Annotated in this window: 51 protein-coding genes; 33 read left to right on the top strand and 18 right to left on the bottom strand. The window is 73.6% G+C overall.

What is annotated here, in order from left to right:
• Positions 1-60 precede the first annotated feature (60 nt).
• Genes tgmA through tgmC form a run of 3 tightly spaced genes read left to right on the top strand, consistent with a single transcriptional unit; the run spans position 61 to position 2,428 of the window.
• Positions 61-315 carry a putative ATP-grasp-modified RiPP gene (gene tgmA, locus CUT83_RS29450; protein ID WP_101258834.1) on the top strand — a complete coding sequence of 85 codons (255 nt, stop codon included), beginning with the start codon at positions 61-63 and terminating at the stop codon, positions 313-315.
• An 11-nt stretch (positions 316-326) separates the two neighbouring features.
• Positions 327-1,310, top strand: coding sequence for an ATP-grasp ribosomal peptide maturase (gene tgmB, locus CUT83_RS29445; protein ID WP_101258833.1), 984 nt, complete (start codon positions 327-329; stop codon positions 1,308-1,310).
• A complete protein-coding gene (tgmC, locus tag CUT83_RS29440) occupies positions 1,307-2,428 on the top strand; it encodes an ATP-grasp peptide maturase system methyltransferase (RefSeq protein ID WP_101258832.1) in 1,122 nt (373 codons plus the stop codon). The genes tgmB and tgmC overlap by 4 nt, the downstream gene beginning before the upstream one ends.
• 105 nt (positions 2,429-2,533) lie before the next feature.
• On the opposite strand, the gene CUT83_RS29435 is transcribed toward tgmC, so the two are convergent.
• Together CUT83_RS29435 and CUT83_RS29430 are read right to left on the bottom strand one after the other, a co-directional pair.
• Entirely contained in the window at positions 2,534-5,041 is a 2,508-nt protein-coding gene (locus CUT83_RS29435; protein ID WP_101258831.1) for an HAD-IC family P-type ATPase, read from the bottom strand.
• A gap of 123 nt (positions 5,042-5,164) precedes the next feature.
• On the bottom strand, positions 5,165-5,512 hold the full coding sequence (locus CUT83_RS29430) for a DUF2530 domain-containing protein (protein WP_101258830.1): 348 nt from the start codon (positions 5,510-5,512) through the stop codon (positions 5,165-5,167).
• 306 nt (positions 5,513-5,818) lie between these two features.
• Here CUT83_RS29430 and CUT83_RS29425 point away from each other — a divergent pair, with 306 nt between their 5' ends.
• From CUT83_RS29425 to thpR, 4 genes are all read left to right on the top strand, one after another.
• Positions 5,819-7,309 (top strand): NCS2 family permease, encoded by a 1,491-nt coding sequence (locus tag CUT83_RS29425; RefSeq protein ID WP_101258829.1) that lies wholly within the window; start codon positions 5,819-5,821, stop codon positions 7,307-7,309.
• Positions 7,310-7,667: 358 nt separating this feature from the next.
• Positions 7,668-8,105 (top strand): MarR family winged helix-turn-helix transcriptional regulator, encoded by a 438-nt coding sequence (locus CUT83_RS29420; protein WP_101258828.1) that lies wholly within the window; start codon positions 7,668-7,670, stop codon positions 8,103-8,105.
• A 50-nt stretch (positions 8,106-8,155) separates the two neighbouring features.
• Positions 8,156-9,703, top strand: coding sequence for an MFS transporter (locus CUT83_RS29415; protein WP_240958444.1), 1,548 nt, complete (start codon positions 8,156-8,158; stop codon positions 9,701-9,703).
• Positions 9,704-9,730: 27 nt separating this feature from the next.
• Positions 9,731-10,300 (top strand): RNA 2',3'-cyclic phosphodiesterase, encoded by a 570-nt coding sequence (gene thpR / locus CUT83_RS29410; protein WP_101258827.1) that lies wholly within the window; start codon positions 9,731-9,733, stop codon positions 10,298-10,300.
• 296 nt (positions 10,301-10,596) lie between these two features.
• On the opposite strand, the gene CUT83_RS29405 is transcribed toward thpR, so the two are convergent.
• Both CUT83_RS29405 and CUT83_RS29400 read right to left on the bottom strand, forming a co-directional pair.
• Positions 10,597-11,583, bottom strand: a complete 987-nt coding sequence (locus tag CUT83_RS29405; protein WP_101258898.1) for an aldo/keto reductase — start codon at positions 11,581-11,583, stop codon at positions 10,597-10,599.
• A gap of 67 nt (positions 11,584-11,650) precedes the next feature.
• Positions 11,651-12,448, bottom strand: coding sequence for a GDSL-type esterase/lipase family protein (locus tag CUT83_RS29400; protein WP_101258826.1), 798 nt, complete (start codon positions 12,446-12,448; stop codon positions 11,651-11,653).
• Positions 12,449-13,664: 1,216 nt separating this feature from the next.
• Between CUT83_RS29400 and CUT83_RS29385 the strand changes: the two genes are divergently transcribed.
• From CUT83_RS29385 to CUT83_RS29350, 8 genes are all read left to right on the top strand, one after another.
• Entirely contained in the window at positions 13,665-13,856 is a 192-nt protein-coding gene (locus CUT83_RS29385) for a hypothetical protein (protein WP_093846910.1), read from the top strand.
• Positions 13,857-13,893: 37 nt separating this feature from the next.
• Complete coding sequence (locus tag CUT83_RS29380; RefSeq protein ID WP_093846908.1) at positions 13,894-14,088, top strand: hypothetical protein; 195 nt, start codon at positions 13,894-13,896, stop codon at positions 14,086-14,088.
• Between the two features lie 345 nt (positions 14,089-14,433).
• Positions 14,434-16,185: an alpha/beta fold hydrolase gene (locus CUT83_RS29375; protein ID WP_101258824.1), complete on the top strand. Its 1,752-nt coding sequence runs from the start codon at positions 14,434-14,436 to the stop codon at positions 16,183-16,185.
• The gene (locus CUT83_RS29370) at positions 16,182-16,760 is read left to right on the top strand and encodes a hypothetical protein (RefSeq protein ID WP_101258823.1); all 579 of its coding nucleotides are present in this window, start codon (positions 16,182-16,184) and stop codon (positions 16,758-16,760) included. Before CUT83_RS29375 ends, CUT83_RS29370 begins: the two co-directional genes overlap by 4 nt.
• Positions 16,761-16,809: 49 nt before the next feature.
• On the top strand, positions 16,810-17,565 hold the full coding sequence (locus CUT83_RS29365; protein WP_101258822.1) for a class I SAM-dependent methyltransferase: 756 nt from the start codon (positions 16,810-16,812) through the stop codon (positions 17,563-17,565).
• Entirely contained in the window at positions 17,562-19,340 is a 1,779-nt protein-coding gene (locus CUT83_RS29360; RefSeq protein WP_101258821.1) for an ABC transporter ATP-binding protein, read from the top strand. Before CUT83_RS29365 ends, CUT83_RS29360 begins: the two co-directional genes overlap by 4 nt.
• A complete protein-coding gene (locus tag CUT83_RS29355) occupies positions 19,337-20,818 on the top strand; it encodes a phytoene desaturase family protein (RefSeq protein WP_101258820.1) in 1,482 nt (493 codons plus the stop codon). The genes CUT83_RS29360 and CUT83_RS29355 overlap by 4 nt, the downstream gene beginning before the upstream one ends.
• Positions 20,815-21,666, top strand: a complete 852-nt coding sequence (locus tag CUT83_RS29350) for a hypothetical protein (protein WP_101258819.1) — start codon at positions 20,815-20,817, stop codon at positions 21,664-21,666. Before CUT83_RS29355 ends, CUT83_RS29350 begins: the two co-directional genes overlap by 4 nt.
• Here the strand turns inward: CUT83_RS29350 and CUT83_RS29345 are convergent.
• Positions 21,651-22,493 (bottom strand): M23 family metallopeptidase, encoded by an 843-nt coding sequence (locus CUT83_RS29345; protein WP_101258818.1) that lies wholly within the window; start codon positions 22,491-22,493, stop codon positions 21,651-21,653. The genes CUT83_RS29350 and CUT83_RS29345 overlap by 16 nt on opposite strands.
• Before the next feature lie 236 nt (positions 22,494-22,729).
• On the opposite strand from CUT83_RS29345, the gene CUT83_RS31295 reads away from it, so the two are divergent.
• Positions 22,730-22,939, top strand: a complete 210-nt coding sequence (locus CUT83_RS31295) for an MbtH family protein (RefSeq protein ID WP_101258817.1) — start codon at positions 22,730-22,732, stop codon at positions 22,937-22,939.
• A 60-nt stretch (positions 22,940-22,999) separates the two neighbouring features.
• Here the strand turns inward: CUT83_RS31295 and CUT83_RS29335 are convergent, their stop codons facing one another.
• The gene (locus tag CUT83_RS29335; protein ID WP_101258816.1) at positions 23,000-23,536 is read right to left on the bottom strand and encodes an ArsR/SmtB family transcription factor; all 537 of its coding nucleotides are present in this window, start codon (positions 23,534-23,536) and stop codon (positions 23,000-23,002) included.
• A gap of 103 nt (positions 23,537-23,639) precedes the next feature.
• Here CUT83_RS29335 and CUT83_RS29330 point away from each other — a divergent pair, with 103 nt between their 5' ends.
• Positions 23,640-24,698, top strand: coding sequence for a WD40 repeat domain-containing protein (locus tag CUT83_RS29330; protein ID WP_101258815.1), 1,059 nt, complete (start codon positions 23,640-23,642; stop codon positions 24,696-24,698).
• 82 nt (positions 24,699-24,780) lie between these two features.
• Here the strand turns inward: CUT83_RS29330 and CUT83_RS29325 are convergent, their stop codons facing one another.
• Positions 24,781-25,173 carry a pyridoxamine 5'-phosphate oxidase family protein gene (locus CUT83_RS29325; RefSeq protein ID WP_101258814.1) on the bottom strand — a complete coding sequence of 131 codons (393 nt, stop codon included), beginning with the start codon at positions 25,171-25,173 and terminating at the stop codon, positions 24,781-24,783.
• A 257-nt stretch (positions 25,174-25,430) separates the two neighbouring features.
• Here CUT83_RS29325 and CUT83_RS29320 point away from each other — a divergent pair, with 257 nt between their 5' ends.
• The 4 genes from CUT83_RS29320 (at position 25,431) to CUT83_RS29310 (ending at position 28,274) form a co-directional block, all read left to right on the top strand.
• Positions 25,431-26,669 carry a helix-turn-helix domain-containing protein gene (locus CUT83_RS29320; RefSeq protein ID WP_101258813.1) on the top strand — a complete coding sequence of 413 codons (1,239 nt, stop codon included), beginning with the start codon at positions 25,431-25,433 and terminating at the stop codon, positions 26,667-26,669.
• Positions 26,670-27,076: 407 nt separating this feature from the next.
• A complete protein-coding gene (locus CUT83_RS29315) occupies positions 27,077-27,511 on the top strand; it encodes a hypothetical protein (RefSeq protein ID WP_101258812.1) in 435 nt (144 codons plus the stop codon).
• Positions 27,501-27,677 carry a hypothetical protein gene (locus CUT83_RS30205; RefSeq protein WP_158239069.1) on the top strand — a complete coding sequence of 59 codons (177 nt, stop codon included), beginning with the start codon at positions 27,501-27,503 and terminating at the stop codon, positions 27,675-27,677. Before CUT83_RS29315 ends, CUT83_RS30205 begins: the two co-directional genes overlap by 11 nt.
• A 60-nt stretch (positions 27,678-27,737) precedes the next feature.
• Positions 27,738-28,274, top strand: coding sequence for a hypothetical protein (locus CUT83_RS29310; protein WP_101258811.1), 537 nt, complete (start codon positions 27,738-27,740; stop codon positions 28,272-28,274).
• A gap of 121 nt (positions 28,275-28,395) precedes the next feature.
• On the opposite strand, the gene serC is transcribed toward CUT83_RS29310, so the two are convergent.
• Positions 28,396-29,514 carry a phosphoserine transaminase gene (gene serC, locus CUT83_RS29305; RefSeq protein ID WP_101258810.1) on the bottom strand — a complete coding sequence of 373 codons (1,119 nt, stop codon included), beginning with the start codon at positions 29,512-29,514 and terminating at the stop codon, positions 28,396-28,398.
• A gap of 159 nt (positions 29,515-29,673) precedes the next feature.
• On the opposite strand from serC, the gene CUT83_RS29300 reads away from it, so the two are divergent.
• Positions 29,674-32,616, top strand: a complete 2,943-nt coding sequence (locus CUT83_RS29300) for an FAD-binding and (Fe-S)-binding domain-containing protein (RefSeq protein WP_101258809.1) — start codon at positions 29,674-29,676, stop codon at positions 32,614-32,616.
• Between the two features lie 223 nt (positions 32,617-32,839).
• Here the strand turns inward: CUT83_RS29300 and CUT83_RS29295 are convergent, their stop codons facing one another.
• Entirely contained in the window at positions 32,840-33,412 is a 573-nt protein-coding gene (locus tag CUT83_RS29295; protein WP_101258808.1) for a hypothetical protein, read from the bottom strand.
• A gap of 217 nt (positions 33,413-33,629) precedes the next feature.
• On the opposite strand from CUT83_RS29295, the gene CUT83_RS29290 reads away from it, so the two are divergent.
• On the top strand, positions 33,630-35,201 hold the full coding sequence (locus CUT83_RS29290; protein WP_101258807.1) for an alpha/beta fold hydrolase: 1,572 nt from the start codon (positions 33,630-33,632) through the stop codon (positions 35,199-35,201).
• 229 nt (positions 35,202-35,430) lie between these two features.
• Here the strand turns inward: CUT83_RS29290 and CUT83_RS29285 are convergent, their stop codons facing one another.
• On the bottom strand, positions 35,431-36,531 hold the full coding sequence (locus CUT83_RS29285) for a citrate synthase 2 (RefSeq protein WP_101258806.1): 1,101 nt from the start codon (positions 36,529-36,531) through the stop codon (positions 35,431-35,433).
• 449 nt (positions 36,532-36,980) lie between these two features.
• Between CUT83_RS29285 and pdxH the strand changes: the two genes are divergently transcribed.
• Together pdxH and CUT83_RS29275 are read left to right on the top strand one after the other, a co-directional pair.
• On the top strand, positions 36,981-37,643 hold the full coding sequence (pdxH, locus tag CUT83_RS29280; RefSeq protein WP_101258897.1) for a pyridoxamine 5'-phosphate oxidase: 663 nt from the start codon (positions 36,981-36,983) through the stop codon (positions 37,641-37,643).
• 425 nt (positions 37,644-38,068) lie between these two features.
• Entirely contained in the window at positions 38,069-39,490 is a 1,422-nt protein-coding gene (locus tag CUT83_RS29275) for a PAS domain-containing protein (RefSeq protein WP_240958446.1), read from the top strand.
• A 33-nt stretch (positions 39,491-39,523) separates the two neighbouring features.
• Here the strand turns inward: CUT83_RS29275 and CUT83_RS29270 are convergent, their stop codons facing one another.
• Positions 39,524-40,345 carry an SIS domain-containing protein gene (locus tag CUT83_RS29270; RefSeq protein ID WP_101258804.1) on the bottom strand — a complete coding sequence of 274 codons (822 nt, stop codon included), beginning with the start codon at positions 40,343-40,345 and terminating at the stop codon, positions 39,524-39,526.
• A 284-nt stretch (positions 40,346-40,629) separates the two neighbouring features.
• On the opposite strand from CUT83_RS29270, the gene CUT83_RS29265 reads away from it, so the two are divergent.
• Together CUT83_RS29265 and CUT83_RS29260 are read left to right on the top strand one after the other, a co-directional pair.
• On the top strand, positions 40,630-41,325 hold the full coding sequence (locus tag CUT83_RS29265) for an iron-dependent transcriptional repressor DtxR (RefSeq protein ID WP_101258803.1): 696 nt from the start codon (positions 40,630-40,632) through the stop codon (positions 41,323-41,325).
• A gap of 455 nt (positions 41,326-41,780) precedes the next feature.
• Positions 41,781-42,650: an alpha/beta fold hydrolase gene (locus CUT83_RS29260; protein WP_101258802.1), complete on the top strand. Its 870-nt coding sequence runs from the start codon at positions 41,781-41,783 to the stop codon at positions 42,648-42,650.
• Positions 42,651-42,695: 45 nt separating this feature from the next.
• Here the strand turns inward: CUT83_RS29260 and CUT83_RS29255 are convergent, their stop codons facing one another.
• The gene (locus CUT83_RS29255; RefSeq protein ID WP_101258896.1) at positions 42,696-43,367 is read right to left on the bottom strand and encodes a bifunctional DNA primase/polymerase; all 672 of its coding nucleotides are present in this window, start codon (positions 43,365-43,367) and stop codon (positions 42,696-42,698) included.
• Between the two features lie 316 nt (positions 43,368-43,683).
• On the opposite strand from CUT83_RS29255, the gene CUT83_RS29250 reads away from it, so the two are divergent.
• Both CUT83_RS29250 and CUT83_RS29245 read left to right on the top strand, forming a co-directional pair.
• A complete protein-coding gene (locus CUT83_RS29250; protein ID WP_101258801.1) occupies positions 43,684-45,069 on the top strand; it encodes an NsdA family TPR-like regulatory protein in 1,386 nt (461 codons plus the stop codon).
• 655 nt (positions 45,070-45,724) lie between these two features.
• A complete protein-coding gene (locus CUT83_RS29245; protein WP_240958448.1) occupies positions 45,725-46,780 on the top strand; it encodes a hypothetical protein in 1,056 nt (351 codons plus the stop codon).
• Between the two features lie 93 nt (positions 46,781-46,873).
• Here CUT83_RS29245 and CUT83_RS29240 read toward each other — a convergent pair whose 3' ends face one another.
• Complete coding sequence (locus tag CUT83_RS29240) at positions 46,874-48,226, bottom strand: ABC transporter substrate-binding protein (RefSeq protein ID WP_101258799.1); 1,353 nt, start codon at positions 48,224-48,226, stop codon at positions 46,874-46,876.
• A gap of 259 nt (positions 48,227-48,485) precedes the next feature.
• Between CUT83_RS29240 and CUT83_RS29235 the strand changes: the two genes are divergently transcribed.
• Entirely contained in the window at positions 48,486-48,923 is a 438-nt protein-coding gene (locus CUT83_RS29235; RefSeq protein WP_420882499.1) for an SCO4402 family protein, read from the top strand.
• Positions 48,924-49,026: 103 nt separating this feature from the next.
• Positions 49,027-49,911 carry a formyltetrahydrofolate deformylase gene (gene purU, locus CUT83_RS29230; RefSeq protein WP_101258895.1) on the top strand — a complete coding sequence of 295 codons (885 nt, stop codon included), beginning with the start codon at positions 49,027-49,029 and terminating at the stop codon, positions 49,909-49,911.
• Between the two features lie 37 nt (positions 49,912-49,948).
• Here purU and CUT83_RS29225 read toward each other — a convergent pair whose 3' ends face one another.
• Both CUT83_RS29225 and CUT83_RS29220 read right to left on the bottom strand, forming a co-directional pair.
• On the bottom strand, positions 49,949-51,187 hold the full coding sequence (locus CUT83_RS29225) for a maleylpyruvate isomerase mycothiol-dependent enzyme family protein (RefSeq protein WP_101258797.1): 1,239 nt from the start codon (positions 51,185-51,187) through the stop codon (positions 49,949-49,951).
• Positions 51,184-51,747 (bottom strand): RNA polymerase sigma factor, encoded by a 564-nt coding sequence (locus CUT83_RS29220; RefSeq protein ID WP_101258796.1) that lies wholly within the window; start codon positions 51,745-51,747, stop codon positions 51,184-51,186. The genes CUT83_RS29225 and CUT83_RS29220 overlap by 4 nt, the downstream gene beginning before the upstream one ends.
• 336 nt (positions 51,748-52,083) lie before the next feature.
• Between CUT83_RS29220 and CUT83_RS29215 the strand changes: the two genes are divergently transcribed.
• On the top strand, positions 52,084-52,458 hold the full coding sequence (locus CUT83_RS29215) for an STAS domain-containing protein (RefSeq protein ID WP_173915166.1): 375 nt from the start codon (positions 52,084-52,086) through the stop codon (positions 52,456-52,458).
• Here CUT83_RS29215 and kilB read toward each other — a convergent pair.
• Positions 52,448-52,966: a plasmid transfer protein KilB gene (kilB, locus tag CUT83_RS29210; RefSeq protein WP_101258795.1), complete on the bottom strand. Its 519-nt coding sequence runs from the start codon at positions 52,964-52,966 to the stop codon at positions 52,448-52,450. The two genes, CUT83_RS29215 and kilB, sit on opposite strands and share 11 nt — an antisense overlap.
• A 324-nt stretch (positions 52,967-53,290) precedes the next feature.
• Between kilB and CUT83_RS29205 the strand changes: the two genes are divergently transcribed.
• Entirely contained in the window at positions 53,291-53,812 is a 522-nt protein-coding gene (locus CUT83_RS29205; protein ID WP_101258794.1) for an ATP-binding protein, read from the top strand.
• A 61-nt stretch (positions 53,813-53,873) separates the two neighbouring features.
• Here CUT83_RS29205 and CUT83_RS29200 read toward each other — a convergent pair whose 3' ends face one another.
• Together CUT83_RS29200 and CUT83_RS29195 are read right to left on the bottom strand one after the other, a co-directional pair.
• Positions 53,874-54,368: an NUDIX domain-containing protein gene (locus CUT83_RS29200; protein ID WP_240958450.1), complete on the bottom strand. Its 495-nt coding sequence runs from the start codon at positions 54,366-54,368 to the stop codon at positions 53,874-53,876.
• Between the two features lie 44 nt (positions 54,369-54,412).
• Positions 54,413-55,555 carry a flavin-containing monooxygenase gene (locus tag CUT83_RS29195; RefSeq protein WP_101258894.1) on the bottom strand — a complete coding sequence of 381 codons (1,143 nt, stop codon included), beginning with the start codon at positions 55,553-55,555 and terminating at the stop codon, positions 54,413-54,415.
• Between the last annotated feature and the right edge of the window lie 207 nt (positions 55,556-55,762).

Raw genomic sequence — 55,762 nt, 5'->3', positions numbered from 1 at the left:
TCGCGCGACACCACCTTATGAAGTGACCAAGGAGGAAACTTGCAGACGAACCTCGTAGGTATGAAGGACATCGCACCGGCCCCGTGGGGGTTGCGCCGTATGGTTCCGCTGCGCAACGGCTCTCCCTCGTCACCGTGGCGGTACGCGGGCGTCGACCCGGCCACACAGACCGGCCGGTGGGTTGGGGAGGGCGGACAGATGACGCCGGCTGAACTCGGCAAGCACGGAACGAGCGTGAACACCTACCCGCCCACGCAGGTCAGCAAGGACGGGCAGCAGGACTCCGACTCCGGCCACGACGCGACGCAGGACTGAGGGGGAGTGCCATGGACGGACGCCCGGTGCTGGTCTGCACGGAGTCCGAGGACGCGACCGCTGACCTGGTCATCACGGAACTGAACCGGCGCCGGGTGCCCGTCATCCGGTTCGACCCGGGGCGCGACTTCCCGGCGCCCGTGGTGCTCGCCGCGCGCATCGGGGCCGGGGGCGCCGCCCGGGCGGAGTCCGGCGGAGGATGGGCCGGGCGGCTGACATTCGGGAAGCGTACGGCCGACCTCTCCGCGGTGCGCGCCCTGTACCACCGTCGGCCGACTCCCTGTCCGACGGGCAGCGGCGAGCGGACGGCCCGGTTCGTCGCGCAGGAGAACCGGCGTGGTCTGGGTGGTGTGCTGGGCGCGCTGCCGGGATGCCTGTACTTGAGCCATCCGCAGGCCATCGCAAGGGCCGAGTACAAGCCCGCGCAGTTGGACGCCGCGGCCCGGCTGGGGTTCACGGTCCCGGCCACTCTCATCACGAACGACCCGGAGGAGGCCGAGCGGTTCTGTGCCGAACGGCCCACGATCTACAAGCCGCTGCACGCCGGGGCCTACGAGGTCGACGGCGAGCCCGCCGGAATCTGGGCCGCGCCCGTCGAGGCGGACGAGATCGACGGCGCGGTGGGCCACAGCGCGCACCTGTTCCAAGCCCTGGTGCCCAAGGTGGCGGACGTGCGGGCGGTTGTCGTCGGCGAGCAGGTGTTCAGCGCCCGGATCACCGCGCCACCCGGGGTCGTGGACTGGAGAGCCGAGTACCGGAATCTCACCTATGAACCGGTCGCATGTCCGGAGGACATGTGCGGAGCGCTGGTGCGGTTCCTCGCCGACTTCGGTCTGAACTTCGGTGCCTTCGACTTCGCCGTCACCGCGGACGGTGCGTGGTGGTTCCTGGAGTGCAACCCCAATGGCCAGTGGGCGTGGCTTGAAGACACGGCCGGACTGCCGATCACACACGCAATCGCAGACCTGTTGGAGAACGGAATGAGCCCGGCATGACTGATCCCCTGCGTTCGGAACACCTGCGGGCCGTCCTCGCGCGGCGCCTGTCCGAGGCCGGCGTCCTGCTCAGCCCCGAGTGGGAGGCGGCCGTCATGTCGGTGCCCCGCGAGGCGTTCCTCGCGCGCGGCTGGTTCGAGTACGAGGACGGCGGCTGGTACCGCCCCGTGGCCGGGGGCTCCGGGGAGGGGCTCGCGCGGATCTACGAGGACGACACCCTTGTGACGCAGGTGGCCGGAGGGGTCTTCCCCGACCAGGTGGAGGGGCGGATCGCCGCGGCCCCATCGTCCTCGTCCACCCTGCCGAGTCTGGTCGTGCGAATGCTCGAGGACCTGCGGGCGGCCGAGGGGACGCGCGTCCTCGAGATCGGCACGGGCACGGGTTACTCCACCGCGCTGCTCTGCCATGTCGTCGGTGAGGACAACGTGACCACGGTCGAGGTCGACGCGGAGGTGTCCGCCCGTGCCGGAGTGGCCCTCGCGGGTGCGGGATACCGGCCCGCCCGTGTGGTCGGTGATGGTCTGGCGGGCTGCGAGGGGGGCGGCCCGTACGATCGGGTGATCGCCACGTGCGGGGTGCGTACCGTGCCGGCCGACTGGCTCGCGCAGACCCGGCCCGGCGGTGAGGTCCTGGTCACGGTCGGCGGATGGATGCACGCTTCCGAGCTCGTGCGGCTCACGGTCGCCGACGACGGCACGGCCGACGGGCCGGTTCTCGGCGGACAGGTCTCCTTCATGCTGGCCCGCCCCCACCTTCCGCCCCCGCTGGGCCTCCTGCCGGACCTGGACGAGGGCGACACGGAGCCCGCGGAGCTGGACGCGGACGTGCTCGACGACTGGACGGCCCGGTTCGTCGCGCAGTTCGCCGCGCCTCGCGCACAGCGGCTCGTGCTGGAACGCGACGGCCGGACGGAACACATCGTGATCGACGTGGAGGCCGGGGCGTGGGCGGTCCTCTTCCGTGACGGCGCGCAGTGGATGGTGCGGCAGAGCGGCGCGGCCCGCCTGTGGGACGAGATCACCGGGTGCCTTGCCCGGTGGCAGGCGGACGGATGCCCGCCGGCCGACCGTATGCGGCTGCATGTGGGCCCCGGCGGACAGCGCCTCACCTGGGGGTGATCGCGGGCCGACGCCGCATACTGCCCTGTCCTTCCGCCGTGGGGAACGGCGGAAGGACAGGGCTTTTCCCGCTGTACGCCTGTGCCCGGGCCGCCGGGCCGCGGGTCAGTCCGGGAAGCGGCGGCCGATCCAGCGCCAGGCGACCTCCAGGAGGGCCGCCGAGGCGGCGGCGACGCCGACGGCCGTCCACGGCATCACCGTGCCGACCAGGCGGAGGGCGAAGAAGTCCTGGAGGAACGGGGTGACCTGGACGACCACGAAGGCCGAGGCCATGGTGAGCACCAACCCGATCCGCCACCAGGTGTAGGGGCGGGCGATGATCGCCAGCACCCACAGCGCCACCAGGAACAGCGTCAGCGTCGCCGCGCTGGTCTCGGCCTCCAGCGCGTCCGGTCCGGTGTAGTGGTGGCGGGCCAGCAGGTAGACGGTGAAGGTGGCGGTCGCGGCGATGAGGCCGGAGGGGATCGCGTACCGCATCACGCGCCGTACGAAGTGCGGGCGGGCGCGCTCCTTGTTGGGGGCCAGGGCCAGGAAGAAGGCGGGGATGCCGATGGTCAGGCCGCCCAGCAGGGTCAGATGGCGCGGCAGGAACGGGTAGGGCACCTGGGAGACGATGACCAGCAGGGCCAGCAGCACCGAGTAGACGGTCTTGGTGAGGAAGAGGTTGGCGACGCGCTCGATGTTGCCGATGACCCGCCGCCCCTCGGCGACGACCGACGGCAGGGTGGCGAAGGAGTTGTTGAGCAGCACGATCTGGGCGACGGCCTTGGTGGCCTCCGAGCCCGAGCCCATCGAGACGCCGATGTCGGCGTCCTTCAGGGCCAGTACGTCGTTGACGCCGTCGCCGGTCATGGCGACGGTGTGGCCGCGCGACTGGAGAGCGTCGACCATGTCGCGCTTCTGCTGCGGGGTGACGCGGCCGAAGACCGTGCCGTCCTCCAGGGCCGCCGCCAGTTCCTCGCGGCCTTCCGGGAGGGCGCGGGCGTCGACGGTGGAGTCGGCGCCGGGCAGGCCGAGCTTGGCGGCGACGGCGCCGACGGAGACGGCGTTGTCGCCGGAGATGACCTTCGCCGAGACGTCCTGTTCGGCGAAGTAGCGCAGGGTGTCGGCGGCTTCGGGGCGCAGCCGCTGCTCCAGCACGACCAGGGCCGTGGGCTCGGTGGAGGTGGGGTCGGTGGCGAGGGCGGGGTCGTCCAGGGCGCGGGAGGTGCGGGCCAGCAGCAGTACGCGCAGGCCCTGCCGGTTGAGGCGGTCGGTCTCGGCGAGGGCCGGGGAGCCGGGGGCGAGCAGGACGTCGGGGGCGCCCAGCAGCCAGGTGCCCGTCTCGCCGCCGGGCTCGGTGAGGGCCGCGCCGCTGTACTTGCGGGCGGAGGAGAAGGGGAGGGTACCGGTGCACGTCCAGCCGTCCGCCCCGGCGGCGGGGTGGGCGTCGGCGATGGCCTTCAGGCTGGCGTTGGGGCGGGGGTCGCTGCCGCCGAGCGCGGCCAGCACCTGCCGTACGCGGGCGGGGTCGGCGCCGTCCAGCGGGCGGACCTCGGCCACGTCCATGCCGCCCTCGGTGAGGGTGCCGGTCTTGTCCAGGCAGACGGTGTCCACGCGGGCCAGGCCCTCGATGGCGGGCAGTTCCTGCACCAGGCACTGCTTGCGTCCCAGCCGGATGACGCCGATGGCGAAGGCGATGGAGGTCAGCAGCACCAGGCCCTCGGGGACCATCGGCACGATGCCGCCGACCATACGGCGGATCGCCTCGTCGGCGCTGTGGTCCTCCACCAGGAGCTGGCTGAGGACCAGGCCGATCGCCGCAGGAACGATCATCCAGGTGATGTACTTGAGGATCTGGCTGATGCCGCTGCGCAGTTCGGAGTGGACGAGGGTGAAGCGGGAGGCCTCCTCGGCCAGCTGGGCGGCGTACGCCTCGCGCCCGACCCTGGTGGTGGTGAAGGCACCGCCGCCGGCGACGACGAAGCTGCCGGACATCACGGTGTCGCCGGGCCGCTTGTGGACGGGGTCGGCCTCGCCGGTCAGCAGGGACTCGTCCACCTCCAGGCCGTCGGACTCGGTGACGGTGCCGTCCACGACCACCTTGTCGCCGGGGCCCAGCTCGACCAGGTCGCCCAGGACGATCTCGTTGGTGCGCACCTCGGTGGCGGCGCCGTCGCGGCGGACGGTCGGCCTGGACTCGCCGATGACGGCCAGGTTGTCCAGCGTCCGCTTGGCGCGCAGCTCCTGGACGATGCCGATGAGGGTGTTGGCGAGGATGACGAAGCCGAACAGGCCGTCCTGGATGGGGCCGACGACCAGGATGATCGCGAAGAGGACGCCGATGATGGCGTTGAAACGGGTGAAGACGTTGGCGCGGACGATGTCGGCCGTGGAGCGGGAGGACCGCACGGGGACGTCGTTGACCTGGCCGCGGGCCGTGCGTTCGGCGACCTCGGCGGTGGTGAGGCCCGGAGACCGGGTGGCGGGGGTGTCCGCGGCCGGGTTCGCGGCCGTGCCCGCGCCTGCCGCCGTGCCCGCACCCGTGCGGGGGGAGGGTACGGCGAGCGCCGTGCCCTCGTGCGGCTCCGCGGCGCCCCGCTCGCCTCGTACTGTCTCAGCCCGTTCCGTCATGCCGTAGACAGTACGAGGCGAACGCGTCTTCGCGCGCGGTCCGCGGGCCGAGTACAGGTGTGATGGGGGAGAAATCGGGGAAAGGGGTATGGCTTCCGCCGGAGCGGAGCGCCCGGCCGCGGTTCACTCGGCGGGTGCGGGACCCTTCGGGGCGGGGTCTGTGCCCGGGCCCGTGCCGGGTTCCGTGCCGGAGCCGGAGTCCGTCCCGGTCTCCCGTGCGAGGCGCTCGCGGCGCAGTGCCGCCTCGCGGCGGCGGACGAACCAGATGCCGTAGAGGCCCAGGACGCCGCCCGTCAGGCAGGTCCACAGCCACCAGGTGCGGTCGTGGTCGTCGAACCAGCCGTAGAAGGGGAGCTGGACCAGGAAGAGCGTGAACCAGATGACCGTGCCGCCCACGACGGTGGCGACGACGTTGCCCTCCAGGGGTTCGGGTGCCTCACGCTCGCCGCTCGTCCACCTGCTCCAGCCCATCGCCTGGCCCTCTCGCTTCCCGTCACCCCGTCGCCCGTCCGTGCCGTGGCGTTCCGCACCAGCGTAACGAGGGGGGCGGCCGGGGCCGACCTGGGAGCGGCGTCCGGGTGGGGGCGGGACGGGAGAGGACGGGAAAGGACGGGAGGTAGGGGTGTGGGGAGCGTCACGGCCGTGCCCGGGGAATGCCCCCGTCCGCGGATGGCCTTTCCAGCAGTGGTGCGTTCATACTGAAAGCACCCTGGATTGGCTGGTTCCCATTGGAGGAACCTCCTAAATCGTCCCCGAACCGCCCAGTGAAGGTCACGCATGTCCGCTCCGGCCACCGACACCCCGGCCACGCCAGACACCCCCGGTACCCCTGGTAACGAAACCGGACCCAGGTCGCCCGGGAGCGGCCTCGACCGCTTCTTCAGGATCTCCGAGCGAGGCTCGAGCGTGGGCCGCGAGCTGCGCGGCGGGCTGGCCACCTTCTTCGCGATGGCCTACATCGTCGTGCTGAACCCGATCATCCTGGGCGCGGGCACGGACAAGTTCGGCCAGCAGCTCGACAACGCCCAGCTCGTCACCGCCACCGCGCTGATGGCCGGGCTCACCACCATCCTGATGGGCGTCATCGGCAACGTGCCCATCGCGCTGGCCGCCGGGCTCGGCATCAACGCCGTGGTCTCCCTCCAGCTCGCGCCGCAGATGAGCTGGCCCGACGCCATGGGCATGGTGGTCCTGGCCGGGCTGGTGCTGATGCTGCTGGTCGCCTCCGGACTGCGCGAGCGCGTCATGGACGCCATCCCCGGCGGGCTGCGCCGGGCCATCGCCATCGGCATCGGCCTGTTCATCACCCTCATCGGCCTGGTGGACTCCGGCTTCGTCACCCGCAACCCCGACGCCGCGCACACCACCGTGCCGCTCGGCCTCGGGCAGGGCGGTCATCTGACCGGCTGGCCGGTGCTCGTCTTCATCCTCGGCCTGGCCCTGACCTTCGTCCTGGTCATCAGGAGGACCAAGGGCGCGATCCTGATCAGCATCGTCGCCATGACCGTGGTCGCCGTGGTGATCAACGCGGTCGCCGAGATCCCCGACGCGGCGTGGGGCCTGGCCGTGCCCAACGTGCCCGAGAGCATCGTGAGCACCCCGGACTTCGGCCTGATCGGCGAGGTGAGCCTCTTCGGCGGCTTCGCGGAGGTCGGCGTGCTGACCGGTTCGCTGTTCGTCTTCACCGTGCTGCTGTCCGGTTTCTTCGACGCGATGGGCACCATCATCGGCGTCGGCCACGAGGCGAAGCTGACCGACGAGCAGGGCCGGCTGCCCGGCATGGGCCGCATCCTGATGACGGACGGCGTCGCGGTCGCGGGCGGCGGCTTCGGCTCCTGCTCGGCCAACACCTGCTTCGTGGAGTCCACCGCCGGTGTCGGCGAGGGCGCCCGCACGGGCCTGGCCAACATCATGACCGGCGCGCTGTTCCTGCTGGCCCTGGTCTTCACGCCGCTGGCCACCGTGGTGCCCTCGCACGCCGCGACCCCGGCGCTGGTCGTGGTCGGTTTCCTGATCATGGCCTCGAACGTGCGGGAGATCGACTGGAGCGACCAGACCGTCGCCGTCCCGGCGTTCCTGACACTGATCTCCATGCCGTTCACCTACAGCATCACCAACGGCATCGGCATCGGCGTGCTCTCCTACATCCTGCTGCGCACCGCCACCGGGCGCTTCCGCGAGATCCCGTGGCTGCTGAACGCCGTCGGCGCCTGCTTCCTGGTCTACTTCCTGCTGGACCCGATCCAGCAGGTGCTCGGGATCGGGTGACCGGCACCGGGTGACCGGAATCGGATGACGCGCCGCCGGGCGATCCGCCCGGCGGCGCGTCACGCGCATCGGGCGCATCACGCGCAACGCGGAGCGAGCGTCCGGCCCACGTGGGCCGGACGCTCGCTCCGCGTTGCGCGGCGTGGTGGTGGAGCCGTTCGAGCGGCGCACCGTCCATCCGTAGGCTTGGCACCTTCGTTTCCGTGGACTCCATGGGGACACGGTCGCGGGGTAGGCGGGGGAGGGCGTCAGCTTTTCTTGTTCTCTTGCTGACCCACTCGTACGGGTGAGGAAAGACACTCCTCGCCCTCCTCCCCGGACTGGTCCTTAGGAGAAGTAATGAGTTAGGCTAATGAATATGCCGGATCTGTCCCGGGGTGAGGACGCCGAAGCCGTCAGCGCCCTCCGCTCCGCCACGATGCGCCTGGCGCGCCGTCTCAAGCACCAGCGCGTCGACGAGTCGCTGAGCCCGGCCGAGATGTCGGTCCTCGGCACCCTCGCGCGCTGCGGCTCCGCCACGCCCGGCGAGCTGGCGCGCAAGGAACACGTGCAGCCGCCGTCGATGACCCGCATCGTGGCGATGCTGGAGGCCAAGGGGCTCGTCCGGCTGGAACCGCACAGGGACGACCGCCGCCAGAAGGTGGTCACCCAGACCGAGCAGGCCGAGACGATGCTCGCCGCGAGCCGTACCAAGCGCGACGCCTGGCTCGCCGAACTCGCCGGGCGGCTCGACGAGGACGAGTGGGCGCGGCTGCGCGCCGCGGCCCCCGTGCTGGAGAAGCTCGCGCAACTGTAGGAACCCGCGCAACGGTAAGAAGGAGCAGCGCCACGAGGAGGCGAAACCGATTGAGTCCGGGACCCGGAGCACACTCCGCACCCGCACCTGACGAGAACCCCGAAACCCCGAAGGCCGCTGAGGCCGCGAAGACCGCGAAGCCCTCGACGTTCAGCTCGCTGCGCATCCGCAACTACCGGCTGTTCGCCGCCGGACAGCTCGTGTCCAACACCGGCACCTGGATGCAGCGCATCGCCCAGGACTGGCTGGTCCTCAGCCTCACCGGTTCCGCGACGGCCGTCGGCATCACCACGGCCCTGCAGTTCCTCCCCATGATGCTGCTGGGGCTGTACGGCGGCGTCATCGCCGACCGCTACCCCAAGCGCCGGCTGCTGCTGATCACCCAGACGGCGATGGGCCTGACCGGACTCGCCCTCGCCGCGCTGACCCTCAGCGGCAACGTCAACGTCTGGCACGTCTACGCGCTCGCCTTCGTCCTGGGACTGGCGACGGTCGTGGACAACCCCGCCCGCCAGACCTTCGTCTCGGAGATGGTCGGCCCCGACCAGCTCGCCAACGCCGTCTCCCTCAACGGCGCCAACTTCCAGTCCGCCCGCCTGGTCGGCCCGGCCGTCGCCGGTGTGCTGATCACGGCCGTGGGCAGCGGCTGGGCGTTCCTGCTCAACGGGCTGTCCTTCATCGCGCCGATCACCGGCCTGCTGATGATGCGCACCACCGAACTGCACGCCATCGAGCGCGCCCCGCGCGCCAAGGGCCAGCTCCGCGAGGGCCTGCGGTACGTCGCGAGCCGGCCGGAGCTGATCTGGCCGATCACGCTCGTCGGCTTCGTCGGCACCTTCGCCTACAACTTCCCCATCTGGCTCACCGCCTTCACCGACAAGGTCTTCGACGAGGGCGCGGGCACCTACGGCCTGCTCAACAGCCTGATGGCCGTCGGCTCGGTCGTCGGCGCACTGCTGGCGGCCCGGCGCGGTGTGAGCCGGATGCGGGTGATGGTCGGCGCCGCGCTGCTCTTCGGCGTGCTGGAGATGGCCGCGGCCCTCTCCCCGTCGTTCTGGGTCTTCGCCCTGCTGATGGCGCCCATCGGCGCGGTGGGCCTGACCTTCAACGTCACCGCCAACTCCACCGTCCAGCTCGCCTCCGACCCGGCGATGCGCGGCCGGGTGATGAGCCTGTACATGATGGTGTTCATGGGCGGCACCCCGCTCGGCGGTCCGCTGATGGGCTGGATCACCGACACCTACGGCGCCCGCGCCGGCTTCCTGGCCGGCGGCGTGGTCTCGGCCGTGGCCGCCGTCGCCACCGCCCTGGTGCTGGCCCGGATCGGCGGGCTGCGGCCGCGGGTGGGCCTGCGCCGGGGCCGCCGGGGTCTGACGTTCGTCCCGGTCGCGCGGGGCGTACGGGCGGCCGGAGCGGCCGGCGTGGCGAGCGCGGAGGGGCCGGAGAGCATAGCCGGGGACGGCCCGGCCCCGCAGGACCGCACCCCGGTCTCCCCGCGCCGGACCGTCCCCGCCGCCGCCCCGGCCGCCGCGCCGCCCAGCGCCCCCGCCTCCGCGCCGGGCGGGGAGCGGGACCACCGCGGGGACGTGCTCGCGTGAGCGGCCCGCCCGGGTGAGACTCTCCCCATGAGGCTTTTCACCGCCGTGCTGCCGCCGCCCTCCGCCGTCGCGGAACTCGGCGAGGAGGTGGAGCGGCTGAAGGGGCTGCCCGGCGCGGACCGGCTGCGCTGGGCCCTTCCCGAGGGCTGGCACTTCACGCTCGCCTTCCTGGGCGAGGTGGACGACGACCTCCTGCCCGCGCTGTGCGAGCGCCTGGAGCGCGCCGCCCACCGCCACCACCCCTTCGAGGTGCGGCTGGCCGGGGGCGGCCGGTTCGGCGACCGGGTGCTGTGGGCCGGGGTGGACGACGGCCGCGAGCCGCTGCGGCGGCTGGCCGACTCCGTCACCGCGGGCGTCAACCGGGCCGGGGTGACCACCGACGACCGTCCCTACAAGCCGCACCTGACCCTGGCCCGCGCCGGCCGCCGCGGGCCGGGCCCGGACCTGCGTCCCCTGGCGGACGCCCTGGACGGCTTCACCGGAAGCCTGTGGCGGGCCGGGGAGCTGACCCTCGTACGCAGCCGGCTGCCACGCTCCGGGGTCCCCGGGGAGCACCCCCGCTACGAGACGTCGGCGGCCTGGCCGCTGGGCCACTGACGGAACCGCCGACAGGCTGCCGAAGATCTGCCGACGGGGCTGCCGAAGGGCTTCCGGCCGGGCGGGCTACCGTTGGGGCGTGGACCCGAAGACCCGTACCCGCATCGTCAGCGGGGCCCTGGTGCTCATGCTCGCCGTGGTGATGCTGGCGGCCCTCATCGGCTGAGAGAGCCGCCCGGGCGGGGCGCGCGGGCAAACAGCCTCCCGGCCGTCACGGAAGACATACGGAAGACGGCCGTCCGCCCCGCCGGGCGGCGGGGCGGACGGCCGTGTCACCGGGCTCGCAGCCCGGCGCGTCACCAGGCGAACGCCTCCGGGGACGGACCGGGGCCGGGGAAGATCTCGTCCAGCGACGCCAGCAGCTCCTCGCTCAGCTCCAGCTCCACCGCGCGCAGCGCCGAGTCGAGCTGCTCGCGGGTGCGCGGGCCGATGATCGGGCCGGTGATGCCGGGCTGGGCCAGATGCCAGGCCAGGGCCACCTCGCCGGGCTCCAGACCGTGCTGGTCCAGCAGGTCCTCGTACGCCTGGACCTGGTCGCGCAGTCCGGGGTTGTTCGCCAGCGCCTGCGACGAGCGGCGCTCGGGGTTCTCCCGCTCCTTGCGGAGCACGCCGCCCAGCAGACCCCCGCCCAGCGGGGACCACGGGATGACGCCGAGGCCGTAGCCGCGCGCCGCCGGGATGACCTCCATCTCGGCGCGGCGCTCGACGAGGCTGTACTTGCACTGCTCGCTGACCAGGCCGAGCCGGCCGGTGCGGGCGGCGGTCTCGTTGGCCCGGGCGATGTGCCAGCCCGCGAAGTTGGACGACCCGACGTACAGGATCTTGCCCTGCTGGACCAGGACGTCCATCGCCTGCCAGATCTCCTCCCACGGCGTGTTCCGGTCGACGTGGTGGAACTGGTAAAGGTCGATGTGGTCGGTGCGCAGCCGCTTCAGGCTGGCGTCGACGGCGCGGCGGATGTTCACCGCGGACAGCTTGTCGTGGTTGGGCCAGACGTCGCCGTCCGTGGCCGCCATGTTGCCGTAGACCTTGGTGGCGAGGACGACCTTGTCGCGGCGGTCGCCGCCCTTGGCGAACCAGTTGCCGATGATCTCCTCGGTGCGGCCCTTGTTCTCGCCCCACCCGTAGACATTGGCCGTGTCGTAGAAGTTGACGCCCGCGTCGAGCGCGGCGTCCATGATGGCGTGGCTGTCGGCCTCCCCGGTCTGCGGACCGAAGTTCATCGTGCCGAGGACCAGGCGGCTGACCTTGAGTCCGGTGCGTCCGAGCTGCGTGTACTCCATGACCACCAGCCAACGTGCTGGAGTGGGCTCAAGGCAAGCGCGGCACGGCGGGGTCCGGCGGGGTCCGTCACCCCGCGGGGACCGGCCCGGCCGCGCGGCGTGCGCGCGGCGTGCCCGGCCGGACCCCCGCCGCGCCCGGCCGGTCCCCCGCCGCACCCGGCTGGGCCCCCACCACGCCCGCGGCGTACGGGCCGCCCACGCCCCACGCCCGGTGCATCGCGTCGGCGAAGGCCGCGGCGATGCGGTGCTCGCCACGGGCGGTGGGGTGGGTGCCGTCGTAGGTGTCGCGGGCCAGGTCCCAGTCGTGCGGCGGCACGGCCGTCAGCAGCGGCGAGGCGGGGGTGGACAGCTCGGCCACGGCCTCGGCCAGCAGGTCGTTGAAGCGCTCGCACTCGGCGGCGAAGAAGGCGTCGTGTCGCGCCCGGATGTTGGGGATCACCGGCAGCAGCACCATCCGCACCCGCGGCTGGGCGGAGCGGGCCTCGGCGACGAAACGGCGGAGGTTGGCGGCGGTGGCGCCGGAGCCGGTGTAGAAGCCGAGGTCGATCAGGCCCAGGAAGACCAGCAGGGTGTCGGCGCGATGCTCGCGCACCGCGCCGCCTATCACCGGCGCCATGTGCAGCCAGCCCTCGCCCCAGCCGGCGAGGTGGCGGCGGGCGGCGGCGGGGAGGGCGGGGTCGGCGTAGTCGTGGGAGACCGGGGCGTCGGCGTCCTTGTCGTACAGCGCGTCGCGGGGACCGACGATCTCGTACGCGGTGCCGTGCGGCCCGCAGGTGCGCTCCAGATGCCGCCACATCCGGTGGCGCCAGGTGTGCTCACCGGCGCTGCCGATGGTCATGGAGTCGCCGACGAAGAGCACGCGCATCCGCTCATCCTGACCGACGGCGGCTGCGACCTGCGACGTGATGCCTGTCACGCCACCCGGCGCCCGCGGGCCCAGGAGAGGACGCGCCGCCGACGGGCGACGGAATTCGACAAGACGGGCATAGCGTCAAAATGTCTTTGATTCGCATTTGAGGGGTTCGCTCGAAGATAATGGACGGCGACTCCGGTAATCACCTTCGGTGTGGAGTGACCGAAATTGACCCCCGAATGGCCGGCGTGCGCCGGGGATGTCTCGATCTTTTTGGCCAGGAAGAGGAATCGAACATTCCTTTTCTGCCCCCTGGTTCTTCCGTGGCGCGTGTGTATACTCCGACGGGCAAGCATGTCGCGGCCCCTGCGTGACCGGCAGGGGCAGTGGATAATCCTCGGACCCGTAAAGCGGGCACATGGAAACCGGCCAGGGGGAAACATGCGAGAAGCAAGTCCCGGTGACAGATACTTCTCTGTGCCGATATTGGTTCCACCGGACGGGCCCGACCACCCGGCCGGAAGTGAACGAGAACGTCTCTCCTAGGCCCTGTCTGACAAATAGCGCTGTCCGCCCGAAGGGCGGGCTCCGCGGCGTCTGGTGCGTGCGATCGCAAGGCGGAGGAGGAGAGCGCAGCGTGCTGCGCCGACGATCGACAACGCAGCGAGCGTGCGTGCCAGACGCCGCGGAGCAGGCGGGATTTGTCAGACAGGGCCTAGCCTCTCGGGCGTACTGCCGGGCGGTCCCGCCCTTCCGTGAGCCACCGATTCCCTCGGTGGTGGGCGAGTGTTGTCCCGGTCCGCGCCGAGTTCCGGCCCGCCCGTTCGACCGGCCTCGCGGTCCGTGGGGTGCCGCACGCGCCTGCGGTCCCCGCCGCGGAGGGCCGGCGCCGAGTGCGTGCCCGGTGCGCACTCCACAGGGTGTTCCCTTTTCAGTGGTGATGTGATTCGTTTCCGGCGGAGACGGGATCCTTTTGCGCTCCCTTCGCCGTCCGGGTGGTGATCGCAGAGAGAAAAGGTTTCCCTGTTCCCTCGTGTGACGCGCGTAGCGTCCGGGGTGCAAGGCTGCCCGGACGCTTTATCCCGAATACCGGGAGCCGTGTCTCCCCCCAGAACTTGCCCGGTGGTTCCCGCCGGGCATGGCCGGACCTGTTCATCGGTCCGGATGCACCACCCGTGCAACATCCCGAGTGTTTTTCCGAGCGAGCCTGAGAAACAGGAGGAAAGAAATGGAGCAGAAGGTCGCCGCCTTCATGAACGAGCAGGACTTCGGTCCGCTGGAGCAGGGCTACCAGGACGACACCCCGGCCCCGGTCCTGGCCACCCCCGGTGCCGTCGCCACCTGCTGGTACGTCGGCGGTGCCGTCGTCGGCGCCGGCTCCGTGGTGGGCGCCTACGTCACCGGCCGCGTCGTCGGCTGACCCGTCGTACGACAGTCGATTCCCGAAGGAGAGTGGAATGAGCAAGATCGTCGAGAGCGTCGTCGCCGTCACCCCCGAGGAGCTGACGGACGAGACCCACGGTGAGTTCGGCGCGATGATGCCCATCCAGGCCACCCCGGGTCTGGTCGCCTTCGGTGTGGGGTTCGCCGGCGGCGCCGGCGCCGCGTGGGTCACCGTCCAGGCGTACGAGGCCGGTCGCACCGCGGGCTGACCCGCTCTGCCGCTGAGCACCATCTGTTCGGAGGCCCCGCGGGCTTCTGAAGGAAACTTCCGGGGGTCGTCCCCCGGGAGCTGAGAGAGCTGTCGGGCCGCGGCGGAATCGCGGCCCGGCAGCCCTCGCAACCCTACCCTCGGCCGGCACGACGCGGAGGAAAGCCTCGGCATGAAGATGCTAAAGAAAATCTCCTCTTCGCTGTTCTCACCGATTCCGATTTCCAGGGACCGGGCGATAGGCGTATCGGAACGCCTCGCCGCCCTCTCCAGCCTCTCCTCCTCTCTGGAATATCTTCACCAGCATCGGAATCTGGGTCCCGGTGGTCTCAATGACTGGGAGATCATGAAGCAGACCCCGGAGAGCAGGGTCCCCGCCATCCAGAAGCTCACCAACGCCGTGAGCGGCAGGCGGACCACCCTGGCCCTGCACGCGACGCGCGTGGCCTGCAGCCTGGGGATGCTCATGCCGGGGAACGGCAAGTGGCGGGCCGCGGGCAACCTCTACCTCGGAGCCACCACCACGCTCCTGCAGGCCCGCCACCGCTACGGCACGGACGGCTCGGACCAGGTCGCCACACAGGTGCAGGCGGTCACCGGTCTGGCCCGGCTGTCGAACAGCCCGCAGGTCAAGGACGCCCTGATGTGGTATCTGGCGCTCCAGGCCAACATGTCCTACGCGGCGTCCGGCTGGACGAAGCTGGCGGGGACCAAGTGGCGGGACGGCTCGGCCCTGCCCGGCGTGATGCGGACCCGCACCTACGGCTTCGAGCGCGCCTACCGGCTGACCCGGCGCTACCCCCGTTCCAGCAAGGTCCTGCAGCACGGGGTCCTGGCGATGGAGTGCCTCTTCCCGGTCGTCTACCTGGCCGGCGGGCGGCTGACCCGGCCGATGATCGGCGCGGCCGGCGGCTTCCACGTCGCCAACGCCTTCGTCATGGGACTGGGCCGGTTCATGACCGCCTTCCCCGCGATGCACCCCATGGTCGCCTACACGACCGCGCCGCGGACGTTCCCGGCGGTGGCCGGCCGGGACGACCGCATGGTGAAGACCGCGCTGGCGCTGCTGGCCGGCGGCGCCGCGGGAGCGGCCGTGCTGGCCACCCAGCGGCGCGCCCGGGCCGTCGCCGGGTGGCCGATGTCCCGCACCGTCACCACCCGGTCCGGCAACGTGCTGCAGTACGACACCGGTGGCCGCGACATCCCCGGCCGTCCGGTCATCGTCTTCAACCACGGTCTCGCCTCGACCTCCGAGCACTTCGCGTGGATGGTCGAGCGGCTGGCGTTCGACTCCGGTCAGCCCGTGGTCACCTACTCCCGCGCCGGCTACGGCCCCAGCCGCCGGGTGAAGGACGCCCCCTACAGCCTGCAGGAGTCCGTGGACGACCTGGAGGACCTGATCCGCCAGGCCCTGCCGGGGGACCGCAAGGTGGTGCTCGTCGGGCACTCGCTGGGCGCGGACCTGAACCGGCGGGCCGCGGAACGGCTCGGCGACCGGCTGGCCGGTGTGGTCTACCTCGACCCCACCCACCCGGGGCAGCTCGTGCGGTCGGGCAAGCAGAAGAAGGGCAGCGAGCTGTTCACCGACTCCCTGAAGGAGATGGCGCGCTGGACGAAGCTGGGCTGCGGCGCGCTGATGGCGCGTCCCCGGTGGGTGGACGACCTGCCCTACCCCTACCGGGAGAAGGTCTTCTCCCTCTACACCGACTCGCGGCTGTGGACGGCCGCGGAGCGGGAGTGGGAGGTGGTCCGCCGGGAGTTCGAGACCTTCGACGGGGAACTGGACCCGGTGCCCGCCCCCGGCCTGGTCATCGCCGCGCAGGTGACCGTGGACATCGACCCCGAACAGCTGCTGATGTACCACGACATCGCCCGCTCCCACCAGGCGGCCGGCCGGTACGGCGACGTCACCGTCGTGGAGCGCGCGGGGCACGACTCGATCCTGACCGACGCGCGCCATGCGCGTACCGCCGCGGATCTGATGGCGGCCTTCGTCGAGCAGCACTGCACGCCGCCGGCCGCCGCGGACGCCGCGGCCCCGGCCGGGGGGCTCCCCGCGGAGCGGGGGAAGCCCGAGAAGGAGGACGAGCAGAAGTGAACCCCACCGCATTCATCAAGGACGCCTTCACCGGCCCCGGCGCCGTGACGCGCCTGGCGGGCGCGGCCCTGCTGGTGACGACGCTGGCGGCGCAGCACCCGAACGCGGCCTTCGAGCGCGCGCGGGAGAAGGACCTGTTCTCCCTCGTGCCGAACTGGAAGTTCTTCGCGCCGAATCCCGCCACGCACGACTACCACTACCTCTACCGCACCCTCGACGAGAACCGTGACACGTCCGCCTGGATCGAACTCGAACTCATCCAGAACCGCAGGATGAGCCAGGCTTTCTGGTTCTCCTCCCGCCGGACGGAGAAGGCCGTCTTCGATATCTGCAGCGCCATTCTCAAGAACATCTCCAAGGGGGAGGACCCGACCGGCTCGCCGCCCTTCCGGGTTCTGGCCGAATTCATCAGGAAGCAGATCAGGGACTCGCCGAACGTGTCCGGCGTGCGCGGTTTCCAGTTCGCCGTGGTCCGTGCCGCCGGCCACGACGACAGCGAGGAGCCGGAGGTCCTGTACGTCTCCACCTACCAGGCGATGAACCCCGCCACCCCGGCCTTCCTGCGGGCCGCCTGAGACCGGCGCCCCGCTGCGGGAGTTCCCACCCACAGAGAAACGGAGAACCATGACGATCGCGGACATCGGCTACGGCAAACAGTTCGAGGGCTGGTACGACCGCATCTTCCAGGACGACGCCGCCACCCGGGCCACCGTCGAGGCCCTGGCGGGGTTCCACCCGGACCCCGCCCTGGGCACCCTGGAACTCGGTGTCGGAACCGGCCGGATCGCACTGCCGCTGTCGCACCGCGTCGGCCCGGTCACCGGGGTGGACTCCTCGCAGGAGATGCTGGCGGCGCTGGAGAAGAAGGCCGACCGGGGGCAGGTGGTCGCCGAACTCGGCGACATCCGCACCTACCGCGGCGACCGCCGGTACGGCCTGGTCTACTGCGTCTGCTCCACGCTCGCGCTGATCCTCGACCCCGAAGGGCAGCGGGAGGCCGTCGCCCGCGCGGCCGAGCACCTGCGGCCCGGCGGACGGCTGCTGATCGAGACGCACAACCGCCCGGGCATCGTGGCCCAGCACGAGGGCCTGACGCGCACCACGATGTTCGTGCCCTACCCGGAGCCGAACACCGGCATCCAGATGCACGCCACGCTCCTGATGGACAACCAGGTCTGGCACGTGTCCACCGTGTGGTTCGAGTCGGACGGCACCCACCGCGTCGGCACCGAGACCGTGCGGCTGCTCACCCCCGACGAGGTGGACGACCACGCGCGGGCCGCCGGGCTGCGGCCCGAGGGCCGCTACAGCGACTGGCAGCGGACCGACTACGCCCCCGAGGCCGGTCTGTTCGTCGCCTCCTACACCAAGCCGGCATGAACCTCCGGGAGACAGTCCGCCGCCACCGGGCCCTGCTGATCGCCGGCGTCGGCATGGGACTGGTCGGATCGGCGGCCACGCTCGCCCAGCCCTGGATGCTGGGCCGGTTGATCGAGGCGGTGGCCCGGGAGGAGTCGATCGCCTGGCCCATCACGTTCATCGCGCTGTTCTTCGTCGTGGACGCGGCGCTGGGCGCGGGGCACGCCTACGCGATCGGCCGGGCCGGCGAGAACATCGCCTTCGACGCCCGGCGCGTCCTGGGCGGGCGTCTGCTGCGCAGTCGGATCCCCCACTTCTCGCGCCTGGAGCACGGTGACGTCTTCGCGCGCACCGTGTCCGACACCTCCGTGGCGTGTCTGATCATCGCGCAGGCGCTGGCCCAGGTGGTCACCTCCGTGTTCATGGTGGTCGGCGGCGTCGTGCTGATGGCCCGGCTCGACTGGAGACTGCTGCTCACCACGGTCGGCTGCCTGGGACTGGCCAGTGTCGCCGCGCTGCTGCTGGCCCGCCGGGTGCGCGTCGCCGCACTGCGGAACCGGGAGGAGATCGGCGCGTTCGGCTCGGGTCTGCAGCGGGTGCTCGGCGCCATCACCACGGTCAAGGCCTCGCGCGCCGAGGAGCGGGAGACCGAGGAGCTGGCGGGACTGGCCGACCGGGCCCGGCGCAGCGGGATCCGGGTCGCCGGGTTCAGCGCGCTGCTCACCCCGACGATGAACGTCGGCACGCAGCTCTCGCTGGCCGTCGTCATCTCCTGGGGCATGGCCCGGGTGGCCACCGGATCGCTGTCGCCCGCCGACCTCACGTCGTTCGTGATGTACCTCTTCTACCTGGTGGCGCCGCTGGTGATGCTCTTCATGTCGATCGGTCAGATCCAGCAGGGCCGCGCCGCCGTCCAGCGGGTGACGGAGCTGGGGGCGGTCCCGCAGGAGGAGGACGAGGCGGCCGCCCGGCCGGGGGCGGCGGAGTCCGGGAAGCCCCGGGAGCACCGGGAGCCCCGGGAGCCCCGGGAGCGGGAGGCCGACGCGGAGCCGGCGCCCGCGGTCGGCTTCGAGGGCGTCGACTTCTCCTACCAGGAGGGCGTCCCGGTGCTGCGGAACGTCTCGTTCACCGTGCCGGACCGCGGTCTGACCGCGATCGTCGGCTCCTCCGGCGCGGGCAAGACGACGCTGTTCCAGCTCATCGAGCGCTTTTACCGTCCCGACACCGGAACGGTCCGGGTGGCGGGCCGGGACATCGCCGGCCTCCGGCTGGCCGAACTGCGCTCCATGGTCGGCTACGTCGAGCAGGACGCCCCGCTGCTGCGCGGCACGATCCGGGAGAACCTGATGTACGCCAACCCCGGCGCCGACGGGACCGAGGTCGCCCGCGCGCTGCGGCTGGCCAGTCTGGACGGCTTCGTCGCCGGGCTGCCCGGCGGGCTGGACACGGAACTCGGCGAGCGGGGCGCGGGCCTGTCCGGCGGCCAGCGGCAGCGGCTCGCCATCGCCCGTACGCTGCTGCAGCGGCCGGAGGTGATCCTGCTGGACGAGGTCACCGCGCACCTGGACAGCGACACCGAGGCGGCGCTGCGCGACGCGATCACGGAAGCCGCCCGCGAGTGCGCCGTGCTGGCCATCGCGCACCGGCTGTCCACCATCGCGCGGGCCGACCGCATCATCGTGATGGAGGAGGGGCGGGTGCGGGCGATCGGCACCCACCAGGAACTCATGGAGGCCGACGAGGTGTACCGCAGACTCGCCGGCCAGCAGTTCGCCGCCGAGGGCGTGCCGGCATGACCCGTGCCGACGTCGCCGTCGTCGGCAGTGGTCCGAACGGCCTGGCCGCCGCCGTCACCATGGCGCGTGCCGGACTGGCCGTGCACGTCCACGAGCAGGCCGACACCATCGGCGGCGGTCTGCGCGGCGAGGCCCTGTTCGACCCCGGGATCCGGCACGACGTCTGCGCCGCCGTGCACCCGATGGCTGCCGCGTCGGCGTTCTTCCGCGAGTTCGACCTCGCGTCCCGCGGCGTCCGGATGCTGCAGCCGCCGGTCCCCTACGCGCACCCGCTGGACGGTGGCGCCGCGCTCGCCCACCGCGATCTCGAGGAGACCTGCGAACGGCTCGGCCCGGACGGACGGCGCTGGCGGCGATTGATGGAACCGCTGGTGCGGCACAGTACGGGGGTGACCGACTTCCTGCTGTCCGGCCAGCGGTCCGTGCCGCGTGACCCCGCCGTTCCGCTGCTGCTCGGTCCGCGCGTGCTCGGGCACCTGCTGAGAGGCGACGGGCTGCGCACCGAGGCGGCCCGCGCACTGCTCACCGGGGTCGCGGCGCACGCGGTGGGGCGGCTGCCCAGCCCGCCCTCCGGCGCCATCGCGCTGCTGCTGGGGCACCTGGCGCACGCGACCGGCTGGCCGCTGCCGCAGGGCGGCAGCGGCCGCATCGCGCAGGCCCTGGCCGACGACCTGCGGGCGCACGGCGGGGTGCTGCACACCGGCCACCGGATCACCGACCTCGCGGAGGTGGACGCCCGGGTGGTCATGCTGGACACCACCCCGCGCGGGCTGCTGGAGCTGGCCGGCGACCGGCTGCCGCCGGGCTACCGCCGGGCGCTGGAGCGATTCGGCTACGGTCCGGGCGCCGCGAAGGCGGATTTCCTGGTCGGCGAACCCATCCCGTGGGCCGACCCCGAGGTGGGGCGGGCCGGAACCGTGCACCTGGGCGGCACCCGCGCCGAGATGCTCGCGGCGGAGCGCGCGGCCGTGCGGGGGGAGGCCACCGAGGAGCCGTTCGTGCTGCTGGTCGACCCGGCCGTGACCGACCCCGGCCGCGCGGTGGGCGGCCGCCGCCCGGTGTGGGCCTACGCGCATGTGCCCAACGGTGACACCCGGGACCCGGTGCCGCTGATCACCCGCCGCATCGAGCGGTACGCGCCCGGCTTCTCCGACACGGTCATCGCGGCGCGCGGGGTGCCGGCGGCCGAGTACGAGACGTACAACCCGAACTATCCCGGCGGGGACATCGGAGCGGGGGCCATCACGCTCGCGCAGTCCGTGTTCCGGCCGGTGCCCGCCTGGAACCCGTACCGCACCCCCCTGCCCGGGGTGTACCTGTGCTCCGCGTCGACGCCGCCCGGCCCCAGCGTGCACGGCATGTGCGGCCACCACGCGGCCCGGGCCGCCCTCCGCAGGGAGTTCCGCGTCAACACCGTGCCGCCCCTGGGCCCCGGGGGCGGTGCCATCCCCACAGAGAGAACCGGGAGAGCGTCATGAGCACCACGCACCGCCCCACCGCCGCGGAGGACTTCATCGGCTACCTCCGCGCCTACCACTCCGACGCCATCGACGGGAACGACCCGGTGGAGGAGGTGTGGGAGCGCTATCACCTGCCCGACGGCCCCCACCGGGTCAACGGCCGGCTCTGGGACCACAAGAAGATCATGCGCAGCCTCCGCTCCCGGCGCTCCCTCGACGCGCCCTACGAGCTGTACGTCCACGAGCTGGTCGTGGAGGGGGACCGGGCCGCCGCCCGGTACACCGTCAGCACGCCCATGGCGTGGAAGTTCCGGAGCGCCACGGACGCGGCCGTGTTCGCCGAGATGGCCGGGGACGGGCGGGTGGCCCGCTCCGACGCCTTCTCCGCCAGCCGGCCGGGCTGGGCCGGGCACGGCGGGAGCGCTCCGTCCGACGCCGCGGCCCGCCCCACGCCGGGCGCCGTCCCGGCGCCGCCGCCGGCCGACGGGGCCGAGCCGACGCCGGCCCAGGACCCCGCCCACTACCTGCGGGCCTACTACGCCGCCGGGTACGACCCGGCGGTTCCGGCCGCCGAGGCCCACGACCGTTTCCACACCCCGGACGCGGTGCACCAGGTCGGGGGGAGGGTGATGCAGCGCTCCGGTGTGCTGAAGGCCCTGGAGGACGGACGGAAGCGGAAGCACAGCTACCCGGTGGAGGTGCACGAGACGCTGCGGGAGGGCGACCGCTTCGCGGTCCGCTACACCACCAGCCGCGGCGGCAACCCGAAGAAGAGCCAGGAGGTCTTCGCCTTCGGTGAGTTCGCCCCCGACGGCCGCGTCCGGCGGGTCTGCTTCGTGCTCGAACCCGGCTACGGCGCGGCGTAGGGGTCCGTCCGGTCGGCCGCGGCGGCCCGCACCGGGGTGAAGTGGGTGTCGTCCTCGGGCACTCCCCGGTGCTCCCCGCCTTCGTCGTCCCGGTAGCGCCAGGTGAAGCGCAGGCCGCGGGCCGAGGCGATGTCGGGGCCGTCCATGAGCTGGAAGTGCAGGTGGGGCTCGGAGGAGTTGCCCGAGTTGCCGCACTCGGCCAACGGGCGGCCGGCCGTCACCCGGTCGCCCACGGCCACCTTCAGCGAGCCGCGCCGCAGATGGGCGAGGACCGCGTACACCCCGTCGCCCAGGTCGAGGACGAGATGGTTGCCCAGCAGGTGGCGGGGGAGGCCGAGGGAGCGCACGAAGCCCTCCGCGAGTACGTAGAACAGTCCGGCCAGTGAGGAGCGCGACAGATGGTCCCGCTGCCCGTCGGCGGCGGCCACCACCCGGCCGTCGGCCGGGGCGAACAGCGGCTCGCCGAAGGACGGGTAGGACTCGGGGCGCCGCGCCGGCGGCCAGAACCACACGGGTTCCGGCGCCGGCCTGCGCGCCATGTCGATGGCGTAGGTCTGCGCGAGGTTGTGGGTGTGGCTGGGGACCTTGGTGGCGGGCCCGTTGCGCGCCATCCAGCGACCCTCCACGGGAACGCCGAGGGCCACCGGCGGCGCCTCGTCGCGCGGCGGGCGCTGCGCGCGGGTCATCGCCCACCGCATCAGCATGCCGGCTCCCAGCAGGGCGACCCCGGTGAGCCACAGCGGTCCGATGCCCTGGCCGTTGACGAGGATGCACACGGCGCCCGCGGCCATCACCAGGCCGTGGCGCTTCCAGAGGGTCCGCAACATGGGTGCCTTCCGTGGGGGGACTGGTGGGCGGGACTCAGCATTCCAGACCGGGGTCCACTCCGGACCCAGAATTACGTACTTACGTAATGGCTTATTGGGCGGTGGTGTTCCGCAGCTCCTCGAACTCCCCGAACCGGCCGGTCTGGCCGAGGCGGCCGCCTCACCTGTCTCAACCTCGGCATCGAGACGGTCCTCGCGGACGACGACCACGGAGACGACCACGGAGAGGACGCGCCGTGACCAACCCCTTCGACGACCAGGACGCGATCTTCCTGGTGCTGGTCAACGACGAGGGCCGGCACTCGCTCTGGCCCGAGTTCGCCGACGTTCCGGCCGGCTGGACCCGCACCCTCGGTCCCGGCGGCCGGGACGCCTGCCTGGCCCACATCGAGGCCACCTGGACGGACATGCGCCCGAAGTCCCTGGTCAGGGCGATGGGCGGCTGACACGAGGGCCCGCCTCCGCGTGCCCCGCGTGCCCCGCGGACGGGACTCTCACAACACGCCCTAGTGGCGGGCCGCGGTGATCACGACCAGCAGCGGGACGAGCCGGGTCGGCGGAACCCGGTAACGCCCGCGGCCCGCCGTCTCCAGCCAGCCGGCGGAGACGAGCTGTCGCAGGTGGTGGTAGACCTGACCGGTCGTGCCGAGCCCGTCCAGCTCCATGAGTTCGGCCACCGCGGTCCGCCCCTCCAGCAGCGCCTGGAGCAGCCGCAGCCGGACGGGCTGCCCCAGCGCGCCCAGCGTGTCGGCCAGCTCCGGCCAGTCGGAGCCCAGCAGTGAGTCCGTGACGGCGGACCGCTCCCACTCCACGCGCTCCCCGCCCGGGCCGGTCACGGACCCGGCGAACAGCACCCCGCCGTGCGCCGCGTCCCGCAGGAACTCCCGCAGCTGCGGCAGCACGAGGCAGGCGTCGCCCGGCTCCTCCTCGTCCTCCGGCCCTTCCGTACCGCTTCCCAGCCGCTCCTCAAGCTCGGAGACCCGCTGCGTCAGCCCGGCGACCTGCCCCGCCAGCGCGTCCCACGACGGCACGTCCTCACTCATCCCGTCAGCGTAGCGCCGGGCACCGCGCTCCTTCGGGGCGGCCGGACCACGGCGGTGGATCCCGTCGTCCGGCTTCCACCCGGACAGTGACAGGCTTGGGGCCATGCGAAGGCTTGTGCGCGCCGCGTGCGCGGCGGTGGTTGCGGCAGCGGTGTCGGCGGCGGTGACGGCCGGAGCACCCGGAGCGGCGGCGGCCGACCCCGCCACCGACGGCTTCACGATCGAGGACGAGCGGATCACCGAGTCCAGCGGCCTGGCGCCCAGCCGCGCCCACCCCGGCGTGTACTGGACGCACAACGACAGCGACGACGGGCCGTACGTCTACGCCATCGACGGCCGCACCGGCGAGACGGTCGCCACCGTCACCCTGGCCGGCGTCTCCCCGCGCGACGTCGAGGCCGTCTCCGTCGGCCCGGACGGCGACGTGTACGTCGGCGACATCGGCGACAACTTCGGCGGCCGGTGGCCCGAGGTGTGGATCTACCGCTTCGCCGAGCCCGAGAAGCTGGCCGACCAGGCCGTCGAGGTCACCCGCCACACCGTGCGCTACGCCGACGGCCCGCGCGACGCCGAGTCGCTGGCCGTCCACCCCGTCACCGGGCGGGTGTACATCGTCAGCAAGCACGAGGAGGGCGGCGCCCTGTACGCCGGGCCCGGCAAGCTCCCGGCCTCCGGCGCCGCCACCTTCACCCGCGTCGCGGACATCGGCCTGTGGGCCACCGACGCCGCCTTCTCCCCGGACGGCACCAGACTGGCGGTGCGCGGCTACTTCGGCGGGACCATGTACGCCTGGGAGGACGGCGGGCCGAGGGAGCTGGGGCGGCTGACGGTGCCGGTGCAGCGCCAGGGCGAGTCGGTGACCTTCACACCGGACGGCCGCACGCTGCTGTACGGCACGGAGGGCGAGCGCAGCCCCGTACAGCCGATGCCCCTGACCGAGGAGCAGCTCCCCGAGAGCGCGCGGGAGGAGAAGCCGGACCGGGCGGGCGGCGGCGAAACCGGTGACGAGGCGGACGACCGCGAGCCGGACGCTGCCGGGGACGACGCCGCCGGGGCCGGCGGGGGAGAGGGGAGCACCCTCGGGTTCGTCCTCGCCCTCGTCGCGGGCGCCGCCGTCCTCCTCGCCCTGCGCCGCTCGAAGCGGCGCGGAGGCGGCGCCTGACCCGACGTCAGGCATCCCCGCCCGAAAGCGGCCGCCCGGCCGCCGCGCCGGACGGAAGCGATGCCGTGCCCGCCGCCGGGCCTCACCGCTCGCCCACCGGGCGCAGCTCGTACAGCAGCGACCGGTCGAGCATCAGCCGGTGGCCCAGCGGCACCAGCACGCCCCGCGCGGGATGCTTGCGGGCCAGGCGCCCGGCCGCGTGCCGGGCCTCGCGGCCCGACAGCCGCCGCACGTCCACCTTCATCGGCGCGCCCGCCGGAGTGCCGCCCAGGGTGGCGGGGGAGATCTCCGCCTCGGGGCGGCGGCGCAGCCGCTCGGCGGTACCCGACCGGCCGTGGGCGCGCACATAGGCGCGGTCGCCCTCCACGGCGATCGCCGTGGCCGTGCCCACCGGCACGCCCTCGCGGTCGTACGTGGCCAGCCAGACGCGCCGCTCGCCGGCGAACAGACTCAGCCCGGTGCCCGGAGTGCTCATGCGCCGCCGGGTACCTCGCCAGGCCGCACGGAAACGGGCGCGGCCCACGGAGGTCCGCCCGTTTCCGCCCGGCCCTCGCCAGAGACCGGTCGGCCCCGGAGCGCACCGTCGCCCCCGGCACCACTGTGCGCGGGTGGGCTGCCAGGAGCCCGCACAGCAGCCCTCACAGGCCGCGGTCCCCGCTTCGCCCCCCACACGAATACGGCTCCGCCCCATACGCTGTGGACGACGAGCTACCCAGAGAAGGGGGCGGAGTTATGTCCATCGCCGATGTTGCCCCGGAACCCATCGCGTTCGGAGAGCGTCTGCGCATCCTGCGGACCCGCCGGGGCATGAGCCGGCCCGTCCTGGCCGGCCTGCTGGGCCGCTCCCCGAGCTGGCTCAAACAGGTCGAGCGTGGGGAGATCCAAACCCCTCCGCTGTCGATGATCCTGCGGATCGCCGAGGTACTGCGGGTCCGTGATCTGTCCGACCTGACCGGGGACCAGTCCATGCCCACCGCTCTTTTCATCGGCCCCGGCCACCCTCGCCTGCCCGAGGTCCGCGCCGCCGTCGACGCCTTCCCCCTCACCCGCGCCGACCGCCAGGCCCCGGACACCGCGCACCTGCGCGCCCGCCTCGACCGAGCCTGGGCCGCCCGCCACTCCGCCCCCAACCACCGCGAAGTCCTCGGCTCCCTGCTACCTGACCTGATCCGCGACGCCCAGCTCGCCGTACGGCAGTCCGACGCCGCATCCGAGAGGCGCACCGCCCAGGCCATCCTCGCCGAGGTCTACAGCCTCAGCCAGTTCTTCCTGGCCTACCAGCCCGACAGCGCGCTGCTGTGGCGGGTCGTCGAACGCGGCATGGTCGCCGCCCAGGAATCGGAAGACCCCCACGCCCTGGGCATGGTGGCCTGGCTTACCGCCGAGGCCCACCGCGACTCCGGCCACTACGACGGCGCCGACGCCGTCACGACGGAGTGCCTGCGCTACCTCGAGCCCGAACTGCCCGACGCGGACGACCACGTCCGCGCGATCGCCGGAGCCCTGCAGGTCGCCGCGGGCTACACCGCCGCCCGTCGCGGCGACACCGGCGCGGCGTGGGGCTGGTGGGACAAGGCCGACCGCACCGCCCAGCGCCTGCCCGACGGTTACTACCACCCCGTCACCTCCTTCTCCCGCGCCGTCATGGGCGCCCACGCAGTCACCCTCGCCGTCGAACTCCACGCCGGCGGGGAGAGCGTGAGGCAGGCCGCCCGGGCCGACGCCCGCTGTATCCCCTCCCGCCCGCGCCGAGCCCGGCACCGCATCGAGGAAGCCCGCGGATACCAGCTCGACGGCCAGCCCGACACCGCGCTGGCCACCCTGGAGAAGGCTCACGAGAACGCGCCCGAGACGATCCGCTACAACGGCTATGCCCGGCGGATCATCCTGGAGGAGACCGAGGCGAAGTCCCCCGAGCGGCGTCGCCGCGCCTCCGAGTTGGCGGTGAAGGTCGGTGTTCTCGCCGCCTGAGTGATCGCCGCCTGAACGGGAGTGCGAGGGGCAGGAATTCTGCCCCTTCCTCCGCTACAGGGGTCCTACTTTCGGTGACGAACCGATCACCGAAACTCTTCGGGGGCTCCTGTGCAGACCTCGCCCACCGCACCACCTGCTGCCGCGTCAGCCGTCACAGACGCCCTGGCCGACATCGCCACCGTCATGGGGACAATCGGCCGAGCTCTGCCCATCAGTACGGCCCTGCCCCGGCCTGAGGCCGCCGAGAAACTCGTCGCTGAACCGGCTGGCCTCCCAAAGCTGTTGCCGACCGCCGTCCCGCACACCTGCCCGGTGCGGGCCACCACCGTGGCCGACCGAGTCCGGCCCCCGGTCGTCGACTGCCGGTGGCCGCTGTGGCACCTCGCCCCCGAGGAGCCGGCGCGGTGACCGCTCCCGCCGATCAGGCCGCCCACACCGCCCCGCTGGTTCGGGCGGGAGTGTGGTGCGAGGCGGTCAGCACCCTTGCGGGCATGCCGGGAACGGCCATGCGCCGGGACGGGTACGCGGCCCTGAGCCCGGAGGCGGCGATCCGGTGGATCCGGGCCGGGGCGCGCACCGTGGCCTGTGTGCTCGGCCCGCACCAGGCCGGATACGTGCTGGACCACTGGGTGGACGGACCCGGCTCGGCGCGGGCGTGCGCCCGGCTGCGCCGGGGCGAGCCCTGCTCGCTGACTCTCTACCCGGGCATCCAGCACCTGACCTGGCAGGCCCGCCCGGTGCGGTTCCTGCACCTGGCGGAGGTCAACGGCCGACCTCCCTGCGGCCGTCGCCACCGGCCGCGCCTGCTGCCGGCCGGGAGGGCCGACCGTGCCCGCTGACGCGCCCCAGACGCACAACGGGGCGAGGGCCGGGCGGCCCGGCCGGCTGGGCTGCGCGTACCTGACCGTCAAGGCCAACCCCGGCGCTCTCGCCGTGGTCATCGGCCTTCTCGCTTTCGCCGCCTGGCAGTTGTGGCCGCTGGTCGCTCTCACCCTCGGCCGGTAGCGCCCACCCCTCCAGTCCGGACCGACTCCTGTACCACCCGATCGGAAGGCACCACGCCCCGTGAACCCGACCCCGACCCCGACCCTGACGCACACCGCCGCAGACCTGCCGGACCTGATCCTCGGCCCCCTGGAACTGGGATGGCTGCGGCCCACCGGCCGCGTCCCGGACGTGCTGCGCGCCTGGGGACACGGGGCGCTGGGCGAGGCGCCGACCGGGCTCGCCTGGGACGTGGTCCGCCTGCCCACCGGCATCGCGTACGAGACGGTGCGGCGGCTGCGAGCGGCCCGCGCACCGCTGGGGCCGGTCCTGGTCACCCCGCTGGGCGCGGCCTTCCTCCTCGCGCCCGGCTCGGCAGACGGCTGGCACGTCCCCGGCAGCACGCGCCTGCCCGACCGCACGCTGGTGCCGCTGCCGCACCCGGACTACACCGACCCCCGCCACCTGGGCGGCCGGTCCTGGATCGTGCGCCCCACCGGCACGCAACTCACCGACGGACCCGCCCTGCGGGATGCCCTCGGCGCCGTCCAGGAGGGCCGCTTCATGCTTCCCGCCGGGCCGCTCGCTCTGCTTCTGGCCCACCGGTCGCAGGACTGACCGCGCAAGGCCCGGCTGCTACGCGCCCTGAAGAACGCCGGGAAAGACGGCGCCGCCGGCCGTCGGGACCGCGACGCGGTCCCGACGGCCGGCGGCCGGGAGTCACATACCGCCGTGCGGCTCAGAGGCGCTCGGCGACGTAGTCCACGCAGGCCGTCAGGGCCTCGACGTCCGCCGGCTCGACGGCCGGGAACATCGCCACGCGAAGCTGGTTGCGGCCGAGCTTGCGGTACGGCTCGGTGTCGACGATGCCGTTGGCGCGCAGCACCTTGGCGATCGCGGAGGCGTCCACGCCCTCGGCGAAGTCGATCGTGCCGACGACCTGGGAGCGCTGGGCGGGGTCGGTCACGAAGGGCGTGGCGATCTGGGACTTCTCCGCCCAGCCGTACAGCCGTGAGGAGGAGTCGGCGGTGCGGGCCACGGCCCAGTCCAGACCGCCCTGGCCGTTGATCCACTCCAGCTGGTCGGCCAGCAGGAAGAGGGTGGCGACGGCCGGGGTGTTGTACGTCTGGTTCTTGCGGGAGTTGTCGATCGCGGTGGGCAGGTCGAAGAAGGCCGGGATGTGCCGGTCGCCCGCGGCGATCCGCTCGGCCCGCTCCAGCGCGGCCGGGGAGAACACGCCCAGCCACAGGCCGCCGTCCGCGGCGAACGACTTCTGCGGGGCGAAGTAGTAGACGTCCGTCTCGGAGACGTCGACCGGCAGGCCGCCCGCGCCGGAGGTGGCGTCCACCAGCACCAGTGCGCCCTCGTCCGCGCCCTCGACCCGCCTGATCGGCATGGCGACGCCGGTGGAGGTCTCGTTGTGGGTGAGGGCGTACACGTCCACGCCCGCCTCGGCGTTCGGCAGCGGGTGGGTGCCGGGCTCGGAGGAGACCACGGACGGGTCGGCCAGCCAGGGGGCGAGCTTCGCGGCCTTGGCGAACTTCGAGGAGAACTCGCCGAAGGACAGGTGCTGGGACTTCGACTCGATCAGACCGTGGGTCGCGATGTCCCAGAAGGCGGTGGAGCCGCCGTTGCCCAGGACGACCTCGTAGCCCTCCGGAAGACCGAAGAGCTCCTTCACTCCCTCGCGCACCCTGCCGACGAGGTTCTTGACCGGAGCCTGGCGGTGTGAGGTGCCCAGCAGGGACGTACCGGTGGCGGCCAGGGCGCTCAGCGCCTCCGTCCGCACCTTGGACGGGCCCGAACCGAATCGTCCGTCGGCGGGCTTGATGTCTGCGGGAATCTGGAGATCGGCCACGCCGTGAAGCGTAGTCCGTGTCCGTCGTGTGTTCCGTGAGGCGTCCACCCCGCGAGACGCGCCGCGGACGCGCTGATGGGACGCGCCGTGGGACACGCGACGGGACACACCGGGGGACGACTGGTGCGGACGGGACCGGTCGGGATGCACGCTGTTGCCATGGGTGACGACGCGGCGAGGGCGGCACGGGAGCAGGCGCGCACGGCGCCGGCGCGTACGGCGCAGGCGGAGGAGCGCGAGCGGGCGGAGGAGGTGGTGCGGGCGCTGCGGGCGGCCGTACGCGGGGAGGTCGCCGGTGACGCGGGCTCCCGCGCGCTGGTGACGATGGACGCGTCCAACTACCGGCGGGTGCCGCTGGCGGTGGTCGCGCCGCGCGACGCCGGTGACGTGGCGGCGGCGCTGGAGGTGTGCCGGGAGGCGGGGGTGCCGGTGGTGCCGCGCGGCGGGGGCACGTCCATCGCCGGACAGGCGACGGGCACGGGGGTGGTGCTGGACTTCACCCGCCACATGGACGCGGTCCTCTCACTCGACCCCCGGTCGCGTACCGCCGTCGTCCAGCCGGGCGTGGTCCTGGACGACCTGTGCCGCGCGGCCGGCGCCCACGGGCTGACCTTCGGCCCCGACCCCTCCACCCACAGCCGCTGCACGCTCGGCGGGATGATCGGCAACAACTCCTGCGGCTCCCACTCGGTGGCCTGGGGGACGACCGCCGACAACGTCCGTGAGCTGGAGGTGCTCACCTACGGCGGCGAACGGGCCCGGCTCGCGCCCGGCGGGGACGGCGTGCCCGAGCGGCTGCGCGCCGGGGCGCGGGCGCTGGTGGGCGGGGAGCTCGCCCGGCTGCGCACCGGCTTCCCCGAACTGCCGCGCCGTATCTCCGGCTACGCCCTGGACGCGCTGCTGCCCGAGCGCGGCGAGGACTGGGCGCGGGCGTTCACCGGCAGCGAGGGCACCCTCGGGGTGGTCACGGCCGCCACGGTGGGGCTGGTGGAGCGGCCCGGCGCGCGGGTGCTGGCGGTGCTGGGCTACGCGGACGAGAGCGCGGCGGCCGAGGCGGCCGTCACCCTCCTTCCGCACCGTCCGCTGACGGTGGAGGGCATGGCGAGCGATCTGGTGCCCGAGACCGAGCGGGCGATGCTGCCCCGGGGTGGGGCGTGGCTGTTCGTCGAGGTCGGCGGCGCGGACGCGGACGGGGCGCGGGCGGCGGCCGAGCGGCTGTGCCGGGCGGCGGCCGGGGACGCGGCCGACCACGCCCTGGTCGCCGACCCGGCCGGGCAGCGCGCCCTGTGGCGGGTGCGGGAGGACGCCTCGGGCACCGCCACCCGGATGCCCGACGGCAGCGAGGCGTGGCCAGGCTGGGAGGACTGCGCGGTCCCGCCCGCCCGGCTGGGCGCGTATCTGCGGGACTTCCGCGCGCTGCTGGCCGAACACGGGCTGCGCGGGCTGCCGTACGGGCACTTCGGCGACGGCTGCATCCATGTGCGCATCGACTTCGACCTGATCGGCGAAGAGGGCATCGCCCGCTTCCGCCGCTTCTCCGGCGACCTGGCCGACCTGGTGGTCGCGCACGGCGGCTCGCTGTCGGGCGAGCACGGCGACGGGCAGGCGCGCGCCGAGCTGCTGCCGCGCATGTACGGGCGGGAGACGGTGGAGCTGTTCGGCCGCTTCAAGGACCTGTGGGATCCCGACGGGGGCCTCAACCCCGGGATGCTGGTGCGCCCCCACCGCCTGGACGAGAACCTGCGGTTCGCGCCGCTGCCGCGCGAGCCCCTCCCGGTCGTCTACGGCTATCCGGAGGACGGTGGCGACTTCTCGGCGGCGGTACGGCGCTGCGTGGGGGTGGCCAAGTGCCGCAACCCGGCCGGGAGTCCGGGCGTGATGTGCCCCTCCTACCGGGCGACGGGGGAGGAGAGGCACTCCACGCGCGGCCGGGCGCGGCTGCTGCACGAGATGCTCGCGGGCGAGGTGGTCACCGACGGCTGGCGATCGGAGGAGGTCCGCGAGGCGCTGGACCTGTGCCTGTCGTGCAAGGGCTGCCGCAGCGACTGCCCGGTGGGGGTGGACATGGCCACCTACAAGGCGGAGTTCCTGCACCACCACTACGCGGGCCGCCGCCGTCCGATGGCCCACTACTCGATGGGGCTGCTGCCGCTGTGGCTGCGGGCGGTGGCGGCCACCCGCAGCGCGCCGCTGCTGAACGTTCTGGCCCGCACCCCGGCGGCGGCCCTGGCCAAGCGGCTGGGCGGGATCGCCCCGGAGCGGGAGATCCCGCCGCTGCCGCGCGCCCCCTTCACGCGCCGGTGGCGCGCGTACCGCCGGAAGCGCCCGGTGCGCGCCACGCCCGGTGGCAAGCGGGTCGTGCTGTGGCCGGACACCTTCACCAACCACCTCTCCCCCGAGGCGGGCACCGCCGCCGTACGGGTGCTGGAGGCGGCCGGGCTGGAGGTGGTCCCGCCGCCGGGCGCGGACCGGGTCTGCTGCGGCCTGACCTGGATCTCCACCGGACAGCTCGACGGCGCCCGCCGGGTGCTGCGCCGCACCCTGGACCGGCTGGAGCCCGTACTGGAGGCGGGGGTCCCGGTGGTTGTGCTGGAGCCGCCGTGCGCGGCGGCGCTGCGCACCGACGCCCCCGAACTGCTGCCGGACGACCCGCGCGCCAAGCGGCTGGCGGCCCTGGTGCGCACCTTCGCCCAGGCCCTGGAGGAGTACGCCCCCGGCTGGGCCCCGCCGCGGATCGGCCGTCCGGTGGCCGGCCAGACCCACTGCCACCAGCACGCCGTGCTGGGCGACGCGGCGGAGCGGCGGCTGCGGGAGAGGGCCGGACTGACCGGCGGGCTCAGCGACGGCTGCTGCGGGCTGGCGGGCAACTTCGGCTTCGAGGAAGGGCACTTCGAGGTCTCGGCCGCCTGCGCGGAGGAGAAGCTGCTGCCGGCGGTGCGCGGGGCCGCGCCGGGTACGGAGCTGCTGGCCGACGGCTACTCCTGCCGCACCCAGCTCGCCCAGCTCGGCGGGTACCGCGCCCGCCACCTGGCGGAGGTGCTGGCCGAGGCGCTGGACGGGCCGCCCGAGGAGGGACGGCGGGAGGAGCGGCCGGGGCGGTGAGGCGGCGGGGCCTCCCCCCGGCGGCGCCCGTACGGCGGACGGAACCGGTCGGCGGCGTCCGGTGGCGGTGAACACCACACCTGAGGGTGACGGTGTCCGCTGCCGCTGGACGCTGCCGCAGGGCGGACGCATACTGGATCTGCCAGGTCCCCTGGGGCCTGGAAGTGACGCCGGGACCACCCGATGGAGGTCGGGAGCCCGGCGTTTGCGTTGTGGGGCCGGATCAGCCCGCCTCCACGTCGACCAGCGTCACCTGCTCCTCGAGCAGTGACCAGTGCACGCCGTGGCCGTCCAGCCACCAGGACGCCGCTCCGGCGACGCAGTCGGCGACCCACAGGCCCGCGAACCACGCACCGGGGTCCTCCCACGTCAGTGACATGGCATCGGTGACGACTTTCGCCTTGCGCAGGCTGGTGATCACCGCACGGTCGGCGGCATCCTGTTCGTGCCGGGTTTCGAAGATCACGCGTTCCACGTCCCGGCGTGCCAGTTCGTCGAGAAGCCGGAGCAGACAACGTCGCCGGGCCCGTTCGCTTCGGACCTCGGCATCGTGCAAGCACACGGCGACCAGCCCGGTGACCGGCAGTCCGGCGATCGCGGAAGCGATCAGCGTCCTGCGTTCGGGGCGTTCCTTGCGCCAGTGGACCACACGGGAACGGCCGTGGCGCAGCCCTTCCATCGTCGCTCTCACGGTGCTCTCCGCGTCGTCCGGCACCAGAACCGCGGCCAGCACGTAGACGCAGGAGGCCTCTCCTCGGCGGCGGCGCATGGACTCGTCGATGTACGCGGTGAGCATCCGGGCAATCTATGGCGGCGGCGCCCGCACGGCGGACGGAACCGGTCGGCGTTCGCCCGATGGTGCGACGAGGAGCGTGACGAGGGGCGCGGGGAAAGTTACGGATGCGTAACTTACTGACGGGTTACCAGCGGTAAGCCGCGCGCCTAGTCTCAGGTCACCTTCCCCACACGCCCGCCGGTCCCCACGACGGCGACACGACTCAGGAAGAGGGCCCATGGGACACCCTCGCAGGCGTCTGCGCACGTCCACCGCCGTCGCCGCCGTCTCGGCCGCGGTGCTGGCCGGGACCGTCGCCGGTCCGGTCACCGCCGCCCACGGCACGACCGCCTCGTCCACCGTCCGCTTCGTCGAGATCCCCGGCGACGGCGGTACGCCGCTGGCCGCCAACGTCGTCGTGCCCGGCGACGCGGACGGCGAGCGCCGCTACCCGCTCGTCGTGCTCCCCACCAGCTGGTCCATGCCGCAGGTCGAGTACCTCGCCCAGGCGAAGAAGCTCGCCGACTCCGGCTACGTGGTGCTCAGCTACAACTCGCGCGGCTTCTGGCAGTCCGGCGGCGAGATCGAGGTCGCCGGCCCGCCCGACGTCGCCGACGCCTCGAAGGCCATCGACTGGGCGCTGGCCAACACCCCCGCCGACCCCGAGCGGATCGGCATGGCCGGCATCTCCTACGGCGCGGGCATCAGCCTGCTGGCCTCCGCCCACGACGACCGGATCAAGGCCGTGGTCGCCATGAGCGGCTGGGCCGATCTGGTCGGCTCCATATACAGCGGCCGCACCCAGCACACCCAGGCGGCCGCGTTCCTCACCGGCGCCGGCTACCTCACCGGCCGCCCCAGTGACGAGTTCAAGGAGATCATCTCCGGCTTCCTCGCCTCCGACCTGGAGAAGGAAGGCGACATGATCGCCTGGGGGAAGAAGCGCTCCGCCGCCACCCACATCGACCGCATCAACGCCAACAGCCCCGCGATCATGCTGGGCAACGCCTGGGGCGACTCGATCTTCCCGCCCAACCAGTACGCCGACTTCTACGAGAAGCTGACCGGCCCCAAGCGCCTGGAGTTCCGGCACGGCGACCACGCCACCCCCGAGATGCCCGGCCTGCTGGGCCTGCCCAACGACGTGTGGAACAGCGCCGAGCGCTGGCTCGACCACCACCTCAAGGGCGAGGACAACGGCGTCGACCGCGAGCGGCCCGTCCAGCTCACCGACCGCCAGGGCGACCAGGAGGGCTACCCCGACTGGAAGTCCGTGCCCTCGGGCACCGAGCGGATCGCCCTGAACGACACCGACCGTGTCCTGGCGAACGTCGACTCCGGCGCGAACGGCGGCACGGTCTTCCTCTCCAGCATCTTCGACCAGCTCACCGGCCTCCCGCCGACGGTCTCCGTCCCGCTGCTGCCCGACTGGTACTCCGCGGTCTGGAAGTCCGAGCGGTACACCACCGCCCGGCAGGTCCGGGGCACGGTGAAGCTGCACACCACGGTGACCTCCAACCGGTCCAGCGGCACCTTCGTCGCCCACCTCTACGACGTGGGACCGCTGGGCGTGGGCAGGCTGGTCACCCACGCGCCGTTCAGCTTCCACGACAAGGCGCCGGGCGAGGCGTTCGGCGTGGACCTGGAGCTGTTCTCCACCGCCTACGACGTCCCGGCCGGGCACCGGCTCGCCCTGGTGATCGACACCGTCGACCCGCTCTACGCCGAGCACAACCCGTTCGGCGCGAAGCTCGCCTTCTCCTCGCCCGCGGACGACCCCTCGTACGCCGAGATCCCCGTGCGCGACTGAGCACCCCGCCGGCCCGCTCCGGCGCCCGGGGGCCTCGCCCCGCCGGGAGCGGCGGGGCGAGGCCCCCGGCTTTCCGGGGCTCCACGGGCGGCTCCGGACGCGGGAGGGAACGAGCCCGGACGCGGACCGGCCCCGGCGCGACGGGGGGCCGTCGCGCCGGGGCCGGCAGGGTGTCCGTACGGACGGACGTACGTCCCGGCGCCCGGAGGCGGGCGCCGGGACGGGGGCCTCAGCGGGCGACCTCGGCGTAGCCCTCGATCTCCCGCAGGCCGCGCGGGCCCGGGCCCACGTAACGCGCGGAGGGGCGCACCAGACGGCCGGTGCGCTTCTGCTCCAGGATGTGCGCCGACCAGCCGGCGGTGCGGGCGCAGCTGAACATCGAGGTGAACATGTGCGCCGGGACCTCGGCGAAGTCCAGCACGATCGCCGCCCAGAACTCCACGTTGGTGGCCAGCACCCGGTCCGGACGCCGGTTGTGCAGCTCCTCCAGCGCCGCCTTCTCCAGTGCCTCGGCGACCTCGAAGCGCGGCGCGCCCAGCTCCCTGGCGGTACGGCGCAGCACACGGGCGCGCGGGTCCTCGGCGCGGTAGACGCGGTGGCCGAAGCCCATCAGGCGCTCGCCGCGGTCCAGGGCGCCCTTCACGTACGCCCGGGCGTCACCGGTCCGCTCGATCTCCTCGATCATGCCCAGCACACGCGAGGGCGCGCCGCCGTGCAGCGGGCCGGACATCGCGCCCACCGCCCCCGACAGCGCCGCCGCCACGTCCGCGCCGGTGGAGGCGATGACGCGGGCGGTGAAGGTGGAGGCGTTCATGCCGTGCTCGGCGGCCGACGTCCAGTAGGCGTCCACGGCCGCGACGTGCTTGGGGTCGGGCTCGCCCCGCCAGCGGCGCATGAAGCGCTCCACGACGGTCTCGGCCTTGTCGATCTCCCGCTGCGGCACCATCGGCAGGCCCTGGCCGCGCGCCGACTGGGCGACGTACGACAGTGCCATCACCGCGGCCCGCGCCAGGTCCTCGCGGGCCTGCTTCTCGTCGATGTCCAGCAGCGGCCGCAGGCCCCACACGGGCGCGAGCATCGCCAGCGCGGACTGCACGTCCACCCGGATGTCACCCGAGTGGACCGGGATGGGGAAGGGCTCGGCCGGGGGCAGGCCGGGGGTGAAGCCGCCGTCCACCAGCAGGCCCCACACGTTCTCGAAGGAGACGTGGCCCACCAGGTCCTCGATGTCCACACCCCGGTAGCGGAGGGCGCCGCCCTCCTTGTCGGGCTCGGCGATCTCCGTCTCGAACGCGACGACTCCCTCGAGTCCGGGTACGAAGTCGGACATCTGGCGGCTCCTCGTATGTGGTTCGGTAGGAGGACGGCGGGCACCCCAGGGGGCCGGTCGGCTCTCTGCGGGCGTGCCTGCGCGGTTCCGCCGCCGCGTGGGGCCGGCGGTCCGGGCCGGCACCCGGTCCTGCCCTGCTGCTGTTGGGCTGCCGGTGGTGACCGGGCAGTGACTGGTCGGACACGATAACCCGCGCTGTGCGAAGGCCACAGTGGTCCAGCCAGCGATTCTGTCCGGTTCGGCAGGTGCGGGGAAGAGTGAGATGCGGCACACTCCCCGTTTCCCCTTCCCCAGGTGTACACGCTCCCGCGGACGGGCAAACTCGCCCGCCACCGCCCGCCACCGCCCGATGCCGCGCGGGGGACGTGTTGCAAGATGAACGCGTGCCCCAAGCCGACGACGCAGCCCGCGAAGCCCTCGCCCACCGTCCGCACCTGGACCCCGCCGCCATGCGGGCCCACTACCGGGCGGAAGGACTCCGGGAGGAGGATCTCGCCCCAGACCCGTACGGGCAGTTCCTGCGCTGGTTCGAGGAGGCGGTGGCCGGCGGCCTCCACGAACCGAACGCGATGGTCGTCTCGACGGCCGACGAGCAGGGGCGGCCCAGCTCGCGCACGGTGCTGCTCAAGCAGTTCGACGAGCGCGGCTTCGTCTTCTACACCAACTACAACTCGAGCAAGGGCCGTGAGATCGACGCCAACCCGTACGTCTCACTGCTCTTCCCCTGGCACGCCGTCGCCCGCCAGGTGATCGTCGCCGGCCGGGCGGAGCGCACCGGCCGCGACGAGACGGCCGCCTACTTCCGCACCCGTCCGCACGGCTCGCAGCTCGGGGCGTGGGCCAGCGAGCAGTCCTCGCAGGTGGCCTCCCGGGAGGAGCTGGACCGCGCGTACGCGCAGCTCGCGGAGCGCTACCCGGAGACGGAGCGGGTCCCGGTCCCGCCGCACTGGGGCGGCTACCGGGTGGTGGCGCGGACGGTGGAGTTCTGGCAGGGCCGCGAGAACCGCCTCCACGACCGCCTGCGCTACGTCCGCCGGGATCCGGGCGGTCCGGGTGGTCCGGGTGGCTCCGGCGCGGCGGCGGCCTGGACGGTCGAACGCCTCAGCCCCTGATCCGGAGGCCGCGGAGACACCGGGGCCGCGGAGACACCGGGGCCGCGGAGACACCGAAGGTCCCGAAGGCTTTGAAGACGCAGACGACCCGCGGGCCTGGCCCCGGTCGCGCCGTGCGGCGCGAGGGGGGTCGGTCGGACGTACCGACAGCCCGCGGGTCGGGTGACTGCTCGGGATTGGCCGGCGGTGCCGGCATCACGCTGTGACGTCGGCCCCTAGGCCGCAGCCACCTCACGCGTCCGGTTGCAACTCATCTGCCGAACCACCTCCCTTCTCGTGTACCCCAAACGGTAGGCGGCGGTATGGGCACGTACAAGCGAATTTCGAGGGCACAACGATTTGCGTGAATCACATGTGTGCTGCGTCACGTTCGAGTTCAATGATCGGGAGTGCAGTTGCGCGCAGCGTCCAGCCGGGGGTGTCAGGTGACGGCTCAGTCCGAGACCCACTTCGAACACGGTGCCGGTGACGGAGGCGACACCCGCGGCGGTTCCGCGGGAGGAGCCGCCCCGCCGCGGTTCGCCGACTCCGACGGCGAGCTCCTTCTCGCCGCCCTCCTGGACGGCATGGACGCCGCCCTGTGCGCCTTCGACGCCGACGGCGTCGTCACCCACTGGAACCGCGAGGCCGAGCGCATCCTGGGCTGGACCAGGCAGGAGGCCGTCGGCCGCCGGGGGCTGGCGGGGTGGGCGGTCCGCACCGCCGACGCCGAGGACGTCCAGGGGCGGCTGATGGACGCGATGGCCGCGCCGGGGCGCCGGGTCCACGAGTTCGCGCTGATGCGCAAGGACGGCGGACGGGTGCTGGTGCGGGTGCAGTGCTCGGGGGTGCGCGGCACCGACGGCCGGCCGACCGGCGTGTACTGCGCGTTCGGCGAGGTGCGCACGCAGATCGACCTGGAGCGGTCGATCGCCCTGAGCGAGGCCCTGTTCGAGGGCGCCTCGTGGGGAGTGGTCCTGGTCGACGCCGACCTGCGCCCGGCCGTCGCCAACCGCCACGCAGCCCGGGCGCTGCGCGTCGGCCGCACCGCCATGCTGGGGCGGCCGCTGGGCGAGCTGGTGGGTGAGGGCGTGGAGGAGCTGGAGAGCGCCCTGCAGCACGTGCTGGCGGAGGGCCCGCCGCCCGCTCCGGCGGAGCTGTGGGTGACGCTGCGCGCCGGGGCCGGAGAGCAGGGGGCGGAGCGGGAGGACTGGTCGGCCGGGGACGCGCGGCGCTGCTGGCGCAGCGGCTTCCTGCGGCTGGTCTCGCCGATGGCGGAGGAGGCCCCGGCGCCGCTGGGCGTGGCGTGGTTCTTCACGGACGTCACGGACGCCAGGCGGGCCGAGCAGGAGGCGGCCCGGTTCCGCTTCCGGGGCAACCAGGCACACCGGGCGGCGCGGGCCGCGGCCGAGTGCGAGGACCCGATGGAGGCGGTGGCCGTCCACCTGGACTTCGCGCTGGCGGGCTTCGCCGACCACGCGCTGCTGGACCTGGCGGCGCCCGGCTCCCCGGTCCGGCTGGTGCGCACCGCCGAGGCTCCGGCCCCGGTCACGTCGACGACGGGCGTCCCGGTCCCCTACGCGAGCGACCACCCGGCGCTCCAGGCGTACGAGCGCTGCGGTCCGGTGCGCACCAGCGTGGGCGGCGCGGCGGCGCAGGGGTGGGCGCGGGCCCGCAGATGGCCGGAGGGCACGGTGCACGGCCTGTGCGCGGTCCTGCGCAGCCGCGGCCGCACCCTGGGCGTGCTGACCTTCCTGCGGGGGCCGAGCCGGCGCGCCTTCGACCGCTCGGACGCGGTCTACGCGGAGGGCGTCGCGGACAGCGTCGCCGCCGCGGTCGACCTCGCCCGGGCCCTGGCCCGGGACTGAGCCCGCGCCCGGGCCGGTACCGGACTCGGGCCGTCAGCGCAGGTAGAAGATCCGGTCGGCGTGCTCGGCCATCACCCGGGCGTTCCACTCGTGGCCCCCGTCCACGTTCCCCGAGCGCAGCAGGGGCGGGGTGACGCCGCGGGCGGCCAGCGCCTCCACGGCCGAGGCGACGACGGCCTGCATGATCGCGCCGGCCACCACCGTCGAGGCGGGGGCGAAGGGGGCGCCGGCGCCCTGTGCCGTCAGCTCCGCGTCGCCCACCGCGATCTTGCTGTCGACGACGATGTCGCAGTGGTCCTTCAGGAAGGTGCCCGACGGGTTGCGCGGCGAGGTGGACTCCGCGTACGCCACCGAGGTCACGCCGACCACCCTCAGGCCCAGCGCCCGGGCGCGGGAGGCCATCTCCACCGGCAGCGCGTTGCGGCCCGACAGGGAGATCACCACCAGTACGTCGCCGGCCCGCGCCGGAGAGGTCTCCAGTACGGCCGAGGCCAGCCCCTCCACCCGTTCCAGCGCGCTGCCCAGCGTCGCGGGCGCGACGTCGACGCCGACCGCGCCGGGCACGGGCAGGAGGTTCAGCACGGCGAGGCCGCCCGCCCGGTAGACCACGTCCTGGGCCGGCAGGGAGGAGTGGCCCGCGCCGAAGGCGAAGACGCGGCCGCCGCCGGTGAAGGCGTCGGCGATCAGGGCCCCGGCCGCCGAGATGCTGCCGGCCTCCTCCTTCCGGACCCGCTCCAGCAGGCCGACGGCCGCGTCGAGGAACCGCTCGGCCGTCCCGCCCGCCGCTTGGTCCGCGGTCCCGTTCGCCGTCCCGCCCGCCGGCTCGTCCACTGCCTCGCCCGCCGCTCCGCCCATCGCCCGGCCTCCCGTCGTGTGCCGCCGCATGCCCCGGGGCGCGCCCGGCCGCATGCCCCGGTGAACGCTCCGGCAAGCGCCCCGGAACATCCCGTGACGTCGCGATCACGGTGAGGTCTGGACCAGTGCGCTGTCAATACGGCGGCCCTTCCGGACGGCATCCGGGCGGTGCGGGGACGGCGCGCGGGCGGCTTCCGGGCGGCCCCGGCGGATCGGGAACGGTTGTCGGCGCCATGCGTCAGAATTGGTCACCAGGGCCACCGCACGAGCTGACGAGGGGCACGATGTCCGGACTCATCGACACCACGGAGATGTATCTCCGTACCATCCTGGAGCTTGAGGAAGAGGGCGTGGTCCCCATGCGTGCCCGTATCGCCGAGCGGCTCGACCAGAGCGGCCCGACGGTGAGCCAGACGGTCGCCCGCATGGAGCGCGACGGACTGGTCCGGGTGGCCGGCGACCGGCATCTGGAGCTGACCGAGGAGGGCCGGCGGCTGGCCACGCGCGTGATGCGCAAGCACCGGCTGGCCGAGTGCCTCCTGGTCGACGTGATCGGCCTGGAGTGGGAGCAGGTGCACGCGGAGGCGTGCCGCTGGGAGCACGTGATGAGCGAGGCGGTCGAGCGCCGCGTGCTGGAGCTGCTGCGGCACCCCACCGAGTCGCCCTACGGCAATCCGATCCCGGGCCTGGAGGAGCTGGGCGAGCCGTCGGAGGCCGGGCCGTTCCTGAGCGACGACATGGTGAGCCTGTCGGACCTGGACGCGGGCTCGGACGGCAAGACGGTCGTGGTGCGCCGGATCGGCGAGCCGATCCAGACGGACGCCCAGCTGATGTACACGCTGCGGCGGGCCGGTGTGCAGCCGGGCGCCGTGGTCAGCGTGATGTCCGGGGCGGGCGGCAACGTGCAGGTCGGCAGCGGCGGCGAGGCGGCGGAGCTGACCGCCGAGGTCGCCACGCACGTGTTCGTCGCCAGGCGCTGAGGGCGTGCGGGCCGCCGGCGCCCCGACGGCCCGACGGCCTTCCGGGGTTGCGCGGAACGCGGGCGGCGGGGACCGTGTCGTGACACGCTTTCGGTGACGCGCACGGGAAGACGGAAGGGGAGCCGTCCATGGGGCTGTCGCAGCACCGGGGCCCCGGCGCCGTCGTCGGCCGCCGGGGCCCCGCCTCCCCGTGTCCCCCCGCTGCGCCGCCCCCTTGTGCGCCCCTGAGCCCCGAACTCCCAGGGTCGCTCCCCGTGGGCCCCTGTCCCCGAGCGGCCCGCCTCCCGGTAGCTGTCTCCCCTCGGCCCAGCCGGACGACACTCGCTGAGCGTCACTCAAAAGAGGGGTATTGCACGTCAGATGGGCTTGTTCGAATAAAAGTTCGATAGCGTGGGGCCGGCAGAGGACGAGGCAGGCGGACGACGCGGACAGGAGGGATGGGGGTGCCGGGACGCATGGTTCGACGCATCAACGTCAGGGGAGCGGACGGTCTGCGGCTCGCGGCCTGGGAGTTCGCCGACCCGCCCAAGGGCGCGCTGCCGGGAGGCGACGGGCAGGCCCCGGGGGTGCTGCTGCTGCACGGGCTGATGGGCCGCGGCTCGCACTGGGCCTCCACCGCCCGCTGGCTCTCGGGGCGTTACCGCGCCGTCTGCCTGGACCAGCGCGGGCACGGCCGCAGCGACAAGCCGACCGACGGCCCGTTCGGCCGCGACGCGTACGTCGCCGACGCCGAGGCCGTCATCGAGCAGCTCGGCCTGGCGCCCGTGGCGCTCGTCGGGCACGGGATGGGCGCGCTGACGGCCTGGCGGCTCGCCGCCCAGCGCCCCGACCTGGTCCGTGCCGTGGTGATCTGCGACATGCGGGCCTCGGCGCTGGGCAAGCGCTCCCAGCGCGACTGGGAGCAGTGGCTCGAGACCTGGCCGGTGCCCTTCGCCACGCTCGCGGACGTCCGCGAGTGGTTCGGCGAGGAGGACCCGCTCCTGGAGCGCCCGTACCCCTCGCGCGGCGAGTTCTTCGCCGAGGTGATGGCCGAGCGGATGGACGGCTGGCGTCCGGTGTTCTCGCGCCGCCAGATGCTGATGATCCGCCGGACATGGGCGTACGAGGCGCACTGGGAGGAGCTGGCCCTGGTGCCCTGCCCGGCCCTGGTGGTCCGCGGCATCGACGGCGAGCTCGGGCGCGCCGAGGCCCAGGAGATGGTCCGGGTGCTGCCCCAGGGTGTCTACGCCGAGGTGGCCGACGCGGGCCACCTCGTCCACTACGACCAGCCGGAGCAGTGGCGGCAGGCCGTCGAGCCCTTCCTCCAGGGCGCGCTCCCGGCCTGACCGGCGGCCCCCGGGCCGGCCCTCCCCGGGCCGGCCCGGGGGCGGTCAGCGCTCGCGTGCCGCGGCGGCGTCGCGGCCGCAGGCGTACGCCAGCGGCCGGACGATCTCCCCGGCCTCGGGCAGCCGGTGGCCGGCGTCCCCCGGCCGCCGTACCCACAGCACCGCGCCGCGGGTGCCCACCCTGGTCGGCGGGGCCGCCACCCAGTCCCCGTCGCCCCGCGCGGTCAGGTCGACGCCGCTCGGCGACCAGCCCAGCCTCCGCACCAGATCCGGCACTTCGGCCGCGCCGCCGGGCTGGACGAAGAAGAGCATCCGTCCGTCCGGGGTGCCGGTGACCGGGCCGACCGCCAGGCCCATGCGCTCCATCCGGGCCAGGGCCAGACAGCCCGTCGCCTCCGCCACCTCGATGGCGTCGAAGGCCCGCCCGGTCGGCAGCAGCACTGAAGCATCCGGCCGGTCGGCCCACATGCGGCGCACGGCCGTGGCGCCGCCGGTGGCCTGCGCCGTCCAGTCGGGGCGCGTGGGGTGCGCGCCGGGCGCCCCGCAGTCCGCCGTGCCGCACGAGCAGCGCGGTATGCCCCCCTCGGTCTCGAGCCACGCGCCGGGGAACACGTCCCACAGCCGCTCCCTCGTATAGCGCACCGCGTGCTCGACCATCGGAGCCGCCGGGCCCGCCGGACCGGGTGCGGACGCGGTTGTCGCTGTTGTGATGTTCATGGGCTCATCCACGATGATCACAACTTCTTCCGTGACGAAGGGTTACGGCCTGGGGATCGATTCGTCCGACGCGCCGTTCCGTCACATGGGGCGCACAGGTGCACGGGCGGGGGCGCGTGCATGAACAGGCGGCCTTGGGTGGGTAGTTCCCTGTGCGGCGCGGCGCCGGAAATCTTGGCATATGCGTCCGGCGGTGCGGTCGGAGTACCCGGCGCACTCGGAGCGGGCAGCGCGTTCGCGGGAGCAGTCACAGCAGACGGCGCGGTCGGACGGACGGCGCCGCCAGGACAGGCAGCACGCACAGAGAGGGGACCGTATGGCCGCGAGGCCGCTGGTCGCACGGCAGCCGAACGAACGGCTGCAGGCGCTCATCCAGGAAGCCGGCTGTTCCAACGCCGGACTGGCCCGCCGCGTCAACATGTGCGGCGCGGAGCAGGGGATCGATCTGCGCTACGACAAGACGTCCGTCGCCCGCTGGCTGCGCGGCCAGCAGCCGCGCGGCCGGGCGCCGGCGGTCATCGCCGAGGCCCTGGGGCGCAAGCTCGGCCGGACGGTGACGGTCGAGGAGATCGGTATGGCGGGCGGCCGGAACATGGCCGCCGGGATCGGCCTGAGGTTCGCGCCCACCGTCTCCGGAGCCGTCGAGCAGGCGAGCGAGCTGTGGCGCAGCGACGTGGGGCGCCGCGATCTGCTCGCCGCACGGTCGGGGGCGTTCTCCGCGCTGGTCGAGCCCAGCCGCGACTGGCTCATCTCCGCCCCGGACGCCGAGGTGGAGCGCCGCACCGGCCCGAGGGTGGGGGCGTCCGACGTCGCGGCCGTACGGGACACCACCGCGGCCCTGTCGGAGCTGGACCACCGCTACGGCAGCGGCCATGTGCGGCCGGTGGTCGTCCACTACCTCAACAGCGTGGTCTCCGGGCTGCTGACGGGCTCCTACACGGAGGCGGTGGGGCGCGAGCTGTTCGCCGCGGTCGCCCGGCTGACCGAACTCGCCGGCTACATGGCCGTGGACACCGGGCAGCCCGGCCTGGCCCAGCGGTACTACATCCAGGCGCTGCGGCTGGCCCAGGCCGCGGACGACCGCGCCTACGGCGGCTATGTGCTCGCCGCGGGCATGAGCCACCTCGCGGCCTCGCTGGGCACCCCCCGGGAGATAGCCCAGCTCGCGAGAGCCGCCCAGGAGGGCACGAGGGGCAGGGTGACCCCGCGGACGCAGGCGATGTTCCACGCGGCCGAGGCGCGCGGCCACGCGCTGATGGGCGACGCCCGCACCTGCCAGCTCGCCGCTGGGCGGGCGCTGGCGGCGTTCGACCGGGCGGAGTCCGCGACGGACGCGGGCGACGACCCGCAGTGGATCGGCCACTTCGACGCCGCCTACCTGGCCGACGAACTCGCCCACTGCCACCGGGATCTGAACCAGCCCACCCCCGCCCAGCGCCGCGCCGAGGAGGCCCTGACGGGCCATCCGGAGCGGCGTACGCGGCGGCGGGCGATCGATCTGCTGCTGCTCGCCGCCGCACGGCTCCAGCAGCGTGAGCTGGAGCACGCCTGCCACACCGGCGCGCAGGCGGTGGAACTGCTGAACGGCCTGCGCTCGCAGCGGGGTTCGGAGTACCTGGACGACTTCCGGGCGCGGCTGGAGCCCCACCGGCAGGAGCCCGTGGTCAGGGAGTTCGCCCAGCGGCTGGAACCGGCGGCGTGACGGGAGCGGGCAGGACGTGAGGAAGGGGGCCCGGAGGAGGAAGGACGGAAGAGGGGAAGGTGAGGTTTCGCCCCGGCCGATGGTGGGGAGAATGTGCAGCCCTTCCAGGGGCGTGGTCGACCGTATGAGTGACCGGGTAGCGTGAGCCGACGCATTCGCAGTCGTGTTTTGGTAGTCAGGCGAACGAGGAGTCCCGGTGACGACGCACAGCCGACAGGGCGACGAGGCGCGCGAGGGTGTTGTCCTGCCGTCGAACGGTGACCGGTGGACTCCCGGTCACGGCGACTCCCAGGCGAGCCCGCCGGCGGGGCAGCCCTGGGGACAGCCGTGGGGACCGGCTGCCCCGTCCGGGCCGCAGGGGCAGCAGCCGACCCCGCCTCCGGCCCAGCAGGCCCCCCAGCCGCAGCACCCGTCGCCGCAGTACCGGCCGCCCGGCCCTCCGCCGCAGCCCCCGGCTCCCGGCACGGCTCCCGGCACGGCGCCCGGCGCCGTGCCGGGAGCCGCCGACGAGACGCAGCTCCTGCCCCCGATGTCCCCGTCCGGCCCGGCCCCCCAGGCACCTCAAGCACCTCAAGCACCTCAGGCATCCCAGGCTCCGCAGGCGGTGCCGGGTGCTCAGGGAGCCCAGGGCGCCCGGGGCGGCGGGGCGGACGACATGGACGACGCCACCCGGGTCCTCCGTCCGGTCACCGGCGGCACGCCCCCGGAGCGCGACGCCGAGAGCACCACGGTGCTGCGCAGGCCGCTGCCGCCCGAAGGCGTGCCCGCCTCCTCGCGCCCGGCGCCCCCGCCGCCCGCCGGAGCCCCGTACGGGATACGCCCCGGCGCCCCCGGCGACCGCACCACCCCGCCCTCGGACTTCGACGGCCTGTTCCGGGGCGGCGCCCAGCCGGGCGTTCAGCCTGGGGCCCAGCCCGCCGACGCCACCCAGCAGCTTCCGCCCATCGCCCCGGGCGCTGCCCAGCCCCCCGCCCAGCATCCCGCCCAGCCGTCGTACGGCGGCCACGGCGGCCACGGTGGTTACGACGACGACCGCGGCGGATACGGCGGCGGGGACGGCGGACGCGGTGCCGGCGGGCGGCGCGGCCTGCCGCGTGCCGCCGTCGCCGGGCTCGTCGTCGCGGGGCTCATCACCGCCGGGCTCGCCGCGGGCGCGGCGCTGAGCGGCGGGGACGAGCCGGCGGAGCGGCCGCAGCCGCAGGCGCAGTCGTCGGCCCCCGCCGAGCCCGAGCAGTCACCGTCCCCCTCGGCCGACCCCGTGGAGGCCCAGGCCAAGGAGCTGGACAAGCTGCTCGCGGACAGCAACAGCAGCCGCAACGCGGTCATCCGGTCGGTCGAGAACATCAAGAAGTGCGAGAACCTGGGCAAGGCCGCCACCGATCTGCGCGACGCCGCCCGGCAGCGCGACAACCTGGTCACCAGGCTGGACGAGATCAAGATCGACCGGCTGCCCAGGCACCAGGAGCTGGCCGACGCACTCACCGAGGCGTGGAAGGCGTCGGCCGCGGCGGACAACCACTACGCCGCGTGGGCCGACCAGGTCGCGGGCAAGAAGGGCTGCAGGAAGGGGGAGGCCCGGGTCACCGACCGGACCGCCCAGGGCAACAAGGCCAGCGGCGACGCCACGGCGGCCAAGAAGAAGGCGGCCGGACTGTGGAATCCGACCGCCCGTCAGTACGGCCTGCCCGAGAGGCAGTTCAGCCAGCTCTGAGCGCGGGACCGCGCCCGGCATCCGTCCGGTATCCGTCCGGCATCCGGTATCCGGGCTCCCGGGCCGGCCCCGGAGCCGTGCCGCAAACGCGCCTCAGCCGCTGCCCGGCACGGTCTCCAGGGTGTCGCGGACGTCGACGAAACCCTTGCGGGCCGGGGCCAGCGTGCCCTCCCTGACCTGCTGGAAGGTCACCTTCGCGTTGACCAGGCGCGGGTGGTCGCGCACGGCCAGCATGTCGTCGTAGCGCCAGCTCAGCCGAGGTGTCAGGTCCCCGGTGTCCACCGGGGGCATGGTCTCCAGGGCGCGCCGGACGGTCCTGGCGGTGACGGCCCCCTCGGCGTGCTCCAGTGCCGCCCGCAGCACGGTGTACGCGATCCAGGTGGTCTGGACGCCGGGATCGGCGGCGTCGATCCGGTTGTCGCCGAAGGCGTGCTCGCGGATGACGCTCTTCATCAGAGCCCAGCGGGGATCGGAGGAGACCGGGTACCAGCCGGTGGCGTACGCGCCCTCCCACTGGCTGTCCGGGCCGCCCGTCCGGTCCACGAGCGACTGCTGCACGCTCCCGAGCACCGAGGCGATCCGCACCTCGGGGCCGCCCTCGCGCAGCCGCCGGAAGGAGTCGAAGAAGGTGTCGGTGCGGCCGCCGAGCACGGCGGTGACGCAGGCTTCCTTCGCCCCGCCGGCCTGTCCGCCGTCCCGCCCGTCCTCCACTCCGCCGGCGGTCCGGACCCCGTCCCCGGTTCCGTCCTCCGTCAGGCCCACCCCGGCCAGGGCGCGCCTGGCGTGCTCGGTGTAGGCGGAGGCGTCCTCCGGGGCGCGGATGTCGGCCGCCGGGCCCCGGTCGCCGGCGGTGGCCAGGCCGGCGTTGAGCAGTCTGGGGAGCTGGTCGCCCGAGACGGTGTCGGGGCGCACGAGCGAGATCCGCTCGCAGTGGTCGGCGAGCTGGTGGCCGCTCCCGGCCAGCAGGGTGGCCTGGCCCCCGTTGACCGGGTACGACAGCGGGCTGGTGAACTCCTCGTCCGTCACGCCGTAGCCGCCGAGGTAGGGGATGCCGGCCGACTCCAGGGCCGTCATGAAGGTACGGCCGTGCTGGCTGTACGAGCCGACGACCGCGACGGCCTCCTCGGTGCGGGCGCGGTCGGCGCACCGGGCGGCGCCCACCGAGCTGTTGTGATCGTTGCAGGTGATAACACGGAGGGTGCGCCCGCCCACACCCCCGGTGGCGTTCACCCAGCGCGCATATGCCTGTGCCATGGCCGGCATGCCCGGCATGTTGGTGGCCCCGGTCCCCTCCGGAGCCCAAGTCATCACGGTCACGGCGCTCTCGTCGGCCCTCGCGTCACCGGGCAGCATGCCGCAGCCGGTGAGCAGTGAGGCGCAGATCCCCGTTGTGGCGGCGAGAGCGGCCATGGTCCTAGCGGAACGTTTGCTACGCCATGCGGTCATGACCCCGAACGATTCCGCCGCGGCTGTAACGGACGAGTGATGAGCAGCCAACGGGGAGCGACAACGGAGTGAACAGGCGGGGGGTGCGCGGATCCGTCCGGCACGGAACGTACGATCGACGACCGTGCGGGCACAACAGGGCGAAGGCGAGCAGGGACGGCAGGACCGGCAGGCACGGGAAGGCCGGGAGGGCCGGGAAGGCCGGGAAGGCCAGGAGAGGTCTTCCCGCCGTGGCGGTCGTTCGAGCACCATGGGCGGCATGCCGCCCAAAGACATGCCCTGGTGGCGCTGGCGCAGCAACGTGCGCTCGGCGCTGCACATGCTCTCCGACCCCGTCTTCCAGCGGGAGTGCTGGCTGACGGGCCTGCCCGGGTACGGCGACGTCACGGACGCCGTCTACCGCCTGGTCGAGGACACCTGGCTGGACAACTGGTCCGCGGACAAGTACATCGGCACGGTCTTCCGCGACGCCCAGGAGGCCGCGCTCGTCGACGTCGCGGTGCTGCGCGTCCTGCGGATCATGCACCAGGTCGGGGCGGACGCCCCGGTGGCGGCCTATCTGGAGCACCCGGGCTGGCCGGAGGCCGTCCACGCGGCGCGCGACGCCCACGTCCTGCTCTGTGCCAACGACGGCGAGGACCCGGACCGGCCGCCCCACTCGCTGGACGTGCTGGCGGCCATGCTGCGGACCGCCTGACCCGGAGGCCCGGCCGCGGCCGGAACGGGGCCGCGGCCCGGCCGCGTTCTCGACCCGCGGGACCGTTCACGGCGTCCGGCCGGGGTATGCCACGCTTGTGCACATGAGCCAGCCGCAGCCCACCGCAGCGCCCGAGAAGCCCGAGCAGTACGTTCTGACGTTGTCGTGCCCGGACAAACAGGGCATCGTGCACGCCGTCTCCAGCTACCTGTTCATGACCGGCTGCAACATCGAGGACAGCCGGCAGTTCGGGGACCACGACACCGGGCTGTTCTTCATGCGGGTGCACTTCAGCGCGGAGGCCCCGGTGACCGTGGACAAGCTGCGGGCGAGCTTCGCCGCGGTGGGCGACTCCTTCCAGATGGACTGGCAGATCCACCGCGCCGACGAGCGGATGCGGGTCGTCCTCATGGTCAGCAGGTTCGGGCACTGCCTGAACGACCTGCTGTTCCGCACGCGCATCGGCGCGCTGCCGGTCGAGATCGTGGCCGTGGTCTCCAACCACACCGACTTCGAGGAGCTGGTCTCCTCCTACAACATCCCCTTCCACCACATCCCGGTCACCAGGGAGACCAAACCGCAGGCGGAGGCGCGGCTGCTGGAGATCGTCCGCGAGGAGGGCGTGGAACTGGTGGTGCTGGCCCGCTACATGCAGGTGATCTCGGACGAGCTGTGCAAGGAGCTGTCGGGCCGGATCATCAACATCCACCACTCCTTCCTGCCGAGCTTCAAGGGCGCCAAGCCCTACCACCAGGCCCACGCACGCGGTGTGAAGCTGATCGGCGCCACGGCGCACTACGTCACCGCCGAGCTGGACGAGGGCCCGATCATCGAGCAGGAGGTGAAGCGCGTCGGACACGAGCTCACCCCCGAGCAGCTCGTGGCGGCCGGCCGGGACGTGGAGTGCCAGGCGCTGGCCCGAGCGGTGAAGTGGCACAGCGAGCACCGTGTACTGCTCAACGGCCACCGCACGGTCGTCTTCGACTGACGGACCAGCTGGCCCGGGGCCGCCAGCCGGCCCGGGGCTACATCCGCGAGAGCGAGGCCACGGTCCACAGGACGTCGAGGACGGCCTCGTCGTCGCCCTCCCGGCCCGCGGCCGCCTCATGCGGCGGCACGTGACCCGCGGCCAGCCGGCAGAACTCCGCGTCCTCCAGCGCGAGACGGGCCACCGTGTGCTCAGGGGAGGCGAGGGCGGCCGGAGAGTCCAGGGGGACGTACCAGTCGCCGCCGCCCAGGCCCCCGATCTCCAGATGGAGGGTGCGGCCCGGCGCGCCCGCCGCCGTCAGCCGGCGCGGCGGGGCGGCCAGCCCGGCGCGCCGCCGCGCCGCGACGGCCTCCGGGAGCCGCCGGGCGACGAAACCGACCATACGGGCCAGGTGTTCGGGCGCGGGCGGCCCGTACGGGTAGTCGACCGCCGCGGCGATGTCCTCCGCGTGGATCCAGCACGCGAACGCCCGCCCGGCCAGCGCCTCGTGCAGCGGGCGCCGGAACTCGGTGAAGTCCACCGCGAGACCGGCCTCATGGGCGCGCAGGGCCGCGGTGCGCACGATGTTCCGGGTCTGGGTGCGCCACTTGCCGCGCACGAACGGCGGCCCGTGCGCGCGGCACCGCTCGACCGCCGTCTCCGTGCGGTCGCCCACGGTGCGCGGGGCGCCGGGGCCGAGGGGGTCGTCCAGCCCGAGGGCGGTGGCCACCAGGCCGTCCACCGAACCGAGGTGGGCGAGCACCCCGCACAGCGTCAGCGTGCGCTCGCCGGTCGCCCAGCGCAGCCGGACCGGGGCGCCCCACTCCGCCTCGCCCATGTCGCGCAGCAGCGCGTCGAGCCGCGCGGTCTCCGCGTCGTACGGCGCCACCCACTCCGGCAGCGGCGTGTGGGCCGGGCGCCGGCGCAGGCACCCGTCCAGCACCCGCGAGCGCAGCAGCGGGTCCGGGTCCAGGCTCTCCTCGCGGTGCATCAGCCCCACGGCGTCCCGCAGCCGCCGCGCCTCCTCGGCGCAGGGCGCGCACCGGGGCAGATGCGCCTCGACGGCCGCGGTCTCCTCGGGGGAGCAGACCGCCAGGGCCCACACGCCCAGCAGGGACTTCAGGGCGAGGTGCTCCTCGTCGGACGCGCCGCCGTCCCCCGCGGCCTTTGGCCCGGCCGCCTCTTCGGCCTCCGGCCCGGCCTTCAATCCGGCCTTCGAACCGCTCTCCGGCCCGCCCTCCGGCCCGCTCTCCAGCCCGCCCTCCGGCCCGGCCTTCCGGTCACCGGCGGGACTCACGATGCCTTCTCCGAGCCGTTCTGGGCGGCCGCGGAGAGCAGTTGCAGCCCCAGTCTCAGCCGCCGCCGCGTCTCGTCCTCGCTGACGCCCAGTTCGGCGGCGGCCTCGCGGTAGTCCCGGCGCCCCACGTACGCCAGCTCCAGGACCGTCCGCAGCGAACCGGGCATGGCGGTGACCATGTGGTCGGCGCGGGCGGCGGCGGACGCGGCGCGGATCCGCTCCTCCAGCCGGGCCCGCGCCCGAGGGCCGAGGGAGCTCTCGTCCAGGTGCCGCAGCGCCCGCCGCCGGGTGAGTTCGGTCAGCCACGAGCGCAGCGAGCCGCGCTCGGGCTCGTACGCCCCGGGGTCGGCCCAGACCTCGGCGAAGACCTCCGCCACCACGCGGTCCGCGGCGTCCTCGTCGTCCAGGAAACGGTGGGCGAGACCGCGCACCACGGACGCGTGCCCGTCGTACAGCTCGGCCAGCGCGGACTGCTCGCCCCGCACCAGCCGCCACCGTATTCCGTGGTCCCGGTGAGGACGTGTCGTACCGGCCGTCCCGTCGGGCGTCTCGTTCGGCATCCTCCACCCCCAGCCTGCCGCTCGTCTCGAATGTAATGGCAGAAGCCGGCAGGACGCGCCTCCCTTTACGGGAGTGTGCCCCCGCACACGGTTGCACATGGTCGCCGACCGGTCACTTTGTGCGCCTTCGCGCTGATCGGGACAGTTCGATCCTGTCCGGATCCGGTGGGTGTTACGCGGGTGTGACCGGAAGTTGGGAGAGGCGGAGACCCGGTTCGGCATAGGGTCGAGGTCTGCGGACGTCGTGACGGTGTCCGGCAGGGGCGGTCGGCGAGGAGGGCAGGGCGGGAAGGGAACGTTCCGGTCGGTGTCGGCGAATGAAGGGACTACGAGCACGTGTCGTTGAAGGTGATCGGGGAGGACCGGGGGGAGTGGGCCGTGCTGCGGGTGTCGGGTGAACTGGATCTCGTCACCTCTCCCATGGTCCGCCAGCATGTGCACGACGCCGTGGCCGACGGCCGCCGCAGCCTCGTGCTGGACCTGTCGCAGGTGCTGTTCTGCGACTCCAGCGGCGTCGGCGTCCTCATAGCCTCGCGCCGGCTGATGCGCTCGTGCGCCGGCCGCCTCCGGCTGATCCTCCCCGCCCAGGGCGCGGTGGACGGCTCCCACGTCAACCGGGTCCTCGCCGCGCTCGGGGTGCGCCGGCTCTTCGACTGCTACCCGGACCTCGACGCGGCGGCGGACGACGCCGCCGGCCCGCTCAGCGCCTGACCCCTCCCCGCCGCGCCGGTGCGGCGCCCGCCTCCGGGGGCTCGCCCACATAGGGCGCCGCCGCCGTGACGAAGCCCTCGATGGCCTGTTTCGAGGAGTTCCGGAGGGCGTCCAGGCCCCGACGGTCCAGCTCCTTGCCGTGCAGGGCGGTCACCGCCTCCAGAGCGGACCGCGCGACCTCCTCCAACTCCGGTGAGCGAGTCAGGAGTTGCACGCGGAACAGCGATTCGTGGGCCTCCGAGCGCAGCCGGTAGATCTCCCGCAGCAGGGAGGGCATGTCCTCCTCGCCGGGCCTCTCGTGCTCCGCGAACCACCGGTGCACCAGCATCCGCCGGTAGTTGTGCAGGGCCCCGGCGTACAGGCAGTACGCGTCGATCCTCTCCTGCCGCAGCCGCTCCCGGCGCGCCAGCTCCTCGCCGTACGCGGTCGTCCGGCGCTGGAACGCGTAGGTGATACCCGAGCCCAGCAGGGTGCCGAGGACGGCGATGAGCGCCGCTATCGCTTCCATGCCTCAAGTCGATCACGAAAAACATGCGAGGAAAGGGGAGTTGGCGAGTACGGGCGCGTCCGGTCGCATACCGGCGCGCCCGGTGGCGCACCGCGGCGGCCGGCCGCGCGCCGGAGCGCGTTCCGCCCGCCGGGCTCGGATGTTCGACTCCCCGGCCGGGGTGTCGCACAGTATGCGGTGTCACTACTCCTTTGCGCCGGAATATGCCCGAAGCGCTTGTTGCCGCGGCGCCGGTTCCAGCACTCTGTGCGACACCGGGGGAACGGACAGTGGCCTCGCGTCGGCGTGGGGCCGTGCGGACCCGGGCCATGGACGGTGTGAAGGGTGCAGATGCTTCAGGTGCAGCTGGAGGTCGGAAGCGATCCCAGGGAGGTGGGCAGAGCCCGCGGGTGGGCCCGGTCGAGACTGGCCGGTTTCGGCCTGGAGCCGGACGATTCCCTGGTGGAGACGCTGGTGCTGCTGGTCTCGGAACTGGTGACCAACGCCGTCGTCCACACCGGGCGCCCCGCGGTGCTGCGCATGCTCCTCTCCGGGCGCATCGTGACGGGAGGGGGGACGGTGCGGATCGAGGTCGCCGACACCAGCAGCAGCCCCCCGCGGCGGCGGCCGGTCGAGGGCGACGCCACCGGCGGACGCGGCCTGGAGCTGGTGGTCGGGCTCGCCGACCGCTGGGGCTGGCTCCAGGAGGGCACGGGCAAGCGCATCTGGTGCGAACTGGACCGCGGCAGCGGCGCGGTGGCCGAGAGCGCCGACGCACACGACACCGGGGACACCGGAAGGGCCGGGGCCCGTACCGCCCCGCGCGAGGCCTGCGACGAGCCGCGCGTCCAGCCCGTCCGCACCTGACACCGCGCCACCGCGGGCCGGTCGCGATCCGCCCGCGGGACGCTCGCCTTCCCGGCGGCCGTCAGGGGGCGAACCGCTCACCCCAGGGGCCGTCCGGCAGCAGGGCCGCCAGCACGGAGAGCAGACGCGGCGGCTCGACCCGGCCGGCCGGCGAGCCCAGGTCCGGCCACGGCACCCAGGCGTGACCCTCCAGCGAGGTCCGCTCGTGGGGGAGCAGGCCACCCCGTGACACCGCCGGCCGCTCGCCGTCGAAGCGGGCGGGGAAGAACAGCTCCGTGCCGCGGTACCGCCGCCCCTTCCACCGCACGTCGCGGTCGACGGACACCGGCCGGTCCAGGACTGCGGCGGGGTCCAGCCCGGTCTCCTCGGCCAGTTCGCGCCGTGCCGCATCCAGCGGCGTCTCACCGGGCTCGATGCCGCCGCCGGGCGGCTCCCGGAGCCGCGAACCGTCGTACGGATCGCGCCACTCCAGCAGGAGGACGCGGTCGGCGGCGTCCAGGCAGACGACCCGCGCGGCGGGCGGACACGCGACCGGGTCCGGCGCAGGGCCCGGCACAGGGCCCGGCACAGGGCCCGACGGCCCGTCCGCAGACCGGCCCGTCATCCGGTCGTCGTGCGGGCGACGGCGCGGGCGATCTTCCGCGCGTCGATGGCCAGTTCGCGCAGCATGCCGCTGATGGGGTTGGTGTAGCCGGTGAAGTACAGGCCCGCGGCGGTCGGCAGAGTGCGGGGGCCGCAGGCGCGGGGCAGCCCGCGCCCGTCCAGCACACCGAGGTGGCCCACCATCTCCTCCAGCCCGCGCCGGTAGCCGGTGGCCGCTATGACGGCGTCCGGGGCGATCGCGCTGCCGTCGGCGAGGGTGATCTCGGATCCGTCGAAGGACTCCACCGCCGCCACCGGCTCTATCCGCCCCTGGCGCACCGCCTTGACGAAACCCGTGTCCTGCACGGGGATCGCGCCCTGCCGCACCCGGGTGTACAGCCCGGCCTCGGGGCGCGGCAGGCCGTACGGCGACAGGTCCGGCAGGGAGACCTTCGCCAGTCCCCGGGCCATGGAGTCCACCATGCGCACCGGCAGCCGCCGCACCGCTATGCCGGTGGCCTGCGCCGGCCAGCCCAGGGTGGAGCGGCGGACGATGTGGGGCGGGGTGCGCACCGCGAGCCGCACCCGTGCCGCGCCGCCCTCGGCCAGATCCAGGGCTATCTCGGTGCCGGTGTTGCCGGTGCCGACGACCAGCACGTCCCGGCCCTCGTACGGCCGGGCGTCGCGGTAGGAGCGGGCGTGCAGCAGCTCGCCCCCGAACGAGTCGCGCCCGGGCCAGTCGGGCACGCGCGGGGTGTGGTTGTGTCCGGTGGCCACCACGACCACCGGCGCGGCCAGCTCCCGGCCGCCGTTGGCCCGCAGCAGCCAGCTGCCGTCGTCGACCCGGTCGACGCGGGTGACCTCCACGCCCGCGGCGATCTCCAGCCGGTGGTGAAGGGCGTACTCCTCCAGGTAGCGCACCAGGTCGTCCCGGCGCACCCAGCGCCCGTAGGAGCGCGGGATCGGCATGCCGGGCAGCGCGGACCGGCGGCGCGTGGTGTGCAGTCGCAGCCGGTCGTAGTGGCCGCGCCAGGAGGCCCCGACGGAGTCGGCCCTCTCCAGCACGACGGACCGTATGCCGCGCTCCTTCAGCGCGGCGGCGGTGGCCAGACCGCCGGGTCCTCCCCCGATGATGTGCACTGGTCTGCTGTCGTCGGACATGTGCATGCCCATGAGTCTATGCCCCGCTTCCTCCCCCGCGTGTCCGGCCTCCGGACGCCGGGACGGCACCGCGGGCCCGGATTCCCGGGCCGGAGCCGGGGAAACCTCGACCGACGCGGGCTAGGCCCTGTCTGACAAATCCCGCCTGCTCCGCGGCGTCTGGCACGCACGCTCGCTGCGTTGTCGATCGTCGGCGCAGCACGCTGC

The sequence above is a fragment of the Streptomyces barkulensis genome (assembly GCF_002843305.1).
GTDB lineage: Bacteria > Actinomycetota > Actinomycetes > Streptomycetales > Streptomycetaceae > Streptomyces > Streptomyces barkulensis.
Note: the sequence above shows the minus strand (reverse complement) of the source record. Positions and strands in the feature narration are given on the sequence as shown.

Bases quoted from the DNA above. Each gene is read 5' to 3' on its own strand.
- CUT83_RS29435 (WP_101258831.1), bottom strand. From the start codon at position 5,041: ATGACGGAACGGGCTGAGACAGTACGAGGCGAGCGGGGCGCCGCGGAG.
- CUT83_RS29405 (WP_101258898.1), bottom strand. From the start codon at position 11,583: ATGGAGTACACGCAGCTCGGACGCACCGGACTCAAGGTCAGCCGCCTG.
- CUT83_RS29235 (WP_420882499.1), top strand. From the start codon at position 48,486: ATGCCGCCCAAAGACATGCCCTGGTGGCGCTGGCGCAGCAACGTGCGC.
- CUT83_RS29285 (WP_101258806.1), bottom strand. From the start codon at position 36,531: ATGTCCGACTTCGTACCCGGACTCGAGGGAGTCGTCGCGTTCGAGACG.
- purU (WP_101258895.1), top strand. From the start codon at position 49,027: ATGAGCCAGCCGCAGCCCACCGCAGCGCCCGAGAAGCCCGAGCAGTAC.
- tgmA (WP_101258834.1), top strand. From the start codon at position 61: ATGAAGGACATCGCACCGGCCCCGTGGGGGTTGCGCCGTATGGTTCCG.
- CUT83_RS29360 (WP_101258821.1), top strand. From the start codon at position 17,562: ATGAACCTCCGGGAGACAGTCCGCCGCCACCGGGCCCTGCTGATCGCC.
- CUT83_RS29295 (WP_101258808.1), bottom strand. From the start codon at position 33,412: ATGCTCACCGCGTACATCGACGAGTCCATGCGCCGCCGCCGAGGAGAG.
- CUT83_RS29220 (WP_101258796.1), bottom strand. From the start codon at position 51,747: ATGCCGAACGAGACGCCCGACGGGACGGCCGGTACGACACGTCCTCAC.
- CUT83_RS29420 (WP_101258828.1), top strand. From the start codon at position 7,668: ATGCCGGATCTGTCCCGGGGTGAGGACGCCGAAGCCGTCAGCGCCCTC.
- tgmC (WP_101258832.1), top strand. From the start codon at position 1,307: ATGACTGATCCCCTGCGTTCGGAACACCTGCGGGCCGTCCTCGCGCGG.
- CUT83_RS29290 (WP_101258807.1), top strand. From the start codon at position 33,630: ATGGGACACCCTCGCAGGCGTCTGCGCACGTCCACCGCCGTCGCCGCC.
- thpR (WP_101258827.1), top strand. From the start codon at position 9,731: ATGAGGCTTTTCACCGCCGTGCTGCCGCCGCCCTCCGCCGTCGCGGAA.
- CUT83_RS29325 (WP_101258814.1), bottom strand. From the start codon at position 25,173: ATGAGCACTCCGGGCACCGGGCTGAGTCTGTTCGCCGGCGAGCGGCGC.
- CUT83_RS29195 (WP_101258894.1), bottom strand. From the start codon at position 55,555: ATGTCCGACGACAGCAGACCAGTGCACATCATCGGGGGAGGACCCGGC.
- CUT83_RS29345 (WP_101258818.1), bottom strand. From the start codon at position 22,493: ATGTTGCGGACCCTCTGGAAGCGCCACGGCCTGGTGATGGCCGCGGGC.
- CUT83_RS29385 (WP_093846910.1), top strand. From the start codon at position 13,665: ATGGAGCAGAAGGTCGCCGCCTTCATGAACGAGCAGGACTTCGGTCCG.
- CUT83_RS29300 (WP_101258809.1), top strand. From the start codon at position 29,674: ATGGGTGACGACGCGGCGAGGGCGGCACGGGAGCAGGCGCGCACGGCG.
- CUT83_RS29400 (WP_101258826.1), bottom strand. From the start codon at position 12,448: ATGCGCGTGCTCTTCGTCGGCGACTCCATGACCATCGGCAGCGCCGGT.
- CUT83_RS29265 (WP_101258803.1), top strand. From the start codon at position 40,630: ATGTCCGGACTCATCGACACCACGGAGATGTATCTCCGTACCATCCTG.
- CUT83_RS29350 (WP_101258819.1), top strand. From the start codon at position 20,815: ATGAGCACCACGCACCGCCCCACCGCCGCGGAGGACTTCATCGGCTAC.
- CUT83_RS29430 (WP_101258830.1), bottom strand. From the start codon at position 5,512: ATGGGCTGGAGCAGGTGGACGAGCGGCGAGCGTGAGGCACCCGAACCC.
- CUT83_RS29320 (WP_101258813.1), top strand. From the start codon at position 25,431: ATGTCCATCGCCGATGTTGCCCCGGAACCCATCGCGTTCGGAGAGCGT.
- pdxH (WP_101258897.1), top strand. From the start codon at position 36,981: ATGCGGGCCCACTACCGGGCGGAAGGACTCCGGGAGGAGGATCTCGCC.
- CUT83_RS29425 (WP_101258829.1), top strand. From the start codon at position 5,819: ATGTCCGCTCCGGCCACCGACACCCCGGCCACGCCAGACACCCCCGGT.
- CUT83_RS29260 (WP_101258802.1), top strand. From the start codon at position 41,781: ATGGTTCGACGCATCAACGTCAGGGGAGCGGACGGTCTGCGGCTCGCG.
- CUT83_RS29375 (WP_101258824.1), top strand. From the start codon at position 14,434: ATGAAGCAGACCCCGGAGAGCAGGGTCCCCGCCATCCAGAAGCTCACC.
- CUT83_RS29270 (WP_101258804.1), bottom strand. From the start codon at position 40,345: ATGGGCGGAGCGGCGGGCGAGGCAGTGGACGAGCCGGCGGGCGGGACG.
- CUT83_RS29335 (WP_101258816.1), bottom strand. From the start codon at position 23,536: ATGAGTGAGGACGTGCCGTCGTGGGACGCGCTGGCGGGGCAGGTCGCC.
- CUT83_RS29355 (WP_101258820.1), top strand. From the start codon at position 19,337: ATGACCCGTGCCGACGTCGCCGTCGTCGGCAGTGGTCCGAACGGCCTG.
- tgmB (WP_101258833.1), top strand. From the start codon at position 327: ATGGACGGACGCCCGGTGCTGGTCTGCACGGAGTCCGAGGACGCGACC.
- CUT83_RS29240 (WP_101258799.1), bottom strand. From the start codon at position 48,226: ATGACCGCATGGCGTAGCAAACGTTCCGCTAGGACCATGGCCGCTCTC.
- CUT83_RS29365 (WP_101258822.1), top strand. From the start codon at position 16,810: ATGACGATCGCGGACATCGGCTACGGCAAACAGTTCGAGGGCTGGTAC.
- CUT83_RS29380 (WP_093846908.1), top strand. From the start codon at position 13,894: ATGAGCAAGATCGTCGAGAGCGTCGTCGCCGTCACCCCCGAGGAGCTG.
- CUT83_RS29250 (WP_101258801.1), top strand. From the start codon at position 43,684: ATGGCCGCGAGGCCGCTGGTCGCACGGCAGCCGAACGAACGGCTGCAG.
- kilB (WP_101258795.1), bottom strand. From the start codon at position 52,966: ATGGAAGCGATAGCGGCGCTCATCGCCGTCCTCGGCACCCTGCTGGGC.
- CUT83_RS29330 (WP_101258815.1), top strand. From the start codon at position 23,640: ATGCGAAGGCTTGTGCGCGCCGCGTGCGCGGCGGTGGTTGCGGCAGCG.
- CUT83_RS29245 (WP_240958448.1), top strand. From the start codon at position 45,725: ATGGACGACGCCACCCGGGTCCTCCGTCCGGTCACCGGCGGCACGCCC.
- CUT83_RS29255 (WP_101258896.1), bottom strand. From the start codon at position 43,367: ATGAACATCACAACAGCGACAACCGCGTCCGCACCCGGTCCGGCGGGC.